This is a genomic window from Devosia albogilva (assembly GCF_042685625.1).
Classification (GTDB): domain Bacteria; phylum Pseudomonadota; class Alphaproteobacteria; order Rhizobiales; family Devosiaceae; genus Devosia; species Devosia albogilva.
Genome location: NZ_JBHUNP010000001.1, coordinates 1,232,809 through 1,288,385, shown reverse-complemented (window position 1 = coordinate 1,288,385; position 55,577 = coordinate 1,232,809). Strand labels below are relative to the sequence as shown.

Genomic DNA, 55,577 nt, shown 5'->3' with positions numbered 1-55,577 from the left:
GGGATCAGCATCATCGCCGCATGCGGCAGCGAGTAACCGCCGCGCACTAGGAATTCGATCGCGTTGTCGAAGCAGGCGGTGTCGGACTGGCCTTCGTAGGAGATCGGCCAGATCTTGGTGATGTCGTCGCCGAACAGGGGCGAAGACACCGAAGCCTGCCGGGCCGCCATCCAGTTGACGTTGCCGCGGATGGTGTTGATTTCGCCGTTATGGGTGGTCATCCGGTAGGGATGCGCCAGCTTCCAGGACGGGAAGGTGTTGGTGGAAAAGCGCTGGTGCACCAGGGCGATGGCGGATTCGAACGCCTCGTCGTGCAGGTCGCGGTAGAAGGCGCCGAGCTGGTCGGCCAGGAACATGCCCTTGTAGACGATGGTGCGGGCCGACATCGACACGACATAGAAGCCGTTGTCGGTGTTGGATTCGGGCACTTCGGCATAGACGGTGTTGCTGATGACCTTGCGCACGATGAGGAGCTTGCGCTCGAACTCATCGAGGGTGAGGCCGGCCGGGCGGGCGATGATCATCTGCTCGATGATCGGCTGGGTGGCGATGACGCCCTGGCTGAGCCGGGAATTGTCGGTGGGAACGACGCGTTCGCCCAGAAGGATCAGGCCTTCGCGCTCGATGCAGCGCCGGACCACGGCAGCGCAGCGATCGCGCAGCTCGACAGTGTTGGGATAAAAGATCATCGCCACCGCGTAGCCGTGCTTTTGCGGCAGCGGGAAGGGCAGCACCTTGTCGAAAAAGGCGTGGGGAGTCTGAACCAGGATACCGGCGCCGTCACCCATCAGCGGGTCGGCGCCCACGGCGCCACGGTGTTCGAGGTTCTCGAGGATCTCGAGGCCCTTCTGAACCACTTCGTGGCTGGGCTTGTTCTTGATGTTTGCGATCATGCCGATGCCGCAGGCATCGTGCTCGTGTTTGGGATTGTAGAGGCCCTGTGCCGCCGGCCGTCCCGCAAACGGGCCGGCGGCGTGCTGGCGTGTTGGGGTCTGGTTCGATCCGGGCTTGATCACCATTCTACGTATCCCTTTGTCTCTATAACCCCGGAAGGGGTGTGATGCAGATGGCGGCGGACCGCCAGAGGCGCGGACGCGGCATCGCGCGGGTCGTACGGGGTACGGCTCGAAGAGCGCTGCCGGTCAATCTAACAGGGGAGCGGCGCTGCATCCAAATGGCCGCTCGAATTCGGGCTCCTCAAGCCCCGCCTGTCCGTTTCCGCTCACGACAAGCGGGCCAGCCGGACCAGCGTGCGCGCTGACCGCGGAGAGCGGGGCGACGCCTTCAGATAGGACAGAGATGCTGCCCTAACGCGTCGAGATTTGCACAATTCCAAACAAAGGGTCAAGCGGTTTTGCCGCCATTCCGACATAAAAATAGGAGTTCGGCTATAGGAAAGTGTAGGAGTTCGGCCGGTGCAGGTGGCGCCTGGGCCAGAAAAAAGGCGCAGTCCGGGTGGACTGCGCCCCTTTATCGGAGTGTGGAGCCGGTTAGTTGACCGACTTGTCCTCCAGGGTCGGCTGAGCCGGCGCGGTGTTGATCTGGATGGTGCGCGCCTTCTTGCTCTCGGGCAGTTCGCGCTTCAGATCGATGTGGAGCAGGCCGTTCTCGAGGCTGGCGCCCTGAACCTCGACATAGTCGGCAAGCTGGAAACGCAGCTCGAAGGCGCGTTCGGCGATGCCGCGATGGAGGAATTCACGAGACTTATCAGCCTGTTCGTTGGCCTTGGCACCCTTCACCACGAGGCTGTTCTCCTTGCTCTCGATGGCGATGTCGCCCTGGGTGAAGCCGGCGACGGCGATCGAGATGCGGTAGGCGTCCTCGCCGGTGCGCTCGATGTTGTATGGAGGATAGGTCTTGGCTTCCTGCCCGACGAGCGTGTCGAGGCGGTTGAACAGCCGGTCGAAGCCGACGGTGGAGCGATAAAAGGGAGTGAAATCAAAGGTCTGCATTTGGCACATTCTCCTGTGAGCAACGTGATTTCCCGCCGATCGCTGTGCCGGACCCCCGGTATGGCGGATCCGAAACGACTGGCAGGGTCCCCGGATAGCCGGCGGATGACCCAGATATTGGCAAGGGAAAAACCGGTTTCAAGACCCCAAGATGAACGCCGATGAACGCGGATGAACCGAAAATGAACGGGCTCTTGCGGTGAGGTTCAGGTGCGATGAACTACACATGACGCAAGTGCCAGGGAAACCTGACACTGTCGACGCGGCTCCTCACCCCGCCCCCCGCACGGGGCCGCGCCCGACCTCTCCAGCCGGCATCCCCCGCAACGGGATGCCGGCTTTTGCTTTTGCCGCTTGTGCCGCTAGAAGAGAGGCGAACCGGGACCACTCCATGACCGCCATCGTCGACCCCGAAGGACCGAGCCTTCTCGCCATCCCGTCCAACCCGGTGCCGGAGGGTGCCAGGGTGGGGTGGTTCCGCACCCAGGACCGGGTGCGATTGCGCTATGCGCTGTTCCCGCGCAAGCCGGGGCTGGCGCATCGCGGCACCATTTGCCTGGTGCATGGGCGGACGGAGTTCATCGAGAAGTACTTCGAAACGGTCGAGGACTTCCGAAACCGCGGCTTTGCCGTCGCCACTTTCGACTGGCGCGGCCAAGGGGGCTCGGAGCGGATGATCGGCAATCCGCGGCTCGGCTATGTCGACCATTTCAGCGACTATTGGTGCGACCTGAGGAGCTTCCACACCGAGATCCTGCTGCCGGACTGCCCGCCCCCTTTTTACCTCGTCGGGCACTCGATGGGCGGTCTGGTGTCGCTGTTCGCGGCCGCGACCGAGCGGACGATGTTCGACCGGGTGTTCCTGTCGGCGCCGATGGTGGCGCTCGACCGGCAACCGCTCAGCATGAGCGGGATGGCGCGGGTGGCGGATGCACTGAGCTTTGTCGGCCTCGGGCAGGTGCCGATCCGGCGGCGCGAGGACAAGCCGCCATCGGAACAGACCTTCGAGGGCAATCCGCTGACCGGCGACCGGGCGCGCTATCTGCGCATGGTGGCGCTGGGCAAAGCGCGGCCGGAGCTCGAGATCGCCTCGCCAACGGTGCGCTGGGTGGGAGCGGCGATGCGGGCGATGGCGGAGGTGGCGACGGACCGGTTTCCGCCGCGCATCCAGGTGCCGCTGCTCATGCTGGCGGCGGCGCGCGATGCGGTGGTGTCGACCCCGGCGATCGAATCGCTGGGGCTTCGGCTGCGGACCGGGCGGCACGTGGTGATCCCCGGCGCCCAGCACGAATTGTTCATGGAAACCGACACCATCCGCGGCCAGGTGCTAGCGGCGTTCGACGCCTTCATCACCGAACAGAGCGCCTGAGCGTCAGGCACGGTTGATCAGTTCCAGCGCGGCGTCGAGGAGCTGCGGGGTGGCGGCGGCGACGACATTGCCGCCGGCTGTCGGTTCGCTGCCGTCCCAGCAGGAGATGGCGCCACCCGCCTCGCGGATGATCGGTACCAGCGCGGCGATGTCGTAGGTGTTGAGGAATGGCTCCACCACCAGCTCGGCATGGCCGGCGGCAAGCAGGGAATAGCCGTAGCAATCGAGGCCGAAGCGCTGCAGGCGCGTCGCTCCCTCGATGGCCAGCCACTTCGCCATCAGTTCCGGGGTCGAGAACAGGGCCGGCGTGGTGGTGAAGAGGCGCGAGGCGCCGAGCTCGGTCTGGCCGCTGGTGCGTAGCGGGGTCGGTTCGCCGCCGCGGCGATAGGTGGCGCGACCGGGGACGGCGAGGAAGGTCTCGCCGATGAAGGGCTGGCTCATCACCCCGGCAATGGCGACGCCGTCCTCGGCAAAGCCGATCAGCGTGCCCCAGACCGGCGCGCCGGTGATGAAGGCGCGGGTGCCGTCGACCGGATCGATGATCCAGCTATAGCGGCCGGAGCCGGAACTGCCCCATTCCTCGCCGATGATGGCATGGTCCGGAAAGGCTTCGGCGATGACGGCGCGGATGGCGGTTTCGGCGCCGCGATCGGCCTCGGTGACCGGGTCGAAGCCGGCCTCGAGCTTGTTGTCGATGCCCAGTTCGGTGCGGAACAGCGGCAGGGTGCGCGCGGCAGCGGCGTCGGCAGCGGCAAGCAGAGTGGCTTCGATGCGGGCAAGGTCGAGCGACATGACGGGCTCCGGTGGGCGCGGCATGGATAGACGTTGGCGCGGGCAGAAGAAAGAGGGTGTCGGGGCTCTAGCGGGGCCAGAACAGCCAGTGCGGGAAGGTGACGAGGCTCAGCATCAGGCCGATGCCGACCACCAGCGGGATGGTGAAGGCCGGCTTGTTCCAGGGCTCGGGGAGGCGGCGCCGGCCGAACCAGACGAAGCCGGCGGCCAAGGCGGCATAGATCAAGGCGTCGACGGCGAAGGCAAACAGCATCATGCCGGCACACTACGACATTGGCTTGACGAAACCATCGCTCAGCAGTGACGAGATTACCCAATCCTGTGCGAGAGGGGCCGGCTTTGCGCCTATTCGGCGGCTTCGCGTTCCTCGGGCAGGTTCTGGCCTACGAGATTGACGAGGTCGAGACCGATCAGCGCCATGACCAGACGTTCGACCACACCGCGAACAGCGTCGAAATTGAGGGATTTCGCCAGCGTCACCTCGTTCATGTAGAGGTGGCGGCTGATCTCGATCTGGAGCGCATGCACGCCATGTTGCGGGCGGCCATAGCTGCGGGTGCAAAAGCCGCCGGCATAGGGCCGGTTGCGCGCCACGCGCAGACCCGCGGCGGTGAATACGGTTTCGACGAGGTCGACCAATGCGGGGGCACAGGTGGTGCCGTAGCGGTCGCCCAGCACGATATCGGGGGCGGCCCGTTCGCTGGTGCGGGTGATGCGCGGCATGGAGTGGCAGTCGATCAGGAGGGCCACCCCGAAGGCAGAGATGGCCTCGCTCAACAGCTTCTGCAGCGCTGCATGATAGGGGTGGTAGATGCCCTCGATGCGCATGCGCGCATCTTCGAGCGTCAGCCGGTCGCGGTAGATCGGCTTGTTCTCGGCAACGACGCGGGCGAGCGTGCCGAGGCCGGCCGCGACGCGCGGCGACGTGGTGTTGAACCGGTCCGACAGCGGCTCATGGAACATGGTGGGATCGAGTTCCCACGGCTCGCGGTTCACATCGAGGTAGGCGCGCGGGAAGTGGGCGCGCAACAGCGGGGCGCCGAGATGCGGCGCGCGGGCAAAGAGTTCGTCCACATAGGCGTCCTCGGACTGGCGAATCGACAGCTTGTCGAGCCGGGTCATGGCGAGGAAGCGTTCGGGGTAGACGCGACCGGAATGTGGTGAGTTGAACACAACGGGAGCCAATAGCCGCCGCGGGCGGATCGTCTCGAAGGCCGGTTGATCCCAATAGTCGGACCGCAAATTGGTCTCCCCCAAACCGGCGCAAATGGCGGCGCCAGAGTGATTTGCCTCAGCACTGTCGTCCTTTGACGGCACGTTGTCCAGCACCTGAGGGAGACAACCGGGCGCAGGGCGGCTGGTTGCACCGCCGCAAACTTCGCTTAAACATGAGGCGGTAGAATCATCTGCCTGCCAGAAGGCGTCCGGAGACCTCGATGAAGCGAATCCTGCTCGCAGAAGACGACAACGACATGCGCAGCTTCCTCACCCGGGCCCTGAAGAATGCCGGCTATGAGGTGGTTTCATTCGATAATGGCCTTTCCGCCTATGAGCGGCTGCGCGAGGAGCCGTTCTCGCTGCTGCTGAGCGATATCGTCATGCCGGAAATGGACGGTATCGAGCTGGCGCGTCGCGCCACCGAACTCGATCCGGACCTCAAGGTCATGTTCATCACCGGCTTTGCCGCCGTGGCCCTCAACCCCGACAGCGACGCGCCCAAAGAGGCGTCGGTGCTGTCCAAGCCGTTCCACCTCAGGGATTTGGTGAACGAGGTGGAGCGACTACTCGCAGCTTAACGAGCTATCGCAGGGCCCGTTGTGGGCCCGTCATTCGGAGGAGGAAGCGATGGGTTTCGACGGCGTAGGTTGGATTGCAGCCATCATCATCGGTGGCTTGGCCGGTTGGCTTGCCGGCAAGGTCATGAACACGAACAACGGCGTGCTCATGAACATCATCCTCGGCATCGTGGGTGCGATCGTGGCGAGCCTGCTGCTTGGGCTGCTGGGCATCTCGTTCGGTGGCTGGATCGGCTACCTGATTGCCGGCTTCATCGGCGCCTGCATCCTGATCCTGATCGCCAGGGCGGTCACGGGTAGCAGGGCCTAGCATAAGCTCACCCGGCCAATTCAGCGTCCAGCGGCTTCGGCTGCTGGGCGGCTACCACCCGAGCGCACTCGAGTGCGCCCGGGGAATTCGGGCTTATGGGCGCCGCTATCGCGGCCGTTCCACCACTGGCGGCGGAAGAAGACCGCCGCTGTGAAACTGCCGGCCCTTATGGGCGCACGTCTGCGATGTTCCCTGCCGCTTGCTTCAAGTCGCCGGCATCGGGGGCGTTGACCACGCGGTACCTGCCCTCGATGAAGCTGTAGAGGCCGAACGCAACCAGCCCGGCTGCGGCCAAGCCGTAGAGATATGGCCCGAACGGGAGCTGACGGATCCACTCAAGCCCTTCCGACAGACCGCCCGCCTGGTTCGGGTCCACGGTGAACGCGGCGAAGATGAAGAACATGCCGGTGACGGCCAGCAACACCCCTCGGGCAGCCAGGCCAAAGGCGCTCAGCGGATGAAGCACCGCTTCATGCTTAGGCGGCAGCTTGACGCGCTCGCGGTACTTCCCCGAAAGGCCGCGCCAAGCCTGAACGAGGCCGGCGATAATGATGGTGAGTCCAACGGCTCCTACGAGGAACCTGCCGAACGGCTGCTGCATGAGCCAGGCCGACAGGCTCACCTCCCCTGACGAGCCCGAGCCGCCACTGTTGGCCAGCACCAGGCTCACCGCCGCCGCTGCCAGGGACAGGTTGGCGAGTCCGGCTGCGAGTTGCGCGGCGCGCACCGCATAGCCTTTTGCACCACGCCCTTGACCGTCGGCGTCGAAAAACGCCTGGGCGAAGCGCCAGAGAACGTATCCTATGAGGCCGATCGCGACGGCCGCGAGCAGGACCCGTCCAAACGGCTGTTGCAACAAGGTGGACAGAGCACCCTCGGTGCCGGTTTCACCCCCGCCTGCGGAGGAGGCGCCGGTAACGGCGATCGCCCCCAGGATGACATAGACGACGCCACGCGCCGCATAGCCCCAGCGTGCCAGCAGTTCGAACTTGTTGCTCATCCAGATCTCCGCCGAACCGTCAGTTTTCCTGCGCCGCCTGGGCGGCGGTCACCAGCGGGAACGGTATGTCCGGCAGCTCGACCTTGGGTGTCGCGAGCACCGCGACTGCGGACATCAGGAGTGCTGCCTTGAAGAGCGCAACGTAGCGTCGCCGACGAGCGCGATTGAGCACCATCATGACTCTATCCCGCAACTATTCGGAGCCGCCCTGCCGGCGCAGAGCCGCCGTTGATCAAGACCGAGCCGCCCCCATGCACGACCAAGGGTGTCGTTCCAGGTGCGCCGCGTAACAGTGATTTCGTAGTCGATCGTCATCTTCGAGCCTCCGCAGGGAGAACTCGGCTGAGGCCGCAAAGTTTCAGCTAAACCCTTCGGGGCTTTGTGTGAATTTCCTTACGAGTGCTGTCAGGCTCCGGTCAGGTTCGGCGTTGGGAGGCGGACTGGCATGTGTACCGGGCGGCTGCGACAAGCCCTCGTCACGGACGTTCGGACCAGTCCTGCAACGAATGGCGCTGGCTCTCATTAGAGCGAGTCTGAGGCGCTCCGGCGCCGGGGAGCGCCACCATGACCGTCGTCAGCAGCACTGTGGGGCGACCATCCACCTGCCTCTACATCGTGCTGAAGGCTGGAGAAGGCTGGTGGGTCGATCGCGAGGGAAAGGCCTTCGGCCCGTGCGGCACCAAGGATGATGCCGAGGGTGCAGCGTTCAAGCTGATCGAGTTGTTTGGCGATCCGGAGCGTCCCGCCGAGGTGTGGTCACCCGATGACAGCGGGAAGATACAGCTGGTCTGGAGAGGCCGGGTGCAAGGGTAAGCTGATATGGCCTGCCGGGCGGAACGAGCCGACGGCCACTGTCGGCGCAGCGGCCGAACCACCAGAACCAACAAGAGATCGAATGGTGGGTGCGACAGGGATTGAACCTGTGACCCCTGCCGTGTGAAGGCAGTGCTCTCCCGCTGAGCTACGCACCCGCTGCCCGAGGCAGGGAAAAGAGAGATGGTGGGCGTGACAAGGATCGAACTTGTGACCCCTACGATGTCAACGTAGTGCTCTCCCGCTGAGCTACACGCCCATCTCTCCGGGAGAAACGGCAAGCCGCTTCGGTGGCGGGATAGACCATGAAACCGCGGCGGGGGTCAAGGGGGATTGAGCAGGCTGTGGACGCAAATTCCGCCCCCCGAGCCGCAAGGCTGGATTGCGGCCGAGCGATCCTTTCGGGATCAGGCCTTGTTCCGAACACTTTCGGCTGTCATATAGGGCTCATACGTTTTCAGCCTAAGTCGGCTGCCGCTGCCGGTCATCTCCGGTTCCTTGGCTCACTGATCTACCATGCGAACGTTTTAGCCCTCCTGCATGTCGCGGAGGGGAACCGCTCGTTCGCTTCGGCTCCGAGCTTACAAGGAATACCCCCATGGCCACCATCACCGGTACCGTCAAGTTCTTCAACACCACCAAGGGTTTCGGCTTCATCACCCCGGAAACCGGCGGCAAGGACCACTTCGTGCACATCTCGGCTGTCCAGCGCTCGGGCGTCGACGGTCTCTATGAGAACGACAAGGTCACCTACGAGGTCGAGACCGGCCGCGACGGCCGCGAGTCCGCGATCAACCTCATGCTGGTGAAGTAAGCTTCGGCTTCAGACCAAATCCGAAAGGCCGCCCTCTAGGCGGCCTTTTTTGTGTCCGGCGCCAGGCGCTCAGGCGGCGGCGGACTTGCCGATATAGTCCATGACGCAGACGCGGTCGCGGCCGGCATTCTTGGCCTCGTAGAGGCAACGGTCGGCGGCCTTGAACAGATCGTCATAGCTGGCGCACTGGCGGAAGCTTACGCCGCCGACGCTGACGGTGAGGCGGGTGCCGCCGGTCGACGGCAGGGGGAGGCTCTGCACCAGGGTGCGGATGCGTTCGCCGACTTCGACGCCCTGGGCGCGGCTGGCGCCGGGCAGAAATACCCCGAATTCCTCGCCGCCGATGCGGCCGACGAGATCGGTGGGGCGCAGCGCCCCCTTGATGCTGGCAGCCACGCGTTTGAGGGCGGCGTCGCCGATCTGGTGGCCGAAGCGGTCGTTGATCGACTTGAAGTGATCGGCATCGACGATCAGCAGTGTGCCCTGACGGGTGGCGCCGGCACCGTTCACCGGACCGAACCAGCTCTCCACCAGCATGGTGAAGGCGCCGCGGTTGAGCAGTCCGGTCAGGCTGTCGGTCGAGGCCAGCACGGCCAGTTCCTGGTGGGCGATCGCCAGTTGCCGCACTTTCCCCAGCAACAGGAACAGCAGCGGGCCCGCGAGGACGGTGGGCAGCAGGATGTCGACGGTGATGGCGCGCCGGAGCGCCGCCGGGCTGAGATTGGGGAAGTTGAAGGAATCGACGAACAGGGCCGCGCCGATGCACAGCAGGGTGCCGGCAAGGGTGCCGAGCCAGACTCGGGCTTTGCTCCGGACGGACAGGTCGATCATGGTGGCCCAGGCGGGTGGTTCCGCAGGGTCCAACGGGGTGGGTCGAGCGGCGTTGCCCTGGCCGGCGGGCTTCGGCCACCATGGTTGCCGAATGGCTAACAGCGTTGCGGGGCCGATAAACAGGAAGGCCCAGCCAGGAGGTGGAATCTCCAGCTGGGCCCAACCGTCCGATCGGCGAGATCGTCCGGCAATGCGTGCTTAGGCGATAAGCCGCGCCGGCGCAATGCACCTTGCGGTGAGCTCGGTTCAGGCGCCGAGGCGGGAGGAGCTGTCGCCGTGCGGTGGCACGAAGTCGGCCATGGCGTCGAGCTCGGCCATGGCGGCGCGCAGATCGTCGACCGTGGCGGTGACGCCGCTGCCGGAGCGGCGGAGGCCCGGTGCGCCGCGCACGGCGTTGAAATCGGAGAGCCAGAAGGACACGAGCTCGCGGCGCCGCCTCACGGTGAGGCTCATGTCGGCGACGATCTCGCGCGGATGGTAGTAGCCGATCAGGTCGGCGCGGGTGACGCCGTCCTCGACGTCGTCAGTGTCAATTTCGTCGAACCAGGTGTTCGTCCTCATCTATATCCTCGTTGAGCAACATAAATGACGGGCGCCGTCAGGGCGCCCGGACAAACGCTCAAAGCCATGATTTGGTTGAGCTAAATCGATGTGGTCACCTGGGCAGGTGCTGTCAAGGGCGGGACGGGTGCGCGACGGCTACCGCGCTACGGTGGAACCGGTATATGGTATGCCGTGGTATGACCACTTGCTGAACGGCTGCATCCCATGATCCTTGCTGCTGGCGGATTGCGCCGCCTGACCTATCTCGCCGCGGCGCTGGCGACCGGGTGCATGATGACGCTGCTGCTCTATCTCAACAGCGAACTGGCCTGGCATGGCGGGCCGATGTTCGCCTCCTGGACAGCGCACGGTACCGGCATGTTGGCTGGCGTGGTGCTGCTGCTGGTGTGGCGGCAGGCGCGGCCGCAGGCATCTGCGATAGGGGAGCGGGCGCCGGTCTGGGCCTATATGGGCGGCTTCACCGGGGCGGTGAACGTGATGCTGGGCTCGAGCGCGGTCAATCTGGGGCTCGCCATCACCGGAACGCAGGCGATCGGGCTGTCCGGGCAGATGCTGTTCAGCCTCGCGGCGGACAAGTGGGGCCTGCTGGGTCTGCCGCGGCGGCGGCTCGGCTGGCGTGATCTGGTGCCGGCACTGCTGATCGTCAGCGGCAGCCTGATCATCATCCTGTTCGGGGTGGCGTAATGCTGCTGGCCATTGCGTTTGCCGCCAGCTCCGGGCTGCTGGTGGGAATCAACCGGCAGGTTAACGGGCGGCTGGCGCTGTCGACCTCGCCGCTGATGGCGTCGTTCATCAACCACCTGGTGGGGTTCGCGCTGCTGACCGTGGCAGCACTGGTCGGGCTCGGGCAGGTGTTTACCGAAGGGGCGGCGGCGACGCCGTGGTACGCCTATTTCGGCGGACCGATGGGGCTGCTGTTCGTGGCGGTCAGCAGTTGGTTGATCCCGCGGATCGGCGCGGTGCAGATGACGCTGCTCCTGATCAGCGGGCAGATCGTGTCGGGCGTGGTCTTCGACATCGTCCGCGGCGTGCCCGGCTCGCCCGTGGCGCGGGTGATCGGGGTAGCGCTGATCCTCACCGGGGTGGTGATGACGCAGCGGCGGCGGGGCTGAGGCCCGCCATTACCACATGGTCTGGCGGGCGCGCTCGGGCCAGGCCTCGTCATAGGGGCGGCCGCCGACTTCGCCGCGGCTGAGGGTGGCGAGGATATCACCCGGGGTGGGAATATCCGCCGTCGGGATGTGGCGGGCCGGATTCCACAGATCGGAGCGGATCACGGCGCGGGCGCACTGGAAGAACACTTCCTCGATGGTGATGACCACCACGGAGCGGGGCCGCTTTTCCTCGACCGCAAAGCTGTCGAGGAGATCGGGATCGATGCTGATGGTGGCGCGGCCGTTGAGGCGCAGGGTGGTGCCGGAGCCGGGCAGCAGGAACAAGAGCGCACAGCGTGGATCGCGGATGAGGTTGCGCAGGGAATCGATGCGGTTGTTGCCGCGCCGGTCAGGGAGGAGGAGGGTGCGGTCATCGGCGACGCGGACCACCCCGCCGCGATCGCCGCGCGGGGAACAGTCGAGACCTTCGGGGCCGATGGTAGCCAGGGTTGCGAAGGGGCTGAGGTCGACCAGGCGCCGGTATTCGGGGGTAAGCCGGTCGGTGACCTTGACGGTGGAAGCAGCGGCGGGGGCGGGCTGGTAGAGTGCTTCGAGTTGCTCGAGCGAGGTCACGGTGGTCATCGTTCAGCCTGACGTGAAGACGGAGTGGTTGGGACGGGGCGCAGCAAAACCTATATTAGGCAGCAAAGACAGCCCGACAAAGGAGTGACGCCGTGGATGCCCATACCTATCCCGTGACCCGCACCGACGCCGAATGGCGGGCCCGGCTGACCCCCGAACAGTACTACATCATGCGAGAGCACGGCACCGAACGGCCCGGGTCCTGCGCGCTGCTGCACGAGAAGCGGCAGGGCACCTTCACCTGTGCCGGCTGCGATACGCCGCTGTTCCAGTCGACGCTGAAATTCGAAAGCGGCACCGGCTGGCCCAGCTTCAACGATCCGCTGCCGGGTTCGGTCGAGACGGAAACCGACCGCTCCTATGGCATGGTGCGCACGGAAGTGCACTGCGCCACCTGCGGCAGCCATCTGGGGCACGTGTTCCCCGACGGGCCGCCGCCGACGGGGCTGCGCTACTGCATCAACGGGGTGGCGCTGAATTTCCAGCCTGCCGAGTGAGCCGCCACACGCCACGTCCACTGAACGTCACCCTCGGGCCTGACCCGAGGGTGTTTTTGTTTGTGTGGATCGGTGCAAGTGCAGAGCCCTCGGGTCAAGCCCGAGGGTGACGATCGGGGGTGGCGAGCGTCTCGCCCATCACGTCCCGCGGGGCTTGGCGCGATTGGTGGCAGGGGCGGCGAGGGGGTCGTCGGGCCAGGGATGGCGCGGGTAGCGGCCCTTTAGGTCGCGGGCGACGTCGCGCCAGGAGCCGCGCCAGAAGCCGGGCAGATCGCGGGTGGTCTGGATCGGGCGGTGCGCCGGTGAGAGCAGCACGATGAGCAGCGGCACCTTGCCGTTGGCGACCGAGGGGTGGCGGTCGAGACCGAACAGTTCCTGCACGCGAATCTCGAGGGTGGGGCCGTTCTCGCCGGCGTAGTCGATGGGAACGTGGCTGCCCGAGGGGGCAGCGAAATGGCTCGGCAGCAGGCGCTCCATCTCCTGGCGCTGCCCGTAAGGGAGAAGGCCGTCGAGGGCGTTGCCGAGATGGGCGGCGGTGATGTCGGCCAGGCGCGTGAGCCCGGAGATATAGGGCGCGAGCCAGTCGGAGGATTGGGCGAGGGCGCTGTCCGACAGGTCGGGCCAGGCTTCACCGAGATGGGTGCGCAGGAAGCTGGAGCGGCCGCGCAGGGCGAGTTGGTCCTTGCTCCAAGGGAGGGTCGCGACGCGCTCGACGGCGGCTTGGGCGAGGATGCCGCTGGCGGCTTCGGGATCGGGGATGGCGACAGGTTCGTCGGCCAGGACAAGGGCATCGAGCCGGCGCAGGCGCCGGGCGCGGACGCTGCCGGAAGCGGCATCGAAGCTGAGGCGGACATCGCCCTCGATGCGGTGGGCGAAGAGGTCATCGAGGTCGGCGCGATCAAGGGCCGCGGCGCCCCGAATGCGGGCGGTGGCGGCGGCGCCAGTGATCTCGGTGACCACAAGAAATGGCTCGCGGGCGAGGGCATCGGTTTCCTCGAGCGCCGCCTGCCGGCCATTGGCAAGGCGGAAGCGCCCACGGCCACCGGCCTGCTGCGCTATGCGGTCGGGGAAGGCGCGGGCGAGATGGCGGCCCGGCGCCAGCGGTTCGCCTTGGCTGCCACCGGCGGATCGGGCCCAGCGGCGGGCAAGGCTGCGCGCATCCTCGGCGCGGCGCGAGCGGTCGCGGCGGAAAGCGTCGAGCCGGTGGACGAGATCGGTGCCGGTGCCGCCCAGGCCACGCTCGGTGACGAGGACGGCGAGTTCGGCGGCGGTCGCCGCGTCGCCCTCGGCGGCTCCGGCCACCACCATATGGGCGAGGCGCGGATGGAGCGGCAGGCGCGAGAGCTGCCGGCCCATGGCGGTGATGCGGCCTTCCATGTCGAGCGCGTCGAGGCGCTGCAGCAGGGCGACCGCCTCGGCCCAGGCCGGCGCAGGAGGCGGATCGAGGAAGCGCAGTTGCGCCGGATCGGTGACGCCCCAGGCGGCAAGATCGAGGGCGAGGTCGGCAAGGTCGGCGGCGAGGATTTCGGGCGTGTCGAACGGCACCAGGGCGGCGGTCTGCCCCTCGTTCCAGAGGCGGATGCAGACGCCGGGCTCGACACGGCCGGCGCGGCCGCGGCGCTGGTCGGCACCGGCCCGGGAGACGCGGCGGGTCTCGAGCGTCGACAGGCCCGTGGCCGGCTCATAGACCGGCACGCGACGGAAGCCGGAATCGATGACGATGCGGACGCCCTCGATGGTGAGCGACGTCTCGGCGATGGACGTCGCCAGCACCACCTTGCGGCGGCCGGGTTCGGCGGGCCGGATGGCCCGATCCTGCTCGGCAGGCGTGAGCTGGCCGTAGAGTGGGGCAAGGTCGGTGCCGGCCGGAAGTCGGCCCGCCAGCCGTTCGGCGGTGCGGGTGATCTCGCCCTGGCCGGGCAGGAAGACGAGGGCCGAGCCGGGATGGGTGCGGAGCGCCTGCAACGTGGCGGCGGCGACCTGATCTTCGAGGCGCTGCAGGGGATCGGGCGGAGCGTAGAGGGTTTCGACCGGAAAGGCGCGGCCTTCGCTGGCGACCACGGGCGCATCGCCGAGCAGCGTGGCGACGCGGGCGCCGTCGATGGTGGCGGACATGACCACGAGCTTGAGGTCGGGCCGCAAGGCGGTGGCATCGAGCGCCAGGGCGAGGCCGAGATCGCCATCGAGGCTGCGTTCGTGGAACTCGTCGAACAGGACGACGGCGATGCCCGTCAGCTCGGGATCGTCGAGCAGCATGCGGGTGAAGACGCCTTCGGTGACCACTTCGATGCGGGTCCTGGCCGAGACGCGCGAGTCCATGCGGACGCGATAGCCGACGGTCTGACCGACATCTTCGCCCAACAGGCGCGCCATCTGCGCGGCGGCGGCGCGGGCCGCGAGGCGACGGGGTTCGAGCAGAATGATGCGGCCGTCCTTGCGCCAGGGGGCGGGCAGCAAGGCTAGCGGAACGCGGGTGGTCTTGCCGGCGCCGGGCGGGGCGACGAGCACGGCCGCGGAATGCTGATCGAGGGCAGCGAGCAGGCCGGGCAGGGCGTCGTCGATGGGCAGCGGCGGCAGGGACATGGCCGCGGGGATAGCGGGATGAGCATCGGGGAGCAAGCTGCGGGCAGCGCAGTGCGTGGATAGACCCCTCACCCCCGGCCCCTCTCCCCAGAGGGGCGAGGGGAGGTTCGGCGGGTGCCGGTCTTTCGTAGATCTCATCCTGAGCTTGTCGAAAGACGCGGTCGGTAACTCCGCGGCCGCGACCTCGTGGTTCGACAGGCTCACCATGAGGTCTAGTGGGGGTGCGGTGTGCGTGGCTCCACCCCACCCTCATTCGCTCCCCACCAAGGGGACGGAGACGCAGGGGGAAGTTCCTGTGTTCCAAGGCGAGAGAAGCTGATGTTCATCGTCTCCCTCCCCCTTGAGGGGAGGGATCAAGGGTGGGGGTGTCGGCGGCAGAGCATGCCGGGCGGTCTGTGTATGCCGCGGCGACGACACCCCCACCCCCACCCTTGTAACTTGGGGTCGCCATCCTGTGGTAGGGTTGGCGCTGCGGTGATGCGGGACAGCTCGACCCACCCAGGGGCAGTTCAGCTCGAAGGGGAGCAAGGGGCGTCCCGCATCGATCCATCGATCCCGAACAGTCGCCGGGGCCGCAAGGCGAGCCCGATTAGGCAAGGAGGGGACAAGATGGAGATCACCGTTGGCATCGATGTGAGCAAGACGCGGCTGGATGTGCATGTGCAGCCCGCCGGAGAAGGCTTTGCAGTGGGCAATGACGAAGCGGGGGTGGCGGAACTGCTGGATCGGCTGGGCCGGTTGGATGGGCTTGCTGGCATCGGCCTGGAAGCCTCCGGGCGGCATGAACGCCTGGCGGCGGCGGCACTGGCGGCAGCACGCCTGCCGGTGGTGGTACTCAATCCTGCCCAGGTCCGGCACTATGCGCAGGCGCTCGGGCTAAGAGCCAAGACCGACCCCATCGACGCCCGGGTCATCGCCCTGTTCATGGCGGCTGTGCGGCCTCCTATCCGAGCCATAGCTGACGCGGCCACGACCGAGCTCGAAGCGCTGATGGCGCGGCGGCGGCAGCTGGTGGTCATGCTGGTGGCGGAACGGGCGCGCCGGGCTCAGGCCCAGCCCGGACCAGTCCGGCTGTCATTGGCCCGCGTCGTTACTACTCTGGAAGCCGACCTCAAGGAGTTGGACGCCCACATCGACAAGACTGTGCGCGGCACCCCGGTGTGGCGCGACAAGGAGGATCTGCTCGCCTCCGTAACCGGCATTGGCAAGACCATCGCCCGAACCTTGCTGGCCGAACTGCCCGAGCTTGGCCACCTCTCGCCCAAGCAGATCGCCGCTCTCGCCGGGCTGGCACCCTATACCCGGCAGTCCGGCCGCTGGCGGGGCAGAAGCTTCATCAGCGGCGGGCGATCAGCCGTCCGTGCCGCCTTGTTCATGGGGGCAATGGTCGCAGCCCGCCACAACCCCATGCTGAAGGCCTTCCGCGACCGGCTGGTGGCAGCCGGCAAGCCCAAGCTCGTCGCCGTTATCGCAACCGCTCGCAAACTCCTCGTCATACTCAACGCCATCATCCGAGACCAAAAGCCGTGGACACACGCTTGACTATCAAGACAGTCGCTCCCCTCAAGGGGGAGGGGGGAGGAGAGATCGGGGCGGCAACGAGACCGGAGGAGTCGCGTTTCCCGCGAAGCAGCGAGGGTGCACTTTGGCCAATCACGGCGATATCCGGATAGGGGTTTCGGGGTGGACCTATCGGCCGTGGCGGGGGAATTTCTATCCCAAGGGGGTGGCGCAGAAGCGGGAGCTGCAGTTTGCGGCGCGGCAGTTCAATGCGCTCGAAATCAACGGCACCTTCTATGGGATGCAGACGCCGAAGGCGTTCCGGCAATGGGCCGAGGCGGTGCCGGAAGGGTTCGTGTTTGCGGTCAAGGGACCGCGCTACCTGACGCATATGCTGAAGCTGACCAATCCGGAGCCGCCGCTGGCGAATTTCTTTGCTTCGGGGCCGCTGGCCATGGGCGCGACGCTGGGGCCGATCCTGTGGCAGTTTCCCGAGCGGTTCGCGTTCAATCCGGAGCGGATCGAAGCGTTCTTCCGGCTGTTGCCGCGGGACACGGCGGAGGCCGCAGAGCTGGCGCGGCGGCACGACGGGCGGCTGAAGGCGCCGGCGGAGTTCGGCGATGGCTCGGTGCGGCCGATCCGGCACGCCATGGAGATCCGCAGCGAGAGTTTTCGCGACCCGGCGTTCATCGAGCTGTCGCGGCGCTACCGGGTGGCGCTGGTGTGTGCCGACACGGTGGACTGGCCGCTGCTGATGGATGTGACGGCAGACTTCGTTTATTGCCGGCTGCACGGATCGGTCGAACTCTACAATTCCGGCTATTCCGACGCAGAGCTGGACATCTGGGCCGAGCGGGTGCGGAACTGGTCGGTGGGCGCGGCAACGGACGGCCATTTCGTCACCGCGCCGACCGAGGATGGGGTGGCGCGGGACGTGTTCGTGTTCTTCGACAACACCGACAAGCTGATGGCGCCGGGCGATGCGCGCGGATTGATGCGGCGGCTGGAGGTCGAGTGGGAAGCTTGAGTGCGCCAAAGCCACCTCATCCGTCTCGGCCTGCGGCCGATCCACCTTCTCCCGCTAGGGGAGAAGGGAGCACCGAACACCTGGCAAGCGCGATGCCCCCCTTCTCCCCTCCGTGGGAGAAGGTGCCCGAAGGGCGGATGAGGGGCGCTGAGTGATGTCTGCAAACAGGAGAAGCCAATGGAGCTCGTGACCATCGCCAATGACCAACTCACGGTGACAGTGTCGCCGCTCGGGGCGGAGATGCAGTCGCTGGTGACGGCGGATGGGCGGAACTGGCTGTGGTCGGGCGATCCGGCGGTGTGGAGCGGGCGATCGCCGATCCTGTTTCCGATGGTGGGGCGGGCGCCGGACGATCAGGTGTCGATCGAGGGCAAGCGCTACGGGATGAACCAGCACGGCTTTGCGCGGCGCAGCCCGTTTGCCTTGGCGGAGCAGAGCGCCGTGGCCTGTCGGTTCGTGCTGGAAGCCAGTGACGCGACACGGGCGGTGTATCCGTTCGAGTTTGCGCTGAGGGTGGAGCACCGGCTGGAGGGACGAGCCGTGGTGGTGACGGCGGAGGTGGAGAACCGCGACCACCGGCCGATGCCGTTCGGGATCGGGTTTCATCCGGCCTTTGCCTGGCCGCTGCCGGGCGCGGCGGGAGAGCACAAGGTGTGGCTCGACAATGGCGGGGAACCGGCGCTGGTGCGGCTGAGCGGCGGGCTGGTGAAGCCGGAGGGGCTGCCGAGCCCCTTCCGGCGCGGCGAGCTGACGCTCGCGCGGGAGATGTTCGAGGCGGACGCGATGCTGCTCCCGGAGGGCGCCGGGACGGGCGCGCGGTATGGGACTGACGCGACGCAGGTGCATCTGAGCTGGGAAAACCTGCCGAATTTCGCGGTGTGGAGCAAGCCGGGGCCGTTTGTGTGCCTTGAGCCGTGGCATGGCACGGCGGCGGAGGTGGGCGGTTCGGATGCGCTCGAGGAGCGGCCCTATACGGAGGTGCTCGGACCGGGGGCGGTCGGGCGGTATGCGATGCGGGTGGAGGTGGTGGGGTAACCTTGTTGCCAGGTGACTGGTGGCCGCGACCTCGTGGTTCGACAGGCTCACCATGAGGTGTACGAGAATACCGCGCTCGCATAGACCTCATCCTGAGCCTGTCGAAGGAGGAGGTCGCGGGCACGGCTCTGCGCGCACCTACTCCGCGGCGCCGCGTTCTTCGATCATGGTGTCGGGGCCATTGGGGTCGCCGGGGGCAGTTTCGGCGCCGAGGTCGGGGAAGGCGACGACGCGGTTCTGGCGGAAATCGAGGCGGATGACGACGAGACCGCGTTCCTCGAACCAGGCGACGAGGCGGCGCGCGCGGCTGGCCGAATGGGTGCCGTAGATGCGGGCGAGGGTCGCGTCGGACGGACAGGGTGCGCCGGTGAGGGCGGCTTGAGCCAGCACCAGGAACACGCCCTGGACGTCGTCGGTCAGGGTTTCGCTCAGTGCCAGCGCCTGCTGCCAGCCATCGGACTGGGCAATGTCCGCCTCCGGCGCGACACGGGCGATGGCGAGGCGGCGCTTGAAGGCGTTGAGCGCGGGCGGCTCGCCGGGGATGCGGCGGATGCGGCAGCGGACCAGGAAATCCTGGTAGAGCACGGCGGTGGTGCGGAAGCCGGCGTCCGGGTCGGCCAGCAATTCGGCCATGACGTCGTCGATCTGCTTGTCGCGCTCGGCCTCGTCGATCTCGGGGAACAGCGACTGCGGCGCCTCTTCGGCCTGCGGGCGGGCGCGGGCGACTTGGGCCAGGAGCTCGTTGGTCGAAGGCGGCGGCGGTGGCGGCGGGCGGCGCACGACCGGACGGGCGGCCTCTTCCGCGGCGCCGGTGAAGATCAGATCGGCGGCATCGGCAGGGGCATCGGGCAGCGGGGTGAGCTTGGGGCTGGACGAGCGGGCGGAGGTCTCGACGCTGCCGATGACGATGGGCAGCGGCCGGCGGGAAACGGCGGGCCCGAGGGCGACGAAGTGACCGCGGGCGAGGTCGCGGAACTGCTCGGCCTGCCGCCGCTCCATGCCGAGAAGGTCGGCGGCGCGGGCCATGTCGATATCGAGGAAGGTGCGGCCCATCAGGAAGTTGGAGGCTTCCGCTGCAACGTTCTTGGCGAGCTTGGCAAGGCGCTGGGTGGCGATGACGCCGGCAAGGCCACGCTTGCGGCCGCGGCACATGAGGTTGGTCATGGCGCCGAGCGAGAGTTTGCGCGCTTCGTCGGAGACCTCGCCGGCCGCGGCGGGGGCGAAGAGCTGAGCTTCGTCCACCACGACGAGCATCGGGTACCAGAAGTCGCGATCCGCATCGAACAGGCCGCCGAGGAAGGCCGCGGCGGCGCGCATCTGCTGCTCGACGTCGAGGCCCTCGAGGTTGAGGACGACCGACACGCGGTGCTGGCGGACGCGACCGGCGATGCGGGTGAGTTCGGCTTCGGTGCGGGTGGCATCGACCACGAGGTGGCCGAACTTGTCGGCGAGGGTGACGAAATCCCCTTCCGGATCGACGACGCATTGCTGCACCCAGGGGGCGGATTGCTCGAGGAGGCGCCGCAGCAGGTGCGACTTGCCGGAGCCGGAATTGCCCTGCACCAGCAGACGGGTGGCCAGCAGCTCCTCGAGGTCGAGGTTGGCCGGGCCGTGGCCGGCGGCTTTCCCCATGTCGATGGCGACCTGCACTACACACTCTCCGCTGGCGTGTCGGCCAGGCGGGGCAACACGCACGTCACTCGAACCGGAGTGGGTTAGCACATCGGTAACGATTCGCGGCAGGTGCGGGTGGGGGATTCACAGGGGGTTGAGCGGGTGGGGAGAACCCCTCACCCCCGACCCCTCTCCCCGGAGGGGCGAGGGGAGGGTGGGTTCTCACGCGGGCTTGCGGGCGATGAGGAAGAGGGCGGCGTTGGGCTTGGGGCGCCAGTCGTGCTCGATGGTGAAGCCGGCGCCGGTGATGCTGTGGCGCAGTTGCGCCGGGGTCATGATGTCGAGCTGCGGCAGCTTGCCGAGGGCGCGGCCGAGCGGGGCGATGTAGCGGATGAAGCGGAAGGGCGTGTCGCCGAGGCAGGCGGTGCTGGAGACGAACAGGCCACCGGGCTTGAGGATGTGATGGACCTTGCGGATCACGGCATCGCGGTCGGCGAGGAGGTGGAGGACCGACAGGGCCAGCACCATGTCATAGCGCGCCGGCGGGAGGGCCATGCTGGTGATGTCGCCCTGCTCGAAGGTGACGTTGTCGATCCCGGCCGCCTCGGCTTTGCCGCGGGCGATCTCCAGCATGCGCTGGGAAAAGTCGACGGCGTGAATGTGGCGGACATGCGGGGCGTGAAGGAGGGCGGTGGAGCCGGTGCCGCAGCCGAACTCGAACAGTTCCATGTCCGGCCGGAAGCGGCGGCGGGTCTCGGCCAGCTTGGCCTCGTAGGCCGCCTCATCGGCGATCGGATCGGTCGCATAGCGGTCGGCGATGTTGTTCCAGAAGGCAGCAGATTCAGCCATGGCGTGGCTCCGTTGATGGACTGCACCATAGCGCGACCGACGCTTCAGCGAAATTGCATGGAACGGCAGAAGCGATATACATCCATGTATGGATGCCGCGGACTGGAATCACATCAAGGCCTTGCTGGCGGTGCTCGAAGCCGGCTCATTGTCCGCGGCGGCGCGGCAGCTTGGACTGGCGCAGCCAACGCTCGGTCGCCAAATCGCGGCGCTGGAGCGATCGCTGGGAGTGACGCTGTTCGAGCGCGCCGGGCGCTCGCTGCTGCCGACGGAAGCGGCGCGGCAGCTTGGGGCGCATGCGCGCGAGATGGGGCAGGCGGCGGCCCGGCTGATGCTCGCCGCCACGGCGCAATCCGAGGCCATTGAGGGGCAGGTTCGGGTCGCGGCGAGCGACGCGGTGGCCGCCCATGTGCTGCCACCGGTGCTGCGGCACCTGCGGCAGGTGGCGGCCGGGATCACGGTGGATGTGGTGGCCTCCAACAGCATCAGCGATCTGACGCGAAGGGAGGCGGACATCGCCATCCGCCATGTGCAGCCGACCGAGCCGGAGCTGATCGGGCGCCGGATGCCGGACGATCATGCGGGGCTGTTTGCGACGGGCGCCTATCTCGACAGCATCGGGCGGCCGCGGACTGGCGCCGAACTGGCAAAACGGGCGGAGTTCATCGGCTTCCTCGATTTCGGCGGCGAGGCCAACCGGCTGCTTGCGGCGGAACTGACGGCGCGCGGGGTGCCGATGACACCAACGCAGTTCGCCCGCTCGACGGAGGGGGCGGTGGCGTGGGAGTGGGTGCGCCGCGGCCTAGGCGTCGGCGTCATGCAACTGGCCGTCGCGGCGGCGACGCCGGAGGTGGAGCCGGTGCTGCCGGAGGTGGTGCAGATCCCCATCCCGGTCTGGTTGGTGACGCACCGGGAGGTCAGGACCAGCCGGAGGATCCGGCTGGTCTTCGATGTCCTGGCAGAGGCGCTGGCGCAACTGCCCGGCGGGCCGACTAGAGCTTGACCAGCGTGTCGACCTTCACCGGCAGGCCGGTGGCGAAGGACTGGTTGGCGGCGATGCCGGTCAGAATCGACAGCGCGCCGTCGCGGTGATTGGCGCCGTAGCCGGGTCGGGGGGTGGCGTTGCCGAAGATTTCCTCGAGCATGATCTTGTCGCCGCCGCCATGACCACCCTCGCCGTGCTTGACCGGCACCTGCCGCGCTTCCCCGTGCAGCGGGAAGTGGTAGAGCTTGACGCCCTTGGCGGCGCCTTCGGTGTCGGAGGTCGAGCCGGCATTGATGTAGCTGGTCTCGTGCACGGTGAGCTCGAGCCGGCCGCCGGTGCCGTTGATGGCGACGTTGAAGCCTTCCCAAGGCGCATAGGCGTAGAGCGAATAGGTCATCACCGCCTTGTTGCGGTAACGGACCATGACGTTCATCGTGTCTTCGATGGAAATGCCGTCGCCGAACACGTTCTGATCGCGCTGATAGCCGTCTTCCTTCTCGGCCTCCCAGTAGAGGCCCTTCTGGACCGGATTGCTGGTGAGGTCGATCGCGAAGGGATCATCCTTGGCCGCTTCGACGCCCGTGGTGCGGGTGTAAGGGGTGTAGACGCCACGGGATTCGGCATTGGCGCGGCCGTAGAACTTGAGGTCGCCCATGCCGAACACGGTGTCGGGCTGCGAGCCGAGCCAGAAGTTGACGAGGTCGAAGTGGTGGGTCGACTTGTGGACCATCAGCCCGCCCGAATTGCGCTTGTCGCGGTGCCAGCGGCGGAAATAGTCGGCGCCGTGGCGGGTATCGAGCAGCCACTCGAAATGCACCGACGTCGGGGTGCCGATGGCGCCTTCGGCGATCAGCTCGCGCAGGGCGGAGTTGTGCGGGGCATAGCGGTAGTTGAAGGTGACGCGGACGTCGCGGCCGGTGCGCTCGACGGCATCGAGGATCGCCTGGCACTTCTCGCTGTCGGTGGTCATCGGCTTTTCGGTGATGACGTCGCAGCCGGCCTCGAGCGCAGCAATGATGTAGAAGTGGTGGGTGCGGTCGATGGAGGTGACGATCACCGTGTCGGGCTTCTGCTCGGTGAGCATCCTGGCAAAATCGCCGGCCTTGTAGGTGGGCACGGGGGTGCCGGAGAGCTCCTGCTCGATCACCCGGTTGGTGAAATCCATGCGCGTCTGATTGGTGTCGCACAGGGCGACGAGCCGGGATTGTTCGCGATGCGGCCCCAGGATGGCTTCGTAAAACATCCGTGCCCGACCGCCGGTGCCCACGATGGCGTAGGTCTTGGCCATAGATTCTCTCCGGTCTCGATATCCACAATGCGCCGATCCAGCTGGCGCGCGGAAAGGCTCTACCATACAAGATTGCGAAGACGTACACTTTCTTTGCACGTCCTTTCCGTCAATGGTGAAGGACGAAACACAGGCGGCGAGGGGCACGGTGAACGACAGCTACGAGGGGACCATGGCGCTGCGCGTCGTCGATGCGCTGCGCGACGAGATCATCACCATGGCGCTGAAGCCCGGTGACGTGATCTCGGAAAGCGATATCGCCGCCCGCTACGGGGTGTCGCGCCAGCCGGTGCGCGAAGCCTTCATCCGCCTGGCGCAGCAAGGCCTGCTGCTGATCCGGCCGAAACGCGCCACGGTGGTGAAGAAGATCTCGCCCGAAGGGGTGCGCCAGTCGCGCTTCATCCGCGAATCGATCGAGGTCGAGATCGTGCGGCGGGTGGCCGGCAATCCCGGCGAGGACACGGCGGCGGTGCTCGAGGCGCTGATCGCGGACCAGGAGAAGGCGTCGGCGGCCGGCGATTCGCGACGCTTCCACACGCTCGATGAACTGTTCCACCGCACGCTCGCCCGCTTGGCGGGGGTGGAATATGCCTGGCAGCTCATCGACGATCACAAGATGCAGCTCGACCGGGTGCGCTATCTGACGCTGGGGGCGAGTTCGAGCCAGCGCGCCATCAGTGAGCACAAGGCCATTGCCGAGGCGGTGACCAAGGGTGACGCCGCGGCAGCCGAGGCGGCGATGCGGGCGCACCTGGCCCGTGCCGAGGTGCTGCTGACGCAGACCATCGCCGAGCGTCCGGACTATTTCGAGTAGCGCAATCGCAGCCGCTGGAGTGGACAGCGGTCGGCACGCCCCTTATGTAATTCATTAAGTTACATAAGAGGTCGCGATGCCTGACGACAGGATGCCCGCTTTCGGCGCGAGCCATGCCCGCCTTTATGCCGAGGGGCCGCCGCGGCAGGTGCCGGGCTTCGACGGGCTGCACCGGATGACCTCGCAACTGCTCGCCGAGCGGGTGCCCGCGGAAGGGCGTGTACTGGTGGTCGGCGCCGGCGGTGGCCTCGAACTCAGGATGCTGGCCGACGCGCATGCAGGGTGGCGCTTTACCGGCGTCGACCCCTCGGCGGACATGCTCCGCGCGGCTGAGGCGCAGGTGGCGGTGCATGCCGGCAGGATGGAGCTGGTGGAGGGCTATATCGAGGCGGCGCCAATGGGCCCGTTCGATGGGGCGACCTGCCTTCTCACCATGCATTTCGTGCCGGCCGAGCAGCGCCTGCCGACCCTGAAAGCCGTGCGGGAGCGGCTGCGGCCGGGAGCGCCCTTCGTCATGGCTCATCTCAGCTTCACGCAGGCAGAGCCGGAGCGCTCGCATTGGATTCGCCGCCATATCGCCTTCGGTGGCGGCGATCCGCAGTCCGAGGCGGCCGTTGAAGCGATGCGGACGCGGCTGACCGTGTTGCCGCCCGAGGAGGAGGAGGCGCTGCTGCGTGAGGCCGGCTTCGACGGCGTCAGCCTGTTCTATGCCGGGCTGAGCTTTCGCGGCTGGGTGGCCTATGCCTAGGTGCTGCGGCAGAAGCGGCTTTACGGCGGCGCCAAGGTGATGTTTGTGGCGGACGGAAACGATCACCAGCCGGCCGGCGTCCCCGATGTCGAGCCGTAAGCAAGCGGAGTGAGGCCATGAAGACGCGGCGACTGGGCAAGACGGGTTACGAGGTCAGCGAGATCGGCCTCGGCTGCTGGCAACTCGGGGGCGATTTCGGCCCCGTAGGCGACGAGACGGCCAAGGCCATCCTCGATGCCGCCAATGCGGCGGGGGTCAATTTCTGGGACACGGCGGACGTCTATGGCGGCGGGCTGAGCGAGAGCCGGATCGGCGCTCACCCCAAGGGCCCGGGCGTGCATGTGGCGACCAAGCTGGGGCGCGGCAGCGGCCTGTTCCCCGATAACTACTCCAAGGACGGTATCCGGGCGAGCTTGCAGGGTTCCGCGCAGCGGCTGGGCGTCGCCACGCTCGATCTGGCGCAGCTTCATTGCGTGCCGACCGAGGTGCTGCGGGACGGCGCCATTTTCGGCTGGATGGACGAGCTCAAGGCCGAGGGATTGGTGCGGCACTGGGGTGCCAGCGTTGAGACCATCGAGGAGGGTCTGATCTGCCTCGAGCAGCCGGGCTGTTCGACGCTGCAGGTGATCTTCAACCTGTTCCGGCAGGATGCGGCGAAGGACCTGCTGCCCAGGGCGGCCGAGAAGGATGTCGGCATCATCGTGCGGCTGCCGCTGGCGAGCGGCCTGCTCTCGGGCAAGTTCGACAAGACCACCCGTTTCGACGCCTCGGACCACCGCAACTACAACCGCGACGGCGAGGCCTTCTCGGTCGGCGAGACCTTCTCGGGCATCCCGTTCGAGCGCGGCGTCGAACTGGTGGCCGAGCTGCGCGGGCTGGCGCCGGAAAGCATGTCGATGAGCCAGTTCGCCCTGCGCTGGATCCTCGATCACCCGCAGGTTTCGACCATCATCGCCGGCGTGTCCAAGCCCGAGCAACTGGCGGACAATGTCGCCGCGAGCGAACAGCGCAGCCTCTTCCCGGCGCTGACGGCCAAGCTCGCGGAGTGGTACGAGCGCGAGGTGAAGCCGGAGATCCGCGGCGGAGTGTGAGGCACCCTAGCGCATCCATCCCTGCGAACCTACGTTAGCGGCAAGACCACTTTGCCGTTCGGATAATTCATGACCCAGCATCCCGCCTTCGAGCTCGTGCGCGACGAGACCATTGCCGACATCAACTCGCGGGCGCTGCTTTACCGGCACATCAAGACGGGGGCGGAGGTGCTGAGCCTCGTCAACGAGGACGAGAACAAGGTGTTCGGCGTCACCTTCAAGACGCCGCCGGAAGATTCGACGGGCGTCGCGCATATTCTCGAGCACTCGGTGCTGTGCGGATCGCGGAAATATCCGGTCAAGAAGCCGTTCGTGGAGCTGCTGAAGGGGTCGATGCACACCTTCCTCAACGCCATGACCTTTCCGGACAAGACCGCCTATCCGGTGGCCTCGCAGAACCTCAAGGACTTCTACAACCTGGTCGACGTCTATCTCGACGCGGTGTTCTTTCCGCTGATCAGCGAGGACACGTTCCGCCAGGAAGGCTGGCACTACGAGCTCGAAAGCGCCGAGGCGCCGCTGATCTACAAGGGGGTGGTGTTCAACGAGATGAAGGGCGTGTTCTCCTCGCCCGACGCGGTGATGCGCGACCTGTCGCAGCGCTCGCTTTATCCGGACATTACCTATGGCAAGAGCTCGGGCGGCGACCCGAAGGTCATTCCGGAACTGACCTACAAGGATTTCAAGCGCTTCCACGAGCGCTTCTACCACCCGTCCAACACCCGCGCCTTCTTCTCCGGGGACGATGATCCGGCGCGGCGGCTGGAAATTCTCGATAGCTATTTCTCGGAATTCGAGGCGGCACCGGTGGATGCCGAAGTCGGGCTGCAGCCGCGCTTCAACGAACCGCGGCAGCTCAGCGGCAGCTATGCCGGCACGATCGACGGCGACAAGCGCCGCGACGGCATGGTCAGCGTCAACTGGCTGATCGACCCGCCGGCGGATCGCGAGGAATCGCTGAGCCACGGCATGCTGAGCTATCTGCTCGCGGGCACGGCGGCGGCACCGCTGCGCAAGGCGCTGACCGAATCCGGCCTGGGCGAGGGTATGACCGGCGGCGGCATCGGGCAGGGCATGCGCCAGCCGATGGCGAGTTTCGGCATGAAGGGTATCGACCCGGAAGATGCGCCCAAGGTCGAAGCTCTGATCCTCGACACCCTCAAGGCCGTGGCGGAGCGCGGCTTTGCCCCCGAGCAGATCGAGGCGGCCACCAACACCTTCGAGTTCAGCCTGCGCGAAAACAATACCGGCTCCTTCCCCCGGGGCATGAGCTGGATGTTCTCGGCGCTGGGCACGTGGCTGCATGGCGGCGATCCGCTGGAGCCGTTGCAGTTCGAAGCGCCCCTGGCGACGGTGAAGGAGAAGGCGGCGAACGGCCATTTCGAGCGCGAAGTGCGCCGGCTGTTCCTCGACAACGCCCACCGCACCACGGTGACGCTGAGCGCCGATCCCGAGCAGGGCGCGCGCGAGGCGGCCGCCGAGGCGGCGACTTTGGCCGAGATTCGCGCCGGCATGGATGCGGCGGCGATCACCGATACGGTCGAACAGACCGAACGGCTCAAGGCGCTGCAGGAGGCTGTCGATCCGCCCGAGGCGCTGGCGAAGATCCCGACGCTGACGCTGGCAGACCTCGACCGCAATATTCGCACGGTGCCGATCGAGATCGGCACCCTGGAAGGGGCGCGGCTGTTCTACCATGACCTGCCGACGCTCGGGATTCTGTATCTCGACCTCGGCTTCGACCTGCATGTGCTCGACCGGGAACTGCTGCCTTATCTACCGCTGTTCGGCCGGGCGCTGCTGCAGACCGGCACCGGCAAGGAAGATTTCGTGTCGTTGACGCAGCGGATCGGTCGCACCACCGGCGGCATCGCCCAGCATCGGGGCCTTTCCGCGCGGCAGGATGGCAATGGCAGTGCCGCCTGGTTCTTCCTGTCGGGCAAGGCGGTGCCGGACAAGTTCGCCGATATGCTCACGATCATGGGCGAGGTGCTGCTCGATGCGCAGCTGGGCAATCGCGAGCGCTTCCGGCAGATGGCACTCGAGGAAAAGGCAGGGTTCGAGTCACGGCTGGTCCCTGCCGGCCATTCGATGGTCGACACCCGCCTCAAGTCCAGCCTCACCGAGGCCGGCTGGATCGCCGAGCAGATGAGCGGCGTGAGCTATTACGAGTTCCTCAAGGGGCTGATCCGGAAGATCGACACTGACTGGGCGGCGGTGGGGGCGACGCTGAAGCGCATGCGCGACCTCCTGTTCAACCGCGGGCGCATGGTGGTGAACGTCACGGCCGATGGTTCGCTGTGGGAGCGGGCGCGGGGTGAACTCGGCGCGTTCGTCGCGAGCCTGCCGCATGCTTCGCCTGCGGATGCGGACTGGGCGCTGCAGTTGGCGCCTCGGTCCGAAGGGCTGATCATTCCGGCGCAGGTCAACTATGTGGGCAAGGGCGGTAACCTCAAGGCGCTCGGCTTTGCGCTGAGCGGCGCCTCGAGCGTGGTGCTGAAGTTCCTCAACACCACCTACCTCTGGGACAAGGTGCGGGTGCAGGGCGGCGCCTATGGTGGTTCGAGCCGCTTCGACCTGACCTCGGGCAATTTCTCCTTCGTCAGTTACCGCGACCCCAACCTCTTGCGGACGCTCGATGCCTATGACGGAGCGGCCAGGGCGCTGCGCAACGAGATCGGCGAGGGTGATCTCACCCGCTCGATCATCGGCGTGATCGGCGATGTCGACGGGTACGAGTTCCCCGATGCCAAGGGCTATTCGTCGATGTGGCGGCAACTGACCGGCACCACCGACGAACTCCGGCAGCGGCGGCGCGACGAGATCCTCGGCACCAGCCGCGCGGACTTCACCGCCATGGCCGAGGCGCTGGAAGCGGTGGCAGCCAAGGGACACGTGGTGGTGCTCGGCGGCGAGGCGGGTTTGACCGCAGCGAATACGCAGCGGCCGGGGCTGCTTGAGATCAAGAAGGTGATGTGAGGGGAGCCTCCAGCACAGGACGTCACCCTCGGGCTTGACCCGAGGGTGTTGCACTTGGCGATGGCAGCAGCAAGTGAAGAACCCTCGGGTCAAGCCCGAGGGTGACGCGCGGCGGAGTGGAGCCAACGGCCCCGCGTCCCCTCGCCCCTCTGGGGAGAGGGCTAGGGTGAGGGGCTCTTACGCGCTCAGCGCCTTGGCCAAATACGGCAGGCTCAGATCCATCCGGTAGTCGACGCCGGAGTGGTTGTCCTTGAACTCTTCGTAGCGGTGCGGGACGCCGGCGGCCTCCAGTGCCTTGTGGATGCGGCGGGTGCCGTAGAGGATGTTGTACTGATCGAGCGTGCCGCATTCGAGATAGAAGGCCTTGAGGCTGCGGATGGCGTCGAGGTGCTCGGTGACGATCACTGCCGGATCGTAGCGAAGCCAGTTGCGCCAGCGCTCCTCGATGACCTCGCAAGTGTCGAGAGTGACCGGGAGGCGCAGGCCGAGGAAGGTCTCGGGGTCCGGAGCGGGATCGAAGCTCGCCGCCTGGCAGAGGAACATCAGGGTCATGGTGTCCTTCCCGTCGAGCTTGGGCTTGGCCTCGAAGGCGGTGAGCCACTTCTCGATCGAGCCCTCATGCGCGTCGAGCGCGCGCAGCACGTCGGGGAAGCCGGCGAGATAGAGGTGCTCGAAACCGGCATCGCCCGAGTGGCTGGCGGCGGCGGACCAGACGTCGGAGTGCCACATCGCGTGCAGCAGCGAGCCGTGACCGCCCGAACTCTTGCCGAAAACCCCGCGTTTTCCCGATCCGCCGCAGCGGAATTGCGATTCCACTGCAGTTAGCATCTCGCCGGTAACGAAAGACGCCCAGTTTCCCATCACTTCGCTGTCGACATACTGGTTGCCACCGAGCCGGGTGAAGCAGTCGGGGAAGGCGACGACGACGGGCGGCATCTCCCCCGAACCGATCAGCCGATCCAGACGTTCCGGGACGTTTTCGGTGAATGCCTTCCAGGCCGTATGGGCCGGCCCACCGGCGGTGTAGCCGACGAGATCAACCAGCAGGGGCAGGCCCTCGCCGCTCTGGCCATGCGGCACATAGACGTCGACGATGCGGGTGGTGGGGTCGCCCAAGCGGTTGTTTTTCAACGCTTTTCCGTCCACGGTGAGGCGGTGGACGGTACCGGCGGGATGATCGGAGCGGCGCATGGATGTTCCTTGTGCTGTTCGAGGTGGTGATACCGTGTTCGTGGAGGCGCCGACACCCCCACCCTCGGTCCCTTCCCACAAGGGGGAGGGAGGCGATGAACATCGGCCCCGGGGCGTTGAACCGCCGATGTCTGCGGAACGTTGAGGAGCCATGCGTCAGCCGATCATCGATCGCGATCTCCATATCCGGGCCATCGACGCCTATGTCGATCCGAGCGTGCCGCGGGAGCGGGCGATCATCACCCATGGCCACGCCGACCACGCCCGCAGCGGCCATGGCGCGGTGCTGGCGACACCCGACACCATCGCCATCATGAAGGTGCGCTATGGCGAGGATTGCGCCGGGCGCTTCGAGGCGCTGGACTTCGGCGTGCCGATGCATCTCGAGGGCGGGGTGACGATCACCTTCTTCCCCGCGGGGCACATTCTCGGCTCGGCGCAGGTGCTGATCGAACAGGGCGGGCAGCGGGTGGTGGTGACCGGCGACTACAAGCGCCTGCGTGACCGCACGGCGCAGCCCTACGAACTGGTGGAATGCGACCTCCTCATCACCGAGGCGACGTTTGGGTTGCCGGTGTTCCAGCACCCGCCGCCGCAGGTGGAGATCGGGCGGCTGCTGGCCTCGGTCGCCAAGCAATCGGAGCGGGCGCATCTGATCGGCTGCTATTCGCTGGGCAAGGCGCAGCGGGTGATCGCGCTGCTGCGCGATGCCGGCTGGGACGCGCCGATCTACCTGCATGGCGCGATGATCCGGCTGTGTGCGCTCTATGAAGAACTCGGCGTGCCGCTGGGTGAGTTGGTGCCGGCGACGGGCATGCCCAAGGCAGCGATGGCCGGGCAGATCGTGATTGCCCCACCCTCGGCGATCCGCGACCGCTGGAGCCGGCGCTTTCCCGATCCGGTGACCTGCCAGGCGTCGGGCTGGATGAGCGTCAAGCAGCGGGCGCGGCAGGCGCTGGTGGAATTGCCGCTGGTGATCTCGGACCACTGCGACTGGGGCGAACTGAACCAGACCATTCGCGAGACCGGGGCCGAAACGGTCTGGGTGACGCATGGGCGCGAGGATGCGCTGGTCTATTGGTGCCGCCAACAGGGGCTGGAGGCAGATGCCCTCAACATCATCGGCTTCGAGGACGATGGCGGCGAGGTGACCGAAGAATGAAGCGGTTTGCGCAACTTCTCGAACTGCTGGCGCTGACGCCGTCGCGCACGCGCAAGCTCAACGCCATGGCGACCTATTTCCGCGAGACGCCGGACCCGGACCGGGGCTTTGCCCTGGCCGTGCTGACCGGGGCGCTGAGCTTTCGCAACGTCAAGCCAGCGCTGCTGCGCGATACGGTGCTGCGCGAGGTCGATCCGGTGCTGTTCGGCATGAGCTACGACTATGTCGGCGATCTCGGCGAAACCATCGCGCTGATCTGGCCGCATCGCGAGACGGGCGGAGAGCTGCCGTCGCTGACCGATCTCATCGAGCTGTTCAACACTACCAGCAAATCGGAGCTGCCGAACCTGATCGGGGCGCTGCTGACCAAGGCCGAAATTCACGAGCGCTGGGCGCTGGTGAAGCTCGCGACGGGCGCGCTGCGGATCGGCGTTTCGGCGCGGCTGGCCAAGACCGCGCTGGCGGAAATGAGCGGGGTGGAACTGCAGGCGATCGAGGAGGTCTGGCATGGGGTGATGCCGCCCTATGCCGAGCTGTTCGCCTGGCTCGAGGGCAAGGCGGAGCGGCCGGACATCGACCACGCGGCCCGATTCCACCCCTTGATGCTGTCGAACCCGATCGAGGAAGCCGATTTCGGCAAGCTCGACCCGAAGGAGTTTTCCGCCGAGTGGAAATGGGACGGCATCCGGGTGCAACTGGTGCTGGGCAAGGGCACGGCGTCGCTGTTCTCGCGCACCGGCGACGACATCGCGGCGGCATTTCCCGATGTGGTCGAGAACGCCATGGGGCAGGGGGTGCTCGATGGCGAGTTGCTGGTGGGGCACGATTTCGACGCGCGAAGCTTCAACGACCTGCAGCAGCGGTTGAACCGGAAGGTGGCGACGCAGAAGCAGCTTGCCGAGTTACCGGCCTTCGTTCGCGTCTACGATATGCTGTTCGACGGCGACGAGGATATCCGGGCGCTGAGCTGGGAGGAGCGGCGCGGGCGGCTGGAGGCCTGGTTCGCCCGTACGCCGCAGACGCGGCTCGACCTGTCGGAAGTGCTGCCCTTTGCCGACTGGGACGAACTCGCCGCGCTGCGGCGGCAGGGTGCCGACGAACACGGCCATGAAGGGGTGATGATCAAGCTGCGATCGAGCCCCTATGTGCCGGGGCGGCCCAAGGGCTACTGGTTCAAGTGGAAGCGCGACCCCAACGTGGTCGACGCGATCCTGATGTATGCGCAGCGCGGACATGGCAAGCGCAGTTCGTACTACTCGGACTACACGTTCGGAGTGTGGAAGGGGAACGAGATCGTCCCCATCGGCAAGGCCTATTTCGGCTTCACCGATGAGGAGCTCAAGCAGCTCGACCGCTGGATCCGAGCCAATACGGTGGGGTCCTTCGGGCCGGTGCGCGAGGTCAAGAAGGAGCTGGTCTTCGAGGTGGCGTTCGACTCGGCGCAGGTGTCGGGGCGGCACAAGTCGGGGGTGGCGCTCCGGTTCCCCCGTATCAACCGGATCCGCTGGGACAAGCCGGCCAACGAAGCGGCAACGCTCGAGGACATGGCGGTGTTCGTGGGGGCGACGTAGGGGGCTTGGAGGAGGTCGCGGCGGCGGTGTCACCGACCTCGTGGTTCGACAGGCTCACCATGAGGTCTACGGGAGGCCGTGCTGGCGGGAAGCGGCCCTCGGGTCGAGCCCGAGGGCAGGACGGTGGCGGTGGCAGCGACTCTCTAGCCGGCCTTCTCGAGGCGCTGCTCGGCGAGTTTTTTGATTTCGCGGAGTTCCGAGATGGTGGTTTCGAGGTCGGTGCGCTGGCGCTCGAGGGCGTCTAGGCGCTCGCTGACCTTTTCGGCGAGCAGATGCACCTGTTGCGCGCGGTCGGCATCGTAGAGGCCGAGATAGTCGGAGATGTCGCGCAGCGAAAAGCCGAGGCGCTTGCCGCGCAGGATCAGGATCAGGCGGGCACGGTCGCGGCGGCGGAAGACGCGGGTGGAGCCGAGGCGTTCGGGCGAGAGCAGGCCCTTGGCCTCGTAGAAGCGGATGGCGCGCGTGGAGATGCCGAACTCCTTGGCGAGATCGGCGATCGAGTAGAGCTCGCGGCCCTCTGGCTCGATGCGGTTCACGACTTGCCTCGCGTCGCCGCATATTCCTCCCGCAGCTCTTTCTTACTGAGCTTGCCGATGAGGGTCTTGGGAAGGGCGTCCTTGAAGATGATTTCCTTGGGCATCTCGATCTTGTTGAGGCGCTCGGAGATGAACTTCTTCAGCTCCTCCTCGGTGATGCTCGCACCCGCCTGGAGCTTGACGAAGGCCACCGGGGCCTCGCCGCGGTAGTCGTCGGGGACGCCGATGACGTTGGTTTCCTCCACCGCTTCATGGGTCATCAGGGCTTCCTCGATGGTGCGCGGATAGACGTTGAAGCCGGAGCTGATGATCAGGTCCTTGATGCGGTCGACGAGGAAGACATAGCCGTCCTCGTCCATGTGGCCGACATCGCCGGTGCGCAGCCAGCCGTCCTGGAAGGCGTTCGCGGAAGCCTCGGGGTCGTTGTAGTAGCCGGTCATGACCTGGGCGCCCTTGACCTGGAGCTCGCCATTCTCGCCGACGCCGACCGGCTGGCCGGTGTCGATGTCGACGAAGCGGATATCGGTGGCAGGCAGGGGAAGGCCGATCGACATCGGCTTGGACGGCACGCGCAGGGCCGCGCAGCAGACCACCGGCGAGGCTTCGGTGAGACCATAGCCTTCGGCGAGGATGGCCTTGCTCTTCTTGGCGAAGGCGTGGCGCACTTCGTCGGGGAGGGCGGCGCCACCCGAGATCGCCACCTCCAGACTCGAGAGCTGCTCGGCGGTGACGCTGTCAGCGCGAGCGATGGCGTTGAGCAGGGTCGGAACGGCCGGCAGGACATTGGGGCGAGTGCGGGTGAAGAGGTCGAGCAGGGCTTTGAGCTCGAAGCGCGGCAGCATGACCACCTGGGTGCCGTTGCAGAGCGGCACGTTCATGCACACGGTCATCGCGAAGATGTGGAAGAAGGGCAGCACGGCCACGACCTTGGAGGGCGGGTAGAACAGCCCGCAGCCCCATTTGTCGATCTGGCTCATGTTGGCGGCGATGTTGGCGTGGGTCAGCAGCGCGCCCTTGGGGATTCCGGTTGTGCCGCCGGTATATTGCTGGACCGCGATGTCCTTGTCGGCATCGATCAGCACGGCGGTGGGGGTGTCGCGGCGGGCGAGCAGATCGGACAGTTTGGTGATCTTGTCCCGAATGGGCGAGGCATTCAGGCGGGCCAGGTCCTTGCGCTTGGCGATCGAGAACAGGACCTTCTTCACCACGGGCAGCGCGTCGGGGAAGTGGCAGGCGATCACCGACTTCACGTGACCGGCCTCGACGAGCTTTTCGGCCTTTTCGAAGATTTGCTTGAGATCGAGCGTGATCATCAGATCGGCGCCGGCATTGGCGGTGATGTGCGCCAGTTCGTGCACGGTATAGAGCGGGTTGCAGTTGACCACGGTGCCGCCGGCGCGGAGCACGGCGTAGTAGGCGATTGGGTAGAAGGGCGTGTTGGGCAGCATCAGCGCAACGCGCGTGCCCTTGGTGACGCCGAACTGGGACTGCAGGGCCCCCGCAAGGGCGACGATCTTCTGCGCGAGCTCGCCGAAAGTGGTGGTGCCGCCGAGGAAATCGAGCGCGATGGCAGAAGGGTTCTTGGCACAGGCGGCCAGCACCTGTTCGTGCACGGGGCGGATATCGAGCTCGGTGTCCCAGACGATGCCCTCGGGGTAGCTGGCGATCCAGGGACGCAGCGGAGCAGGGGCGTCGATCGTGGTATCCAAGGCATCCTCCTCGAGCCATTCGGCGGCGGGACGCTTGCTGCGCCCCGGATTGCGTCAACTATTCCATGACTTGACGTTAGCGTCAAACGCCTGCCCATGCGGCGGGGATGCGGGAAAATGGAACCGCCGCGGCTCGTCGACGCTTACGGCTTCTGATTGACGTTTACGTAAAGCGCACTAAATTGAGGGTCTACCGTTAAGGCTGGACGCGCTATGATCCCGGCGCGATCGGTCCGATCTTCAAGCCGGAACCAGCGGCGAGCGGGCCACGGGATCTGTGCGGCTCTGGCGGCCGCGGGTACCAGGAGGACAGCTTCGTGACTCTCGCGCTTTTCATCATCGGTCTCATCGTCTTCGGCGTGCTTGCCATGCGCGAAAGCCCACTGTGGCAGTGGGGTGTCGCCGCGCTGGTACTCGGGCTGCTGAGCCGGTTCGATGTCGACGGCGGCCTGGCGTTCCATGGTGGCTTCGGGCTGTTCCTGGCGCTGTTGCCGGGCATCATCCTGCTGCTGCTCAGCGTCACCGCAATCCGCCGGGCGGTGCTGTTGCCGCCGATCTATGGGGCCGTGAAGTCGATCCTGCCGCGGGTCAGCAAGACCGAGCAGGAGGCGCTCGATGCCGGCACGGTCGGCTGGGACGCTGAGTTGTTCTCCGGTCGTCCGGACTGGAACAAGCTCGACGCCATCCGGCCGCTGACGCTGACGCCGGAAGAGCAGGCATTTCTGGACGGGCCGACCGAAGAAGCCTGCCGCATGATCGACGACTGGGACATCCGCGCCAACCGCGCCGACCTGTCGCCGGAGCTCTGGCAGTTCCTCAAGGACAAGGGCTTCCTCGGCATGCTCATCGGCAAGGAGCATGGCGGGCTCGGCTTTTCGGCGCAGGCGCAGTCGATGATCGTGTCCAAGATCGCCAGCCGCTCCGTGGCGACCGGCATAACGGTGATGGTGCCGAATTCGCTCGGACCGGGCGAACTGCTGGAAAAATACGGAACGCCCGAACAGAAGGACAAGTACCTGCACCGCCTGGCCACGGGCCAGGACGTGCCCTGCTTCGCCCTGACAGGCGTGCATTCGGGCTCCGACGCCGGCGGCATGCGCGATATCGGTGTGCTGACCAAGGGCACCTGGGAAGGCAAGGAGACGCTGGGCGTGCGGCTCAGCTTCGACAAACGCTATATCACGCTCGCACCGATCGCGACGCTGGTCGGGTTGGCCTTTATCCTCAAGGATCCGGATAATCTGCTGGGGCGCGGCGAGGATGTCGGCATTACGCTGGCGCTGATCCCGCACACCCATCCGGGTCTCGACATCGGCCGCCGTCACTACCCGGCGCGCCAAGCCTTCATGAACGGGCCGGTGCGCGGACGGGACATCTTCATTCCCATCGACTACCTGATCGGTGGCACCGCCTATGCCGGCCAGGGCTGGCGCATGCTGATGGAGTGCCTGTCCACGGGCCGCGCCATCTCGCTGCCGGCGATCGGCTCGATCTCGATCAAGCAGACCCTGCGGACCACTTCGGCCTATGCCCGCATCCGCCGGCAGTTCGGCATTCCGGTGGGGCTGATGGAAGGCGTTGCCGAGCCGCTCGGCGAGATGGTCAAGCGCGCTTATACCTATGAGGCTGGGCGGCGGCTGACGGCGTCGATGGTCGATGAGGGGCAGCGGCCAGCGGTGATTGCGGGCCTGCTGAAATACACCACCACCGAAGCCATGCGCGACAGCATGGACGACGCCTTCGATATCCAGGGTGGCCGCGCCATCCAGGACGGGCCAGCCAACTACCTGTTCGGGGCGTACCAGGCTCTGCCGGTGGCGATCACGGTGGAGGGTGCCAACATCCTTACCCGCACGCTGATGACCTTTGCGCAGGGCGTGCTGCGAGCGCATCCGTACCTGCTCAAGGAAATCCAGGCGGCGCAGCACAAGAACCGGCGCGAGGGTCTGGCGCAGTTCGATGCGGCGTTCGGCGGGCACACCAAGTTCATGCTGCGCAATATCGTCGCCAGCTTCGTGCACGGGCTGACCAATGGCGCCTTCGCCTCGAGCCCAAATACCGGGCCGATGGCGCACTGGTATCGCAAGCTCCACCGCTACTCGCAGGCCTTTGCGCTGACGGCAGACTGGACCACGGTGGTGCTGGGCGGCTCGCTCAAGGCTAAGCAGAAGATCTCGGGTCGGATGGCCGACCTGCTCGGCGACCTCTATTTGATGTCGGCCACGCTGCGCCGCTTCGAGGACGAGGGCCGACTGGCCGAGGACAAGGAACTGGTCGACGCGATCATGCAGGATCGGATTGCCAGCATGGAGCAGAGCTTCGGCGAGGTGTTCGACAACTTCCCGAACCGCTTCTTCGGCGTGGCCATGAAGGTGCTGTGCTTCCCACTGGGCCGCCACGCGCGTCCCGCGGCTGATGACCTCAACTACCGTCTGGTCAAGGCCGTGCTGAAACCGGGTGCCTTCCGTGACAGGCTTACCACGGGGGCCTATGTCACCGCCGATCCGGATGACGTCACCGGCGTGCTCGAGGACGCCTTCGTCAAGGTGACGGAGGCGGAGGAGATCGAGGGCCGGTTCATCAAGGCGGCGCGCCGTGGGGTGATCGAGCGTCGCCTCGACCGCGATGCCATCGCAGATGCGGTCGCGGCCGGGGTGCTGAACGACAACGAGGCCGGCATCATGCGGGCGGCGGACGAAGCAACGGAACGCGCGGTGCGGGTCGACGATTTCACCACCGACGAAATCCTCGGCCGGGCGAACGAGCGCCAGGCCGCGGAGTAAGCACCGGAGCCCCCAATGCTCGGATGCGCCTCCACTGGAAGCGCATCCCGATGACTGGACCGGAAAGAAGAACTCGAGGGAGACACAATGATTCAGCCGCAGATGCCGGAGACCAAGCATTGGAGCTTCACGCGCGATGTCGAGAACATCGGCTGGCTGACCATCAATACCCCCGGCCCGGTGAATACGCTGAGCCGCGAAGCCATCATGGAACTCGAGGCGCTGGTGAGCCGCTTCGAGGAGCTGGGGCAGAGCGGCGAGATCGTCGGCGTGGTGCTGCTCTCGGGCAAGGATAGTGGCTTCATCGCCGGCGCCGACGTCTCCGAGTTCGATGCGATGAGCGACTTCTCGGTGTTGCCCGAGGCGCTGAAGCGTACCCATGCGCTGTTCGAGCGGATCGAGAACCTGAAAATTCCGATGGTCGCCGGTATCCACGGGTTCTGCCTTGGCGGCGGGCTGGAGCTGGCGCTTGCCTGCCACTACCGGATCGCGGTGAACGACGACAAGACGCGGATCGGCTTCCCCGAAGTCAATCTGGGCATCTTCCCCGGCTTCGGCGGCACCGGCCGCTCGATCCGTCAGGCAGGTCCGGTCGATGCCATGCAGATCATGCTGACCGGCCGGATGTTGCGACCGGGTGCGGCGCGCGGCATGAACCTCGTCGACAAGCTGGTGCGCCATCGCGACATGCTGCGCTGGGAAGGCCGCAAGGCGGTGCTGACGCACAAGCGCTCGAGCGAAGCGCCGCTGGTCAAGCGCCTGATGGCCATGGGACCGATGAAGAGCTATGTGGCCGGCAAGATGCGCGAGCAGGCCGCCAAGAAGGCGCGGCGCGAGCACTATCCGGCCCCTTATGCGCTGATCGACCTGTTCGAGTCGCATGGCGACGACTGGCGGGCGATGATCCGCGGCGAGGTCGACGCCTTCGTGCCGCTGATGGGCTCGCCCACCGCCACTAATCTGAGGCGGGTGTTCTTCCTCTCCGAAGGGTTGAAGAAGCAGGGGATAAAGGGCCCCAAGTTCGCCCGCGTGCATGTGATCGGCGCCGGCGTGATGGGCGGCGATATTGCGGCCTGGTGTGCGCTGCGCGGCATGAGCGTCACCCTGCAGGACCTCGATATGGCGCGTATCCAGCCGGCGCTGGACCGGGCCAAGAAGCTGTTCCGGAAGCGGCTCAAGAAAAGGCACCAGGTGGATGCCGCCGTGATGCGGCTCGAGGCCGATCCGACCGGCCGCGGCGTGGCGCGGGCCGACGTGGTGATCGAGGCGGTGGTCGAAAAGCTCGAAGTAAAGCAGACGATCTTTTCCGAGCTCGAAGGCAAGCTGAAGCCGGGCGCCATCATGGCGACCAACACCTCCTCGATCGAACTGGAGCGCATCGCCGAGGCGCTGAAGGAGCCGGCGCGGCTGATCGGGCTGCATTTCTTCAACCCGGTGGCGCAGCTGCCGCTGGTCGAGGTGATCCGCTCGACCTTCAACTCCGACGAGGAGATCGGGCGCGGCGCGGCCTTTGCGCTGGCCATCGGCAAGTCCCCGGTGGTGGTGAAGTCGGCGCCGGGGTTCCTGGTGAACCGGGTGCTGATGCCCTACATGCTCGGCGCAGTCGAGCGGGCGGAGCGCGGCGAAAGCAAGGAATTGCTGGACGCGGCCGCCGTCGCCTTCGGCATGCCGATGGGCCCGATCGAGCTGATGGATACGGTCGGGCTCGATGTCGGCAAGTCGGTGGCCACCGAACTGGGCCACCCGGTGCCGGAAGGCTCGAAGTTCGCGCAATTGATTGCGTCGGGCAAGCTCGGCCGCAAGACCGGCGAAGGCTTCTACAAGTGGGTGGACGGCAAGGCGCAGAAGGGCGAGACGCCGGCGCATGCCGATCTCGCCGGCCTCGGCCGCGAACTGGTGAAGCCGCTGGTCGACACCACGGAGGTGGTGGTCAACGAAGGCGTGGTCGCCAATGCCGACCTCGCCGATATCGGGGTGATCCTGGGGACCGGCTTCGCGCCGTTCCTCGGTGGTCCGCTCAAGGCACGCAAGGATGGAAGGGCTTGACCATGGCTGAACTTCGTAGAGTGGCAATCGTCGGTTCGGCACGGCTCCCCTTTGCCCGGGCGAATACCGCCTATTCGGACGAGACCAATCTGTCGCTGATGGCAGCGGCCATCGGCGGGCTCGCTGACAAATATGGGCTCAAGGGCGAGAAGATCGACGAAGTGATGGGCGGAGCGGTGATCAACCACTCGCGCGACTTCAACATCGCCCGCGAGGCGCTGCTCGATGCCGGACTGTCCCCGCGAACCCCCGGCACCACAATGCAGATCGCCTGTGGCTCGAGCCTGCAGGCGGCGCTGAACCTCGGGGCCAAGATTGCGGTGGGCGAGATCGATAGTGCCATCGCGGTCGGCGCGGACAGCATTTCGGACAGCCCGATCGTGTTCGGCAACAAGTTCCAGCACCGGCTGCTTGACATGAACAAGGCCAAGACTACCGGCGACAAGCTGAAGGCGTTCAAAGGGTTCAGCTTCGGCGAGCTGGCACCGGTCGCGCCGTCGGTGAACGAGCCGCGGACGGGCCTGTCCATGGGACAGCACGCCGAGCTGATGGCCAAGGAATGGGGTATCACCCGCCAGGCGCAGGACGAACTGGCGGTGAAGAGTCACCGCAATGCCGCCCGGGCCTATGACGAAGGCTTCCACGACGACCTCGTGGTGCCGCATGCCGGCCTGGTGCGTGACAATAACATTCGCCCTGATGCCAGCCTCGACAAGATGGCGACGCTGAAGCCGGCCTTCGACCGGGACAGCGGCCGGGGCACGCTGACGGCGGGCAATTCGACGCCGCTGACCGACGGTGCGGCGGCGGTGCTGCTGGCGAGCGAGGAGTGGGCGCGCGCCCATGGGCTACCGGTCTTGGCCTATCTGACCATGGGCCGCGTTGCCGGTAACGACTTCGCCCATGGCGAGGGGCTGCTGATGGCCCCGACACTGGCGGTGTCGGAGATGCTGCAGCGGCTGGATCTCGGGTTCGAGGACATCGATTATTTCGAGTTGCACGAAGCGTTCGCCGCCCAAGTGCTGTCGACGCTGAAAGCCTGGAACGATGCGGACTACAACCGCACCAAGCTGGGGCGTGAAACGCCGATGGGCACGATCGACCCGGACCGGATCAATGTCCATGGCTCGAGCCTTGCCTATGGTCACCCGTTTGCGGCGACCGGGGCGCGCATCCTTGGGCTGACGGCCAAGCTCCTGGCCGAAGAGCCTGGCAAGCGGGCGTTGATCAGTGTGTGTACCGCCGGTGGCATGGGCGTCGCGGCCCTGGTCGAGAGTGCAGCCGCATGAGCGACAATGTCGTCCAGTTCCGGCGCGTGGAGAAGAAGCCAGACCCCAAGGACAAGAAGCCGCGAGGACCGATGCCCGGCTGGGTGCCGTTCGTTGTGCTCGTGGTGGTGGCCATCGGCATATATTTCGTCCAGCAGGCGATGGCGTAGTACGTTATTCGCCCTGAGTTGCCGCAGGTGGAAACCGCTGCTGGCAGGCTTCGGCCTTTCGCAGGTGTTAACATTTTTGGCAGACAGGCGGCACATGGCTATGTTTCGCTTGTCAGTGGTCGGATTTGCGTAATACCGTCCAGACCAATCTTGACCATTGGGTCAACCGGTTGGCTTCAAGAGAACCCCGAACACATAATCGGGAATACAACACTTCAGGTTTCCACAAGGAGATGGGACGAGAATGAGACTCACTCAAACCCTGACCGCGGTTGCGACCGCCGGCGCCATGGCGCTGATGATGAGCACCTCGGCTGCGGCCGTGACGCTCCAGCTGCACAATGGCGGCGATCCGGGCACGTTGGACCCGCATCAGGCCTCGGGTGACTGGGAAAACCGTGTCATCGGTGACTACCTCGAGGGCCTGCTGACCGAAGATCCGTCTGCCCAGGCCATTCCGGGCCAGGCCGAGAGCTGGGACATCTCCGAAGACGGCACCGTCTACACCTTCCACCTGCGTGACGGCATTCAGTGGTCCGACGGCACTCCGGTGACCGCCGAAGACTTCGTGTTCGCCTTCCAGCGCCTGTTCAACCCGGAAACTGCCGCGGACTACGCGTACCTGCAGTTCCCGATCAAGAACGCCGAGCAGATCAACTCGGGCGAGATCACCGATCTCAACGAGCTGGGCGTCAAGGCGATCGACGACAAGACGCTCGAGATCACCCTCAACGCGCCGACCCCGTACTTCCTCGACGCGCTGACCCACTACACGGCCTATCCGGTGCCGAAGCACCTGGTGGAAGAGCTGGGCGACGACTGGACCGATGTCGAGAACATCGTCTCGAACGGCCCCTACACCGTCGTCGAGTGGCTGCCGGGTTCGTATGTCCGCTCCGAAAAGAGCGAAAGCTACTACGATGCCGAGAACGTGCAGATCGACGAGGTCTACTATCACGTGCTGGAAGACCAGGCCGCCGCGCTCAACCGCTATCGTGCGGGCGAGTTCGACATCCTGACCGACTTCCCGGCCGACCAGTACCAGTGGCTGCAGGAGAACATGCCGGGCCAGGCTCACGTGGTGCCGTTCCTCGGCGTCTACTACTACGTCATGAACCAGGAAACCGAGCCGCTGAACGACGTCCGCATCCGCGAGGCGCTGTCCATCTCGGTGCTGCGCGACGTGATCGGGCCGGACGTTCTGGGCACCGGCGAACTGCCGGCCTATGGCTGGGTCCCGCCGGGCACCAACAACTATGTCGAGAACGCCTACCACCCGGAATGGGCCGACCAGCCCTATGAGGAACGCGTTGCCCGCGCCATCGAGCTGATGACCGAAGCCGGCTACGGCCCGGACAATCCGCTCACCCTGCAGCTGCGCTACAACACCAACGACAACCACCAGCGCATCGCCGTGGCGATCGCGTCCATGTGGGAGCCGCTGGGCGTGAATGTGGAGCTGTTCAACGCCGAAACCGCGGTGCACTACGACGCCCTGCGCGCCGGTGACTTCCAGGTCGGTCGTGCCGGCTGGCTGCTCGACTACTCCGACCCGGCCAACACCCTCGACCTGCTGAAGACCGGTGTCGACCAGGGTGGTACCATGAACTGGGGCAACAACTACGGCCGCTACTCGAACGAAGAGTTCGACGCGCTGCTGGCCCAGGCTGCCACCGAGCTCGACCTCGACGCCCGTGCCGAACTGCTGGCCCAGGCCGAGAAGATCGCGATGGACGAATTCGCCGCCCTGCCGATCTACTGGTACGTGTCCAAGGACGTGGTGTCCCCGAAGATCTCCGGCTTCGTTTCGAACGCCAAGAACATCTTCCGCACCCGCTGGCTCAGCAAGTCCGAGTAAGGACAACGCAAACCGGATCGTGGGGGCTACGGCCCCCACGGTTCTTTTCTGCGGGCGCATGGACGTAGCGCCCAGCGACAAGAAGGCTCAAAACATGCTTGGTTACGCCCTGCGGCGTGTGATGTCGGCGCTGCCGATCGCACTGATTGCCGTAACCGTCTGCTTTTTCATCCTGCGCCTGGCGCCGGGCGGCCCGTTCGATGGCGAACGTGCACTGCCGCCGACCGTGCTCGCCAATCTGCGCGCCCACTACAATCTCGATCAGCCGCTGTACATGCAGTACATCCTCTATGTGGGCGGGCTGCTGCGAGGCGACCTCGGCCCTTCGATGGTGATCGACGGCTTCGACGTGGCCGATCTGATCCGCATCGGCTTCCCGTTCACGTTGACCATGGCGATGACCGCCTTCGTCATCGCCACGGCGATCGGCATCGTCGCGGGCATGCTGGCCGCGGTCTACCAGAACAAGTGGCCGGACTACGCGCTGGTGCTGATCGTGATGATCGGCGTGGTGGTGCCGAACTTCCTCAACGCGGCGCTTTTGCAGCTCTGGTTCGGCGTCTATCTCGGCTGGTTCCCGGCGGGCGGCTGGGTCAACGGGTCGTGGGCGCATCTGGTGCTGCCGGTGACGGTGCTGGCCTGGCCGCATGCGGCGCGAATATCGCGGCTGATGCGCGGCTCGATGATCGAAGTGCTTGGCACCAATTATGTGCGCACGGCCCGGTCCAAGGGCATTGGCGAGCGGCTGGTGCTGGCGCGGCACGCGATCAAACCGGCGCTGATCCCTGTGGTCTCCTATCTCGGGCCGGGCCTGAGCTATCTGCTGACCGGCTCGCTGGCGGTGGAGCAGATCTTCGGGCTTCCCGGCATCGGCAAATATTTCGTCACCGCGGCACTCAACCGCGACTATGGCGTCGTGCTCGGCACGACCATTTTGTACATGTTCATCATCCTCGCGCTGAACCTCATCGTCGACCTAGTCTATGCGTGGCTTGATCCCAAGGTGAGGTACCGCTGATGGCCGGGATCACTGGCAAGGACACGGTCCTCACCAACTACGCACGCCAGCTGGAGACGCTGGACGCGCCGAAAGGCCGTTCGCTCACCCAAGACGCGATGCGGCGCCTGGTACGCAACAAGGCCGCCGTGGTGTCGATCTTCGTCGTCGCGGCCATCGTACTGATCGCCTTTATCGGCCCATACTTCCTGCCCTGGGGGTATTCGCAGGTCGACTGGTCTGGAATCCGCAAGCCTCCGAACTTCGACACCGGGCACTTCCTCGGCACCGACCAGAATGGGCGCGACATGGCGGCCCGCGTGCTGCAGGGCACGCAGATGAGCCTGATCGTGGCGCTGGTGGCGACCGTGGTGTCGGTCACCATCGGCGTGATTTATGGCGCGGTGGCCGGCTATTTCGGCGGCCGGGTGGACGCGATCATGATGCGCATCGTCGATATCATGTATGCGCTGCCCTACATCCTGTTCGTCATCATCCTGATGGTGATGTTCGGCCGCAATCCGGTGCTGCTGTTTGTGGGCATCGGCGCCATCGAATGGCTGACCATGGCCCGCATCGTGCGCGGGCAGACGCTGAGCCTGAAGGAAAAGGAATTCGTCGAGGCGGCCCGGGCCGGCGGCGCCAAACCCTGGACCATCATCACCCGCCACATCGTGCCGAACCTGACCGGTCCGGTAGTGATCTATGCGACCCTAACCATTCCCGAGATCATCATCGCGGAAAGTTTCCTTTCCTACCTCGGTCTCGGGGTGCAAGAACCGCAGACATCATTGGGCACGCTGATCTCCGCCGGCGCTCCCGTGGCCGAAGTGCTGCCCTGGCTGCTGCTCGGCCCTGCCGCGGTGCTGATCACGCTGCTCCTCTGCCTCACCTATATCGGCGACGGTCTGCGCGACGCGCTCGACCCGAAGGATCGCTAAGATGACCGACCATGTGCTGTCGATCGAGGATCTCTCGGTCACCTTCCAGTTGCACGAGAGCGAAGTGCATGCCGTGCGCGAGATGAACTTCAAGCTGCGCGCGGGCGAGACGCTGGCCGTGGTGGGCGAGTCCGGCTCGGGCAAGAGCCAGGCGTTCCTCTCGATCATGGGGCTTCTTGCCAAGAACGGCCGCGCCAGTGGCCGGGCGATGCTGGGCGACATCAATCTCGTCGGGCTGGAGAAGTCGCGGCTGGACCGGGTGCGCGGCAAGGACATCGCCATGATCTTCCAGGATCCGATGACCTCGCTGAACCCCAGCCTGAGAGTGAAGGCGCAACTCGCCGAGGTGCTGGTGAAGCATCGCGGCTTCGATCGCCGGCAAGCGGAGCGCACGGCGATCGAGATGCTGGAGCGGGTGGGTATCCCTGAACCTGCCAAGCGCGCCAACGCCTATCCACACGAAATGTCGGGCGGCATGCGCCAGCGCGTAATGATCGCCATGGCGCTGCTGTGCCAGCCGAAGATCCTCATCGCCGACGAGCCGACCACGGCGCTCGACGTGACGGTGCAGGCGCAGATGCTCGATCTGTTCAAGAACCTGACCAACGACTTCGGCACTTCGCTCGTCCTGATCACCCACGACCTCGGCGTCGTCGCCGGTGTCGCCGACCGCATGATGGTGATGTATGCGGGGCGCGCGGTGGAAAAGGGCTCGGTCGACGAGTTGTTCTACAATCCGCGCCACCCCTACACGCTCGGCCTGCTGCACTCGACCCCGCACATCGCACAGCGGGCGACGCGGCTCGATCCCATCCAGGGCCTGCCGCCCAGCCTCGAACACCTGCCCAAGGGCTGCTCGTTCAATCCGCGCTGCTCGTTCTGCTTCGACCGTTGTCTCGAAGAGCGGCCGCCGCTGATCGACACCGGCGATGGCCGGGAGAAGGCCTGTTGGTACGAGGGCCCGATGCGCTACGAACAGAAGGTCGCCTGATGGACCAGACACCGATCAACCTGCTCGAAGTCCGCGACCTGAAGAAGACCTTCTCGATCGCCACCGGGCTGTTCGCGCGGCCGCTGAAGCTGACTGCGCTGCAGGACATCAACTTTTCCATCCGCCAGGGCGAGACGCTCGGCATCGTGGGGGAAAGCGGTTGCGGCAAGTCGACACTCGGCCGCTGCATCCTGCAACTGATCGCGCCCGACGAGGGCCAGGTGCTGTGGCTAGGGCAGGACCTCACCTGCGTGCCGGCCGAAGAGATGCGCAAGCGCCGTGCCGACCTGCAGATCATCTTCCAGGATCCGCTGGCATCGCTCAATCCGCGCATGACCGTGGGCGAGATCATCGAGGATCCGCTGCGCACCCTTAAGCCCGAGCTCAAGAAGGAAGAGCGGCGGGCCAAGGTGGTGCGGATCATGGAGGCCGTTGGCCTGCTGCCGGAGATGATCAACCGCTACCCGCACGAGTTCTCGGGGGGGCAGGCGCAGCGCATCGGCATCGCCCGGGCACTGGTGACCGAGCCGAAGCTCATCGTCTGCGACGAGCCGGTGTCGGCGCTCGACGTGTCCATCCAGGCGCAGATCCTGAACCTGTTGAGCGAACTCAAGGACGAGTTCGGTCTGACGCTGATCTTCATCTCGCACAATCTCAGCGTGGTCCGGCACGTCTCCGACCGTATCCTGGTGCTCTATCTTGGGCGCATCATGGAGCTGGCAACCGGCGACGAGATCTATGAGGATCCGAAGCACCCCTATACGCGGGCGTTGCTGACGGCTGTGCCGATTCCCGATCCGAAGCTGGCGCGACAGCGCAACATCGATGCGTTGCGGGGCGAGATCCCGTCGCCGATCAACCCCCCGTCGGGCTGCCCGTTCCGGACCCGCTGCCGCTTCGCCAAGGAGCGGTGCGCCGAGGTGCTGCCACCGCTCGAGACCATCGAGGGCGGTCGGCTGGTGGCTTGTATCCGCTGGCGGGAGATCGAGCAGCCGGAAGCGGCGGTGCTCGGCGCCTGAGGCGGCCGGTCAGTCCAGCCAGCGACGGTCGCTGCCGGGCAGGCTGACCGTGCGCCGACGACGTCAGGGCCGTTGCAGCTTGCGGGCGAGGCGACGCCATCGAGACCGGCGAGATCGGCGACCAGAACGCGGGACGCAAGTTCGGTGGACATCGTGGCCTCGGCAGGGGCATTGCCGCGACACCAGCGGAGGTTTGCCTACAAGCGCTTATCGGCGAACATACCCGTCCGAGGCGTGAAAAAGCGGCACCGGCCGCGTTGACAGGCGAGGCCGTTTTCCCTATGACTGCGCCCAGTTTCCGGGCGCCTTGGCGCCCCTTTTGTTTGACCGAGGACTACGAGATGAAGATCCGCAACTCGCTGAAGGCGTTGATGACGCGCCACCGCGCGAACAAGCTCGTCCGCCGCCGCGGCCGGGTTTACATCATCAACAAGGTGGACAAGCGCTACAAGGCCCGCCAGGGCTAAGCTGACGACACCGACATGATCCGAAGCCCGCAAGCAATTGCGGGCTTCTTCTTTTTGTCCTAGGCGTGGGACCTTGCCCGGCACCCCTGCGGCGGAGCAACCGGTGCGTGGGCACGGTCCGGCAAGTACAAGCACAGACCAGCCGCTCCTTATCTTTGCATTAACCATAATCCTGCAGGCTTTCTTCACTTGCAGGCACGGGGGTTCTTCGAATGCACAAGAGTTGGACTGGCGATCGCCGCAATGGCTGTTGCTACACTTCCCGCCATGGCCGCCGATCTGGTGATCGATGCGCCAGGCTACTACACTGATCCGGGTTTCGACTGGAGCGGCTTCTATGCAGGCCTGTCGGCCGGCTATGGCTCGGGCAATGCTCGCAGCGTCAGCGACGGGACGGGTATCGTCACCGACGTACCGCTGAATGGCGGATTGCTCGGGGTCACCCTTGGCGCCAATGCCCAGTTCGATGGCTTCGTGCTCGGTGCGGAGGGCGACGTGATGTGGTCGGGCGTGAGCGGCACCGCCGTCTGCGTCGGCACTCCGGCGTTCAACTGCAATGCCAATGTCGACTGGCTCGGCAGCATTCGGGCGCGCGCCGGCGTGACCATGGACAATGTCCTGCTGTTCGCAACGGGCGGCCTTGCCATTGCGGGGGGGACCGGCACGGTCACGCCGCCGGCTGCCGGCATCACCAACACCTATAGCGATACCTATGTGGGCTGGACCCTGGGCGCCGGTGTCGAGGTCGCGGTGACCGAGTCGGTCTCGGTGAAGGCCGAGTACGGCTACTACGATCTCGGCAGCCGGACAGCGCCGGTAGGCACGCTGGCGAGTGCACAGACCGTTACCAGCAATCCGGTGGTGCACGTGGTCAAGGCCGGCCTCAACTTCCACTTCTAGGCAGTAGCGGCGGACAAGGAACAGGCCCGGCAGCAATGCCGGGCCTTTTGCGTAGGGAGCCGCTGTGTTGGTGAACGCCTTCCCTGCGGCAAGGAGCGGCTCCGAAGACAGCGATCAGGAACAAATTTCGCAACGCACCATTGCCCTGCGTAGAGCACCGCCACCAGCGCTGCGGTGCAAATGGAGGGTTTGATGCCGGTGCCGCGTCGAGACATCTACAGTGCGACCGAAGATGGAGGCGTGCAGCTGGCTGCGGGCATCGATCGCTGGCACCTGCATGACGACCATGTCGATCTGGCGCCGCATCGGACCCCTGGCACGCTGGTCCGGTTCGACGCTCAACTGATGCCGTTCGTGGACGACCTGTCGCGCGGTGCGCTGGTGGTCATCGACATGCAGAACGACTTCTGCGCTCCCGGTGGCTGGACCGACCGTTCAGGCCTCGACTACCAGCGCTGCCGCAAGGCCATTCCCGGGGTGCAGCGTGCCCTCGAAGCCGCGCGCCGGCACGGCATGTGGGTGATCTGGGTCTACTGGCATAATCGTCCTGATCTCAGGAACCTGGGTGCACCGACCCTTTATTCGTTCAAGCACACGCCGGGCCAGGCCGGGATCGGCCAGGACCTCGCCAATGGCGCCGTGCTGACGCAGGGCTCCTGGGGCGCCGAGATGGTGGATGAACTGAAGCCGCTGATGGACCCCGACGACATTCATGTCGAGAAGGTCCGCATGAGCGGCTTTTACGGCACGCATCTGGATCAGGTGCTTCGCACGCAGGGCATCAGCACGCTCTACTTCGCCGGGGTCAATATCGATCAGTGCGTGACGACCACGATGGAAGATGCCTACTTCCGCGACTACAACGGCGTTCTGCTCGAAGACGCCTGTGCCACGTCCAGCCCCGATTTCTGCCAGCAGGCCGTGGTCTTCAATGCGAAGAACTGCTGGGGCTTCGTGATGGATACGAACGCGTTTGCGAATCCCGTACCGGAACAACGCGGCGTCAGCGACTGATAGATGTCCGCGGGCTCGCTTGCGGGGAAGACGCCCGCGACGATTTCAGCCGTCGCGGGAGCTTGCCGGGTCAGCTCGAGCCGGCGCCGTCCTGGCGAACGAAGGCGATGCGAAGCATGTTGGTGGCGCCTGGGGTGCCCAGCGGCACGCCGGCGGTGATGGCGATGCGGTCGCCGGGGCGGGCGAAGCCCTCCTGATAGGCGATGACGCAGGCGCGATCGACCATGTCTTCGAGATTCACCGCATCCTCGGTCTGGACGCAGTGGATGCCCCAAACGACGGACAGACGGCGGATCGTCCGGAGGTTGGGCGAGAGCGCGATGATCGGCTTGTTGGGCCGTTCGCGGGCGGCACGGATGCCGGTCGAGCCCGAAGCGGTGTAGGTGACGATGGCGGCAAGGTCGAGCGTCTCTGCGACCTGGCGCGTCGCGGCCGAAATGGCGTCGGCAGCGGTGGCTTCCGGCTCGGTCTGGGCGGCGCGGATGATGCCGCGGTAGTTGGCGTCGCTTTCGACGGCGGCGGCGACCTTGTTCATGGTCGACACGGCTTCGATCGGGTACTGGCCGGATGCGGATTCCGCCGACAGCATGATGGCGTCGGCGCCCTCGAACACGGCGATAGAGACGTCCGACACTTCGGCGCGGGTCGGCACCGGCGAGGTGATCATCGACTCCAGCATCTGGGTGGCGACCACCACCGGCTTGCCGTAGCGGCGGCACATGCGGATCATGCGCTTCTGCAGGCCCGGCACGGTTTCGAGCGGCAGTTCCACGCCGAGGTCGCCGCGAGCAACCATGATGGCGTCGGAGAGCTTGACGATCTCCTCGAGGCGATCGATGGCCTGGGGCTTCTCGATCTTGGCCATGACACCGGCACGGCCCTGCACGATCTTGCGGACATCGATGATGTCCTCAGGGCGCTGGACGAAGCTGAGCGCGATCCAGTCGGCCTCGGCGGCAAGGCCGGCGAGCAGGTCGGCGTGGTCCTTTTCGGTGAGGGCGCCGGTCGGCAGCAGCGTGTCGGGCAGGGAGACGCCCTTCTTGTCGCTGAGCTTGCCGCCGTAGACGACTTCGGTCTCGATGGCGCCGCCGCCGACGCGGGTCGCCTTGAGCTGCAGCTTGCCGTCATCGAGCAGCAGGCGGTCACCCACCGACACGTTCTCGATGATCTCGGGATGCGGCAGGTAGACGCGCTCGGAATTGCCCTGATCATCCTGGATGCTGTCGAGCGTGAACTTCTGGCCGGCGACGAGGTTGACGGCACCGTCCTTGAACTTCCAGACGCGCAGCTTGGGGCCCTGAAGGTCGACCAGTACGCCGAGCGGCCGCTTGATGCGGGCCTCGACGGTGCGGATGCGCTCCACCGTCTGGCGCATCAGGTCGTGGCTGGCATGGCTCATGTTGATGCGGAAGACGTCGGCACCGGCCTTGGCCAGTTCCTCGATCATCTTCTCCTCATGGCTTGCGGGCCCGAGGGTGGCGACGATCTTTGCGCGTCTCATCCGTCTCATCGTATTTCGTCCAGTCAGTTGCTTGCCGGCGGGGCGTTGTCTGCCGGCGGGGGTGGCACGGGAGCTCCGTCCGGTGGCGTGGCGCCGTCGTCCGGCGCCTCGATGGTCACGTCATCCGGGTCGATCGTGAAGGCCGGATCCTCAAGGTCCTCCCCTGCATCCGGTCCGACGACTGCGGGAGCATCCGCGGTTTCGGTCAGCTGCAGCGTCCAGTCGGAACGGCTCTGGGTATCGATTTCAAAGAACCCGGTGCGCTCATAGCCGCGGGCGAGGCAATCCTCAACCCCGAATATCGTGAAGGTTTCGTCACGGGTGCACATGAACACCTGGCCGTCCCAGGCGCCGCCCCCGATGTCATCGACGGCGTAGATGTAATAGAAGCGCCGCTCGAGATCGCCCTGGTAGAGAACGCGGCACTCGCCGGCCGGTGTCTGCCACCAGCCTTCGCTCATCCAGCCGCGCTCGGCGCGATAGCCGAGAGCCACCGACACCATGTTGCCCGTCTCGTTGCACACGCGCAGATCGGCCCGCGCGGGGGCCGCGAAGGCGAGCATGGCAATCAGTGCGCCAATCAGCGGGAGACCGAGACGGAGAGGGGACAAGCGGGAGCCGGCAGACACGGGAAAAGACCTCCGGGTGTTTGAGCGCAAGGCGCTGGCGGGGTCAATGGCTAGGACCGTTATTTGACCGAAATACGGGTATGCAGCCGTGCCATGTGGATTGCTGGACAAAGGGGTTGAACCGCCGGCCCGGCTGGGGTTGAACGGGCGCCGATACAGGAAGGAAGCAGCATGGCCGTCGAAGACAGCGTTGCCCAGGACCAGCTCAGGGCGTTCGTCGAGCGCATCGAGCGCATGGAAGAAGAAAAGGCGGCCATTGCCGCCGATATCAAGGAAATCTACGCCGAGGCCAAGGGCAACGGCTTTGACATCAAGATCCTCCGCCAGATCATTCGCATCCGCAAGCAGGATGCCAATGAGCGCATGGAGCAGGAAGCGCTGCTGGATCTCTATATGAGCGCGCTCGGCATGCAGAACGCGCCATCCGACGACTGACGCAGGCGTGAGCGGCCGGGGCAACTCCCCCGGCCCGCACGCAGCCAGAACACAATCAGCTGATCTTTGCCAAAGCCGCCGCCATGGCGGCTTCGTCGTAGCCGAGGGTGGTGAGCGCTGTGGCGACAACGCCGGCGCGATCGAGACCGGCTTCGGCGTACATGTCGGCCTGCGATGCGTGCTCGACGAAGGTGTCGGGGATCATCAGCGGACGGAAGCGCAGGCCGCCATCGAGCAGGCCATTGCTGGCGAGGAAGGTCGCCACATGGCTCCCGAAGCCGCCAATGCCACTTTCTTCGGCGGTGATCAACAGGTCGTGGCGGCCGGCGAGATCGGCGATCAGTTCGGCGTCGAGCGGCTTCATGAAACGCGCATCGGCAACGGTGGGATTGAGTCCGAGGGTCGCCAGCCGGTCGGCGGCGGCGAGAACCTCCGACAGACGCGTGCCGTAGCTCAATAGCGCGATGGTGTTGCCCTCGCGCACGACCCGGCCCTTGCCGATGGGCAGACGCTCGCCGCGCGCGGGCAGGTCGACGCCGACGCCGTCGCCGCGAGGATAGCGGAAGGCGATCGGGCCCTGGTCGTAGCCAGCGGCGGTCGCCACCATGTGCCGAAGCTCGGCTTCGTCGGCGGCGGCCATCAGCACCATGTTCGGGATGGCGCCGAGATAGGCGCTGTCGTAGTTGCCGGCATGGGTGGGCCCGTCGGCACCGACATAGCCGGCGCGATCGATGGCGAAACGAACCGGCAGCCCCTGGATGGCGACGTCGTGCACGACCTGATCGTAGGCGCGCTGCAGGAAGGTCGAATAGATGGCGCAGAACGGGCGCATGCCTTCGCTGGCAAGACCCGCCGCGAAGGTCACCGCGTGCTGCTCGGCAATGCCGACATCGAAGCAGCGGCTGGGGTGGACCTCGGAGAACTTGTCGAGGCCGGTGCCGTTGGGCATGGCAGCATTGATGGCGACGATCCGCGGATCGTCGTTGGCTTCCTGGATCAGGCTTTCGGCAAAGACCGATGTGTAGGAGGGCGCATTGGACGGCGCCTTGGCCTGAGCGCCGGTGATGACATTGAACTTGGCGACGCCATGGTACTTGTCGGCCGAGTTCTCGGCCGGGCCGTAGCCCTTGCCCTTCTTGGTGACGACGTGAATGAGGATCGGGCCCTCTTCGGCGTCACGGACGTTTTCCAGTATCGGCAGCAGATGGTCGAGGTCATGACCGTCGATGGGGCCAACATAGTAGAAGCCGAGTTCCTCAAAGAGCGTGCCGCCGGTGAAGAAGGAGCGGGCGAATTCTTCGGTCTTGCGCGCCGGTTCGTGCAGGAACGGCGGGAGCTTCGACACCACCGCCTTGGCCGCCTCGCGGGTCCCACGATAGACGGGACCCGAGACAAGACGCGCGAGATAGCTGCGCAACGCGCCGGTGGGCGGGGCGATCGACATGTCGTTGTCGTTGAGGATGACGATGAGCCGCGCGTCCATGGCGCCGGCATTGTTCATCGCCTCATAAGCCATACCAGCCGACATGGCGCCGTCACCGATCACTGCCACGACATTGCGGCGGGTGCCGAGCAGGTCGCTGGCTACGGCCATGCCAAGACCGGCGGAGATCGAGGTGGAGGAGTGGCCAGCACCGAAGGGGTCGTATTCGCTTTCGGCGCGGCGGGTGAAGCCGGACAGGCCGCCCTTCTGGCGCAGGGTGCGGATACGGTCACGGCGGCCAGTCAGGATCTTGTGCGGATAGGCCTGGTGACCGACGTCCCAGATGATGCGGTCGTGCGGGGTGTCGAAAATGGCGTGCAGCGCCACCGTCAGTTCGACCACGCCGAGCCCGGCTCCCAGATGGCCGCCGGTCACGGAGACGGCATCGATCATCTCGGTGCGCAGTTCATCGGCAAGCTGACGCAGGTCTTCCCGGGGAAGGGCTCGCAGATCCGCCGGGGAACCGATGGTGTCGAGCAGCGGCGTCTGGGGTTTTTCTGCGGCCAAGTGGTTCAGGTCCTATGCCGGAAGGGAAAGGGAATACTTAGGCTCGCCATCCATTCAATGCAATCGGCCGAGCGAGTCCGCTCGTTCCTGAGACAATGCGCCCGATGTAAGGCGGTTCAGTTGCCGATGGCGATGGGCGGCACGGAGCCGAACGCCTGCAGCGGCAGATCGCGGGGGTTGCTCCCCGGAGCGAGCACGGGCGCGTAATTGCCCATCTCGGGTGTCGGATCGAAATCGGCCTCGTCATGATCGTGGATCACAGCGAAATGGCTCGAGGTCAGTGAAGCCGGCGCGAGGAGCACGTCCGCGGCGTGCTCGAGGTCGGGCGCGACCAGTTGCGGTTCGCGGATGCCGCTCTTGGCCCGGGAGACATGCTCGGCGAGCGCATCGGCAACTGTGTCGTCGCTGCTGAGGGCGGCAGCGCCGAAGGTGCCGGCAAACAGCGGGTCGCGCGGAGCAGAGCTACCGGCGGGAACGCCGAGCGAGGCGTGCAGGCCCATGGCGGTACCGGGCACCGACGGCAGGATCGGGAGGCGAGATAGCGGATTGGGCTGGGCGGGCGTCGGTACGGCGGCGGTCGTCTCCTGCTCGATCAGGGCTTCCAGCGTGCGCTGGGCGCCGGCATCCTGCTGAGGCATGGTCGGCAGGTAGGCGATGACGGTCTGTTCGGCCGGCGGCTCGCTCATGATCAGGCGCGGCTGCGGGACGGGGGCAGCAACTGCCGCCAGAGCCGTAACGGCGTCGCCGGAGGGTACGGCGGCAGCCGTAGCCTGCTGCAGGGCCGCGGATTTGACCACGGGGAAGGGGACGAACTCCGGTTCGGCAATCTCGTCTTCCGAGAGCGGAGCGCTGCCGACGGTGGAGAAGGGGATCTGGGGTACCGGCGCTTCATCCTCTTGCACTGCCGCTGCGGCGAGGGTCGGGCCACCCAGCGAGGCGGGGCGCATGAAGGGGATGGGCGCCACGGTCGATGCCGTGGGTGCGGCCGGAGCGGGAGCCGGCTGCGGCGCGGTTGCTGCAACCTGAACCGGGGCCGACGGAGCCGGGGCGGCGGGTGCTGGGGCGTCCTTGCCACCGAACAGCATGTCCATCAGCGTGCGGCCCGAACCGGCGTCGGCAACGGCAGTGCCGGACGAGCGGCCATTGCAGGGATAGGCGTGACAGCGCTTCCACTCGGCCAGCGCCACCTGGTAGCCCTGCTGCGACAGCGGCTTGCCATCAGTGGGCAGGTGCATGGTCTTGCCGTCGGGGAACAGGTCCTGCAACTGCGCACGCGTCATCCGCGGCCAGGCGCGCACGGAGCCGGTATCGAGGTGGACGAACGGGCTGCCTGAGCTTGGATAATAGCCGACGCCGCCGACCTGTTTCTTCATGGCGACAGCGCGCAGCTTGGTGAGGGGAATGCCTGGGAT

The 55,577-nt window shown here is 66.1% G+C and carries 52 protein-coding genes and 2 tRNA genes (2 of these 54 only partly in view); 31 read left to right on the top strand and 23 right to left on the bottom strand.

Translation table 11 applies throughout. The features are described 5' to 3' along the window. Together gltB and ACFSX5_RS06475 are read right to left on the bottom strand one after the other, a co-directional pair. Window positions 1-1,019, bottom strand: partial view of a glutamate synthase large subunit gene (gene gltB, locus ACFSX5_RS06480; RefSeq protein WP_386832469.1) — the 5' end (the start) only. It extends 3,694 nt beyond the left edge of the window; the window shows 1,019 of its 4,713 coding nt (coding positions 1-1,019); its start codon is at window positions 1,017-1,019; the stop codon falls past the left edge of the window. A gap of 471 nt (window positions 1,020-1,490) precedes the next feature. Continuing rightward, window positions 1,491-1,952: an Hsp20 family protein gene (locus ACFSX5_RS06475; RefSeq protein WP_386832468.1), complete on the bottom strand. Its 462-nt coding sequence runs from the start codon at window positions 1,950-1,952 to the stop codon at window positions 1,491-1,493. Window positions 1,953-2,343: 391 nt separating this feature from the next. Here ACFSX5_RS06475 and ACFSX5_RS06470 point away from each other — a divergent pair, with 391 nt between their 5' ends. Then, window positions 2,344-3,321 carry an alpha/beta fold hydrolase gene (locus ACFSX5_RS06470; RefSeq protein ID WP_386832467.1) on the top strand — a complete coding sequence of 326 codons (978 nt, stop codon included), beginning with the start codon at window positions 2,344-2,346 and terminating at the stop codon, window positions 3,319-3,321. Between the two features lie 3 nt (window positions 3,322-3,324). Here ACFSX5_RS06470 and hisN read toward each other — a convergent pair whose 3' ends face one another. The 3 genes from hisN to ACFSX5_RS06455 form a co-directional block, all read right to left on the bottom strand. Beyond that, window positions 3,325-4,113: a histidinol-phosphatase gene (hisN, locus tag ACFSX5_RS06465; protein WP_386832466.1), complete on the bottom strand. Its 789-nt coding sequence runs from the start codon at window positions 4,111-4,113 to the stop codon at window positions 3,325-3,327. Between the two features lie 67 nt (window positions 4,114-4,180). Further along, the gene (locus ACFSX5_RS06460) at window positions 4,181-4,369 is read right to left on the bottom strand and encodes a hypothetical protein (RefSeq protein WP_386832465.1); all 189 of its coding nucleotides are present in this window, start codon (window positions 4,367-4,369) and stop codon (window positions 4,181-4,183) included. An 89-nt stretch (window positions 4,370-4,458) separates the two neighbouring features. Beyond that, complete coding sequence (locus ACFSX5_RS06455) at window positions 4,459-5,355, bottom strand: N-formylglutamate amidohydrolase (RefSeq protein ID WP_386832464.1); 897 nt, start codon at window positions 5,353-5,355, stop codon at window positions 4,459-4,461. A 194-nt stretch (window positions 5,356-5,549) separates the two neighbouring features. Between ACFSX5_RS06455 and cpdR the strand changes: the two genes are divergently transcribed. Together cpdR and ACFSX5_RS06445 are read left to right on the top strand one after the other, a co-directional pair. After that, entirely contained in the window at window positions 5,550-5,909 is a 360-nt protein-coding gene (cpdR, locus tag ACFSX5_RS06450; RefSeq protein WP_386832463.1) for a cell cycle two-component system response regulator CpdR, read from the top strand. Window positions 5,910-5,958: 49 nt separating this feature from the next. Beyond that, a complete protein-coding gene (locus tag ACFSX5_RS06445) occupies window positions 5,959-6,219 on the top strand; it encodes a GlsB/YeaQ/YmgE family stress response membrane protein (protein ID WP_386832462.1) in 261 nt (86 codons plus the stop codon). A 166-nt stretch (window positions 6,220-6,385) separates the two neighbouring features. Here the strand turns inward: ACFSX5_RS06445 and ACFSX5_RS06440 are convergent, their stop codons facing one another. Next, entirely contained in the window at window positions 6,386-7,219 is an 834-nt protein-coding gene (locus ACFSX5_RS06440; protein WP_386832461.1) for a DUF1206 domain-containing protein, read from the bottom strand. Between the two features lie 19 nt (window positions 7,220-7,238). Beyond that, on the bottom strand, window positions 7,239-7,397 hold the full coding sequence (locus ACFSX5_RS06435; RefSeq protein WP_386832460.1) for a hypothetical protein: 159 nt from the start codon (window positions 7,395-7,397) through the stop codon (window positions 7,239-7,241). Between the two features lie 386 nt (window positions 7,398-7,783). Here ACFSX5_RS06435 and ACFSX5_RS06430 point away from each other — a divergent pair, with 386 nt between their 5' ends. Next, window positions 7,784-8,032, top strand: a complete 249-nt coding sequence (locus tag ACFSX5_RS06430; RefSeq protein WP_386832459.1) for a hypothetical protein — start codon at window positions 7,784-7,786, stop codon at window positions 8,030-8,032. Window positions 8,033-8,115: 83 nt separating this feature from the next. Here ACFSX5_RS06430 and ACFSX5_RS06425 read toward each other — a convergent pair. Together ACFSX5_RS06425 and ACFSX5_RS06420 are read right to left on the bottom strand one after the other, a co-directional pair. Further along, window positions 8,116-8,190: transfer RNA gene (locus ACFSX5_RS06425), tRNA-Val, on the bottom strand. A gap of 26 nt (window positions 8,191-8,216) precedes the next feature. Further along, window positions 8,217-8,291: transfer RNA gene (locus ACFSX5_RS06420), tRNA-Val, on the bottom strand. Between the two features lie 339 nt (window positions 8,292-8,630). Here ACFSX5_RS06420 and ACFSX5_RS06415 point away from each other — a divergent pair. Beyond that, window positions 8,631-8,846 (top strand): cold-shock protein, encoded by a 216-nt coding sequence (locus tag ACFSX5_RS06415; RefSeq protein ID WP_386832458.1) that lies wholly within the window; start codon window positions 8,631-8,633, stop codon window positions 8,844-8,846. 69 nt (window positions 8,847-8,915) lie between these two features. On the opposite strand, the gene ACFSX5_RS06410 is transcribed toward ACFSX5_RS06415, so the two are convergent. Both ACFSX5_RS06410 and ACFSX5_RS06405 read right to left on the bottom strand, forming a co-directional pair. Then, window positions 8,916-9,677: a GGDEF domain-containing protein gene (locus ACFSX5_RS06410; protein WP_386832457.1), complete on the bottom strand. Its 762-nt coding sequence runs from the start codon at window positions 9,675-9,677 to the stop codon at window positions 8,916-8,918. 246 nt (window positions 9,678-9,923) lie between these two features. Further along, entirely contained in the window at window positions 9,924-10,238 is a 315-nt protein-coding gene (locus tag ACFSX5_RS06405; protein WP_386832456.1) for a hypothetical protein, read from the bottom strand. Between the two features lie 207 nt (window positions 10,239-10,445). On the opposite strand from ACFSX5_RS06405, the gene ACFSX5_RS06400 reads away from it, so the two are divergent. Beyond that, entirely contained in the window at window positions 10,446-10,925 is a 480-nt protein-coding gene (locus tag ACFSX5_RS06400) for a DMT family transporter (RefSeq protein WP_386832455.1), read from the top strand. After that, on the top strand, window positions 10,925-11,353 hold the full coding sequence (locus tag ACFSX5_RS06395) for a DMT family transporter (RefSeq protein WP_386832454.1): 429 nt from the start codon (window positions 10,925-10,927) through the stop codon (window positions 11,351-11,353). Before ACFSX5_RS06400 ends, ACFSX5_RS06395 begins: the two co-directional genes overlap by 1 nt. Before the next feature lie 9 nt (window positions 11,354-11,362). On the opposite strand, the gene ACFSX5_RS06390 is transcribed toward ACFSX5_RS06395, so the two are convergent. After that, the gene (locus ACFSX5_RS06390; RefSeq protein WP_386832453.1) at window positions 11,363-11,977 is read right to left on the bottom strand and encodes a pyridoxamine 5'-phosphate oxidase family protein; all 615 of its coding nucleotides are present in this window, start codon (window positions 11,975-11,977) and stop codon (window positions 11,363-11,365) included. A 92-nt stretch (window positions 11,978-12,069) separates the two neighbouring features. Between ACFSX5_RS06390 and msrB the strand changes: the two genes are divergently transcribed. Continuing rightward, window positions 12,070-12,474, top strand: a complete 405-nt coding sequence (msrB, locus tag ACFSX5_RS06385; protein WP_386832452.1) for a peptide-methionine (R)-S-oxide reductase MsrB — start codon at window positions 12,070-12,072, stop codon at window positions 12,472-12,474. A 138-nt stretch (window positions 12,475-12,612) separates the two neighbouring features. On the opposite strand, the gene hrpB is transcribed toward msrB, so the two are convergent. Next, window positions 12,613-15,057 carry an ATP-dependent helicase HrpB gene (gene hrpB, locus ACFSX5_RS06380; protein ID WP_386832451.1) on the bottom strand — a complete coding sequence of 815 codons (2,445 nt, stop codon included), beginning with the start codon at window positions 15,055-15,057 and terminating at the stop codon, window positions 12,613-12,615. A gap of 609 nt (window positions 15,058-15,666) precedes the next feature. Between hrpB and ACFSX5_RS06375 the strand changes: the two genes are divergently transcribed. From ACFSX5_RS06375 to ACFSX5_RS06365, 3 genes are all read left to right on the top strand, one after another. Further along, window positions 15,667-16,599, top strand: coding sequence for an IS110 family transposase (locus ACFSX5_RS06375; protein WP_386832450.1), 933 nt, complete (start codon window positions 15,667-15,669; stop codon window positions 16,597-16,599). Window positions 16,600-16,702: 103 nt separating this feature from the next. Then, on the top strand, window positions 16,703-17,584 hold the full coding sequence (locus ACFSX5_RS06370) for a DUF72 domain-containing protein (RefSeq protein WP_386832449.1): 882 nt from the start codon (window positions 16,703-16,705) through the stop codon (window positions 17,582-17,584). Between the two features lie 177 nt (window positions 17,585-17,761). After that, on the top strand, window positions 17,762-18,619 hold the full coding sequence (locus ACFSX5_RS06365; protein WP_386832448.1) for an aldose 1-epimerase family protein: 858 nt from the start codon (window positions 17,762-17,764) through the stop codon (window positions 18,617-18,619). Window positions 18,620-18,757: 138 nt separating this feature from the next. Here ACFSX5_RS06365 and ACFSX5_RS06360 read toward each other — a convergent pair whose 3' ends face one another. Together ACFSX5_RS06360 and ACFSX5_RS06355 are read right to left on the bottom strand one after the other, a co-directional pair. Beyond that, complete coding sequence (locus ACFSX5_RS06360; RefSeq protein ID WP_386832447.1) at window positions 18,758-20,269, bottom strand: helicase HerA domain-containing protein; 1,512 nt, start codon at window positions 20,267-20,269, stop codon at window positions 18,758-18,760. A gap of 186 nt (window positions 20,270-20,455) precedes the next feature. Then, on the bottom strand, window positions 20,456-21,082 hold the full coding sequence (locus ACFSX5_RS06355; RefSeq protein WP_386832446.1) for a class I SAM-dependent DNA methyltransferase: 627 nt from the start codon (window positions 21,080-21,082) through the stop codon (window positions 20,456-20,458). Window positions 21,083-21,170: 88 nt separating this feature from the next. Between ACFSX5_RS06355 and ACFSX5_RS06350 the strand changes: the two genes are divergently transcribed. Continuing rightward, window positions 21,171-22,085: a LysR family transcriptional regulator gene (locus tag ACFSX5_RS06350; RefSeq protein WP_386832445.1), complete on the top strand. Its 915-nt coding sequence runs from the start codon at window positions 21,171-21,173 to the stop codon at window positions 22,083-22,085. On the opposite strand, the gene ACFSX5_RS06345 is transcribed toward ACFSX5_RS06350, so the two are convergent. Beyond that, entirely contained in the window at window positions 22,075-23,355 is a 1,281-nt protein-coding gene (locus ACFSX5_RS06345; RefSeq protein ID WP_386832444.1) for a Gfo/Idh/MocA family oxidoreductase, read from the bottom strand. The two genes, ACFSX5_RS06350 and ACFSX5_RS06345, sit on opposite strands and share 11 nt — an antisense overlap. Before the next feature lie 148 nt (window positions 23,356-23,503). Here ACFSX5_RS06345 and ACFSX5_RS06340 point away from each other — a divergent pair, with 148 nt between their 5' ends. The 4 genes from ACFSX5_RS06340 to ACFSX5_RS06325 all read left to right on the top strand — a co-directional run bounded on the left by ACFSX5_RS06340 (window position 23,504) and on the right by ACFSX5_RS06325 (window position 28,987). Then, window positions 23,504-24,169 (top strand): GntR family transcriptional regulator, encoded by a 666-nt coding sequence (locus ACFSX5_RS06340; protein WP_386832443.1) that lies wholly within the window; start codon window positions 23,504-23,506, stop codon window positions 24,167-24,169. A gap of 76 nt (window positions 24,170-24,245) precedes the next feature. Then, window positions 24,246-24,917: a class I SAM-dependent methyltransferase gene (locus ACFSX5_RS06335; protein WP_386832442.1), complete on the top strand. Its 672-nt coding sequence runs from the start codon at window positions 24,246-24,248 to the stop codon at window positions 24,915-24,917. Between the two features lie 116 nt (window positions 24,918-25,033). Then, window positions 25,034-26,008: an aldo/keto reductase gene (locus ACFSX5_RS06330; RefSeq protein ID WP_386832441.1), complete on the top strand. Its 975-nt coding sequence runs from the start codon at window positions 25,034-25,036 to the stop codon at window positions 26,006-26,008. 69 nt (window positions 26,009-26,077) lie between these two features. Then, window positions 26,078-28,987: an insulinase family protein gene (locus tag ACFSX5_RS06325; RefSeq protein ID WP_386832440.1), complete on the top strand. Its 2,910-nt coding sequence runs from the start codon at window positions 26,078-26,080 to the stop codon at window positions 28,985-28,987. A gap of 177 nt (window positions 28,988-29,164) precedes the next feature. Here ACFSX5_RS06325 and ACFSX5_RS06320 read toward each other — a convergent pair whose 3' ends face one another. Beyond that, on the bottom strand, window positions 29,165-30,178 hold the full coding sequence (locus tag ACFSX5_RS06320) for an alpha/beta hydrolase (RefSeq protein ID WP_386832439.1): 1,014 nt from the start codon (window positions 30,176-30,178) through the stop codon (window positions 29,165-29,167). 151 nt (window positions 30,179-30,329) lie between these two features. Here ACFSX5_RS06320 and ACFSX5_RS06315 point away from each other — a divergent pair, with 151 nt between their 5' ends. Both ACFSX5_RS06315 and ACFSX5_RS06310 read left to right on the top strand, forming a co-directional pair. Beyond that, the gene (locus ACFSX5_RS06315; protein WP_386832438.1) at window positions 30,330-31,340 is read left to right on the top strand and encodes a ligase-associated DNA damage response exonuclease; all 1,011 of its coding nucleotides are present in this window, start codon (window positions 30,330-30,332) and stop codon (window positions 31,338-31,340) included. After that, on the top strand, window positions 31,337-32,911 hold the full coding sequence (locus ACFSX5_RS06310; protein ID WP_386832437.1) for a cisplatin damage response ATP-dependent DNA ligase: 1,575 nt from the start codon (window positions 31,337-31,339) through the stop codon (window positions 32,909-32,911). The genes ACFSX5_RS06315 and ACFSX5_RS06310 overlap by 4 nt, the downstream gene beginning before the upstream one ends. A 143-nt stretch (window positions 32,912-33,054) precedes the next feature. Here ACFSX5_RS06310 and ACFSX5_RS06305 read toward each other — a convergent pair whose 3' ends face one another. Together ACFSX5_RS06305 and ACFSX5_RS06300 are read right to left on the bottom strand one after the other, a co-directional pair. Next, window positions 33,055-33,447 carry a MerR family DNA-binding protein gene (locus ACFSX5_RS06305; RefSeq protein ID WP_386832436.1) on the bottom strand — a complete coding sequence of 131 codons (393 nt, stop codon included), beginning with the start codon at window positions 33,445-33,447 and terminating at the stop codon, window positions 33,055-33,057. Next, window positions 33,444-35,156: a long-chain-fatty-acid--CoA ligase gene (locus tag ACFSX5_RS06300; protein WP_386832435.1), complete on the bottom strand. Its 1,713-nt coding sequence runs from the start codon at window positions 35,154-35,156 to the stop codon at window positions 33,444-33,446. Before ACFSX5_RS06300 ends, ACFSX5_RS06305 begins: the two co-directional genes overlap by 4 nt. A gap of 317 nt (window positions 35,157-35,473) precedes the next feature. On the opposite strand from ACFSX5_RS06300, the gene ACFSX5_RS06295 reads away from it, so the two are divergent. From ACFSX5_RS06295 to ACFSX5_RS06240, 12 genes are all read left to right on the top strand, one after another. After that, complete coding sequence (locus ACFSX5_RS06295; RefSeq protein ID WP_386832434.1) at window positions 35,474-37,939, top strand: acyl-CoA dehydrogenase; 2,466 nt, start codon at window positions 35,474-35,476, stop codon at window positions 37,937-37,939. Between the two features lie 87 nt (window positions 37,940-38,026). Then, the gene (locus ACFSX5_RS06290; RefSeq protein WP_386832433.1) at window positions 38,027-39,985 is read left to right on the top strand and encodes a 3-hydroxyacyl-CoA dehydrogenase NAD-binding domain-containing protein; all 1,959 of its coding nucleotides are present in this window, start codon (window positions 38,027-38,029) and stop codon (window positions 39,983-39,985) included. 2 nt (window positions 39,986-39,987) lie between these two features. Further along, a complete protein-coding gene (locus ACFSX5_RS06285) occupies window positions 39,988-41,274 on the top strand; it encodes an acetyl-CoA C-acetyltransferase (protein WP_386832432.1) in 1,287 nt (428 codons plus the stop codon). Continuing rightward, window positions 41,271-41,423 (top strand): hypothetical protein, encoded by a 153-nt coding sequence (locus ACFSX5_RS06280; RefSeq protein ID WP_386832431.1) that lies wholly within the window; start codon window positions 41,271-41,273, stop codon window positions 41,421-41,423. The genes ACFSX5_RS06285 and ACFSX5_RS06280 overlap by 4 nt, the downstream gene beginning before the upstream one ends. A gap of 244 nt (window positions 41,424-41,667) precedes the next feature. Then, window positions 41,668-43,281 (top strand): peptide ABC transporter substrate-binding protein, encoded by a 1,614-nt coding sequence (locus ACFSX5_RS06275; protein ID WP_386832430.1) that lies wholly within the window; start codon window positions 41,668-41,670, stop codon window positions 43,279-43,281. A 94-nt stretch (window positions 43,282-43,375) separates the two neighbouring features. Further along, window positions 43,376-44,299 carry an ABC transporter permease gene (locus ACFSX5_RS06270; protein ID WP_386832429.1) on the top strand — a complete coding sequence of 308 codons (924 nt, stop codon included), beginning with the start codon at window positions 43,376-43,378 and terminating at the stop codon, window positions 44,297-44,299. Further along, on the top strand, window positions 44,299-45,219 hold the full coding sequence (locus tag ACFSX5_RS06265; RefSeq protein WP_386832428.1) for an ABC transporter permease: 921 nt from the start codon (window positions 44,299-44,301) through the stop codon (window positions 45,217-45,219). Before ACFSX5_RS06270 ends, ACFSX5_RS06265 begins: the two co-directional genes overlap by 1 nt. 1 nt (window position 45,220) lies before the next feature. After that, on the top strand, window positions 45,221-46,210 hold the full coding sequence (locus ACFSX5_RS06260; RefSeq protein WP_386832427.1) for an ABC transporter ATP-binding protein: 990 nt from the start codon (window positions 45,221-45,223) through the stop codon (window positions 46,208-46,210). Then, window positions 46,210-47,229, top strand: coding sequence for an ABC transporter ATP-binding protein (locus ACFSX5_RS06255; protein WP_386832426.1), 1,020 nt, complete (start codon window positions 46,210-46,212; stop codon window positions 47,227-47,229). Before ACFSX5_RS06260 ends, ACFSX5_RS06255 begins: the two co-directional genes overlap by 1 nt. Window positions 47,230-47,570: 341 nt before the next feature. Next, window positions 47,571-47,696: a type B 50S ribosomal protein L36 gene (ykgO, locus tag ACFSX5_RS06250; RefSeq protein WP_035098668.1), complete on the top strand. Its 126-nt coding sequence runs from the start codon at window positions 47,571-47,573 to the stop codon at window positions 47,694-47,696. Window positions 47,697-47,939: 243 nt separating this feature from the next. Continuing rightward, the gene (locus tag ACFSX5_RS06245) at window positions 47,940-48,596 is read left to right on the top strand and encodes an outer membrane protein (RefSeq protein WP_386832425.1); all 657 of its coding nucleotides are present in this window, start codon (window positions 47,940-47,942) and stop codon (window positions 48,594-48,596) included. 192 nt (window positions 48,597-48,788) lie between these two features. Continuing rightward, entirely contained in the window at window positions 48,789-49,610 is an 822-nt protein-coding gene (locus ACFSX5_RS06240) for a cysteine hydrolase family protein (RefSeq protein ID WP_386832424.1), read from the top strand. Between the two features lie 70 nt (window positions 49,611-49,680). On the opposite strand, the gene pyk is transcribed toward ACFSX5_RS06240, so the two are convergent. Beyond that, window positions 49,681-51,120, bottom strand: coding sequence for a pyruvate kinase (gene pyk, locus ACFSX5_RS06235; protein ID WP_386832423.1), 1,440 nt, complete (start codon window positions 51,118-51,120; stop codon window positions 49,681-49,683). A gap of 14 nt (window positions 51,121-51,134) precedes the next feature. Then, window positions 51,135-51,674: a DUF1036 domain-containing protein gene (locus ACFSX5_RS06230; RefSeq protein WP_386832422.1), complete on the bottom strand. Its 540-nt coding sequence runs from the start codon at window positions 51,672-51,674 to the stop codon at window positions 51,135-51,137. A 237-nt stretch (window positions 51,675-51,911) separates the two neighbouring features. Between ACFSX5_RS06230 and ACFSX5_RS06225 the strand changes: the two genes are divergently transcribed. Continuing rightward, window positions 51,912-52,175, top strand: coding sequence for a DUF2312 domain-containing protein (locus ACFSX5_RS06225; protein WP_386832421.1), 264 nt, complete (start codon window positions 51,912-51,914; stop codon window positions 52,173-52,175). Between the two features lie 55 nt (window positions 52,176-52,230). Here the strand turns inward: ACFSX5_RS06225 and dxs are convergent, their stop codons facing one another. Both dxs and ACFSX5_RS06215 read right to left on the bottom strand, forming a co-directional pair. Then, entirely contained in the window at window positions 52,231-54,165 is a 1,935-nt protein-coding gene (gene dxs / locus ACFSX5_RS06220) for a 1-deoxy-D-xylulose-5-phosphate synthase (protein WP_386832420.1), read from the bottom strand. Window positions 54,166-54,281: 116 nt separating this feature from the next. After that, window positions 54,282-55,577, bottom strand: partial view of a DUF882 domain-containing protein gene (locus ACFSX5_RS06215; protein ID WP_386832419.1) — the 3' portion only. The gene runs 414 nt beyond the window's last position; the window shows 1,296 of its 1,710 coding nt (coding positions 415-1,710); its start codon lies off the right edge, out of view; it ends in the stop codon at window positions 54,282-54,284.

What these genes read in the sequence shown, in the direction of transcription:
- ACFSX5_RS06260 (WP_386832427.1), top strand. Translation starts at nt 45,221, where the DNA reads ATGACCGACCATGTGCTGTCGATCGAGGATCTCTCGGTCACCTTCCAG.
- ACFSX5_RS06350 (WP_386832445.1), top strand. Translation starts at nt 21,171, where the DNA reads ATGGATGCCGCGGACTGGAATCACATCAAGGCCTTGCTGGCGGTGCTC.
- ACFSX5_RS06275 (WP_386832430.1), top strand. Translation starts at nt 41,668, where the DNA reads ATGAGACTCACTCAAACCCTGACCGCGGTTGCGACCGCCGGCGCCATG.
- ACFSX5_RS06240 (WP_386832424.1), top strand. Translation starts at nt 48,789, where the DNA reads ATGCCGGTGCCGCGTCGAGACATCTACAGTGCGACCGAAGATGGAGGC.
- ACFSX5_RS06470 (WP_386832467.1), top strand. Translation starts at nt 2,344, where the DNA reads ATGACCGCCATCGTCGACCCCGAAGGACCGAGCCTTCTCGCCATCCCG.
- ACFSX5_RS06255 (WP_386832426.1), top strand. Translation starts at nt 46,210, where the DNA reads ATGGACCAGACACCGATCAACCTGCTCGAAGTCCGCGACCTGAAGAAG.
- ACFSX5_RS06440 (WP_386832461.1), bottom strand. Translation starts at nt 7,219, where the DNA reads ATGAGCAACAAGTTCGAACTGCTGGCACGCTGGGGCTATGCGGCGCGT.
- ACFSX5_RS06270 (WP_386832429.1), top strand. Translation starts at nt 43,376, where the DNA reads ATGCTTGGTTACGCCCTGCGGCGTGTGATGTCGGCGCTGCCGATCGCA.
- cpdR (WP_386832463.1), top strand. Translation starts at nt 5,550, where the DNA reads ATGAAGCGAATCCTGCTCGCAGAAGACGACAACGACATGCGCAGCTTC.
- ACFSX5_RS06355 (WP_386832446.1), bottom strand. Translation starts at nt 21,082, where the DNA reads ATGGCTGAATCTGCTGCCTTCTGGAACAACATCGCCGACCGCTATGCG.
- ACFSX5_RS06330 (WP_386832441.1), top strand. Translation starts at nt 25,034, where the DNA reads ATGAAGACGCGGCGACTGGGCAAGACGGGTTACGAGGTCAGCGAGATC.
- ACFSX5_RS06475 (WP_386832468.1), bottom strand. Translation starts at nt 1,952, where the DNA reads ATGCAGACCTTTGATTTCACTCCCTTTTATCGCTCCACCGTCGGCTTC.
- ACFSX5_RS06285 (WP_386832432.1), top strand. Translation starts at nt 39,988, where the DNA reads ATGGCTGAACTTCGTAGAGTGGCAATCGTCGGTTCGGCACGGCTCCCC.
- ACFSX5_RS06365 (WP_386832448.1), top strand. Translation starts at nt 17,762, where the DNA reads ATGGAGCTCGTGACCATCGCCAATGACCAACTCACGGTGACAGTGTCG.
- ACFSX5_RS06280 (WP_386832431.1), top strand. Translation starts at nt 41,271, where the DNA reads ATGAGCGACAATGTCGTCCAGTTCCGGCGCGTGGAGAAGAAGCCAGAC.
- ACFSX5_RS06415 (WP_386832458.1), top strand. Translation starts at nt 8,631, where the DNA reads ATGGCCACCATCACCGGTACCGTCAAGTTCTTCAACACCACCAAGGGT.
- ACFSX5_RS06395 (WP_386832454.1), top strand. Translation starts at nt 10,925, where the DNA reads ATGCTGCTGGCCATTGCGTTTGCCGCCAGCTCCGGGCTGCTGGTGGGA.
- ACFSX5_RS06400 (WP_386832455.1), top strand. Translation starts at nt 10,446, where the DNA reads ATGATCCTTGCTGCTGGCGGATTGCGCCGCCTGACCTATCTCGCCGCG.
- ACFSX5_RS06410 (WP_386832457.1), bottom strand. Translation starts at nt 9,677, where the DNA reads ATGATCGACCTGTCCGTCCGGAGCAAAGCCCGAGTCTGGCTCGGCACC.
- ACFSX5_RS06315 (WP_386832438.1), top strand. Translation starts at nt 30,330, where the DNA reads ATGCGTCAGCCGATCATCGATCGCGATCTCCATATCCGGGCCATCGAC.
- ACFSX5_RS06290 (WP_386832433.1), top strand. Translation starts at nt 38,027, where the DNA reads ATGATTCAGCCGCAGATGCCGGAGACCAAGCATTGGAGCTTCACGCGC.
- hrpB (WP_386832451.1), bottom strand. Translation starts at nt 15,057, where the DNA reads ATGTCCCTGCCGCCGCTGCCCATCGACGACGCCCTGCCCGGCCTGCTC.
- ACFSX5_RS06230 (WP_386832422.1), bottom strand. Translation starts at nt 51,674, where the DNA reads ATGCTCGCCTTCGCGGCCCCCGCGCGGGCCGATCTGCGCGTGTGCAAC.
- ACFSX5_RS06345 (WP_386832444.1), bottom strand. Translation starts at nt 23,355, where the DNA reads ATGGCCAAGACCTACGCCATCGTGGGCACCGGCGGTCGGGCACGGATG.
- ACFSX5_RS06320 (WP_386832439.1), bottom strand. Translation starts at nt 30,178, where the DNA reads ATGCGCCGCTCCGATCATCCCGCCGGTACCGTCCACCGCCTCACCGTG.
- ACFSX5_RS06430 (WP_386832459.1), top strand. Translation starts at nt 7,784, where the DNA reads ATGACCGTCGTCAGCAGCACTGTGGGGCGACCATCCACCTGCCTCTAC.
- ACFSX5_RS06405 (WP_386832456.1), bottom strand. Translation starts at nt 10,238, where the DNA reads ATGAGGACGAACACCTGGTTCGACGAAATTGACACTGACGACGTCGAG.
- ACFSX5_RS06310 (WP_386832437.1), top strand. Translation starts at nt 31,337, where the DNA reads ATGAAGCGGTTTGCGCAACTTCTCGAACTGCTGGCGCTGACGCCGTCG.
- ACFSX5_RS06265 (WP_386832428.1), top strand. Translation starts at nt 44,299, where the DNA reads ATGGCCGGGATCACTGGCAAGGACACGGTCCTCACCAACTACGCACGC.
- ACFSX5_RS06375 (WP_386832450.1), top strand. Translation starts at nt 15,667, where the DNA reads ATGGAGATCACCGTTGGCATCGATGTGAGCAAGACGCGGCTGGATGTG.
- ACFSX5_RS06225 (WP_386832421.1), top strand. Translation starts at nt 51,912, where the DNA reads ATGGCCGTCGAAGACAGCGTTGCCCAGGACCAGCTCAGGGCGTTCGTC.
- ACFSX5_RS06390 (WP_386832453.1), bottom strand. Translation starts at nt 11,977, where the DNA reads ATGACCACCGTGACCTCGCTCGAGCAACTCGAAGCACTCTACCAGCCC.
- ACFSX5_RS06445 (WP_386832462.1), top strand. Translation starts at nt 5,959, where the DNA reads ATGGGTTTCGACGGCGTAGGTTGGATTGCAGCCATCATCATCGGTGGC.
- ACFSX5_RS06335 (WP_386832442.1), top strand. Translation starts at nt 24,246, where the DNA reads ATGCCTGACGACAGGATGCCCGCTTTCGGCGCGAGCCATGCCCGCCTT.
- hisN (WP_386832466.1), bottom strand. Translation starts at nt 4,113, where the DNA reads ATGTCGCTCGACCTTGCCCGCATCGAAGCCACTCTGCTTGCCGCTGCC.
- ykgO (WP_035098668.1), top strand. Translation starts at nt 47,571, where the DNA reads ATGAAGATCCGCAACTCGCTGAAGGCGTTGATGACGCGCCACCGCGCG.
- ACFSX5_RS06325 (WP_386832440.1), top strand. Translation starts at nt 26,078, where the DNA reads ATGACCCAGCATCCCGCCTTCGAGCTCGTGCGCGACGAGACCATTGCC.
- ACFSX5_RS06245 (WP_386832425.1), top strand. Translation starts at nt 47,940, where the DNA reads ATGGCTGTTGCTACACTTCCCGCCATGGCCGCCGATCTGGTGATCGAT.
- pyk (WP_386832423.1), bottom strand. Translation starts at nt 51,120, where the DNA reads ATGAGACGGATGAGACGCGCAAAGATCGTCGCCACCCTCGGGCCCGCA.
- ACFSX5_RS06435 (WP_386832460.1), bottom strand. Translation starts at nt 7,397, where the DNA reads ATGATGGTGCTCAATCGCGCTCGTCGGCGACGCTACGTTGCGCTCTTC.
- ACFSX5_RS06460 (WP_386832465.1), bottom strand. Translation starts at nt 4,369, where the DNA reads ATGATGCTGTTTGCCTTCGCCGTCGACGCCTTGATCTATGCCGCCTTG.